We start from the raw sequence: 57,671 nt of genomic DNA on the forward strand, positions 1-57,671 counted from the left end.
TTCATTGGGTAAGCGAGGGGTTGGGGATGAGGACAAAACCTTGTCAACCAAAAGGGTTTCGCGTTAAGTTGACACGTATGAGCATTGCTAAACCCTTACGGGAATTGAGTCAGGAAGAAGTTTCTTTTTCTCCATATCTAAATATTGAGTCAAGAATGTACAGAAGCTAAAAGTTCTTCCTATTTCCTTACTCAGCACTCAGTACTTTTATCTCAGAACTGTTTGAGTGAATCTCTTAGGCGGAACCCCTTGATTTTTCCCAAGATCATCCAGTCTCTTTCGTCTCCTCTCCACTTCTATCCTCACAACGGGCAGAATATCTCAACTCCCTCTCCCGATCAGATGCGATATAGAGGGATTGTTATACCTAGGGTTAGGGAACGAAACAAGGCAGCCAGAATTTCAATAAACAGGTATTTTTGCCAGAAGTTTACTGAACACTCCTTGGATTGAATGAATCAAGCTTTTAAACTATAAAACAAACTATTTACAAATTTCTAGAGGGAAATTGCCAATATTAATGACTGTTTTAAATACCTTAAGATTTTGTTAACTGATTTGGTATCACTTGCTAACAAATACGAAAAATTATTTTGAAATATTTAAATATATTATATGCAAATTTTGCATTTATGTCATCAAATAGCGATGAAATTTTGGCAGCCATCAATAAGGCTTACTCACCAATAATTATTTGTATTATGTCTCTAAAGCTATTACTCTGCTTGCACTTCATCGAAAATTCAAAATGTAATTGAATAGAGAAGAGATGATATTGGTCTATCTATTATCTATATTTTTGGAAAAAAATCTGTTCTAGCTACAACGTTTTGCTAAAATTTTGAATTTGCTAAAATTAGGAGAAATCATAAATTTTTATTTATTCATAAAAAAATAGCCAAAAATATATTAATTTTAGAAATAAACAGTGATAAACAGGTGATACGCTACAGGACTTATCACCTGAATCATGCATACTAACCAGTAGAAAAATATATAGCCGATGACTAACGTACTATGGCTACAAGGTGGTGCTTGTTCAGGCAACACGATGTCATTCCTGAATGCCGAAGAACCGACAGTCTGCGATTTAATTGCCGACTTTGGCATTAAAATACTTTGGCATCCATCCTTAGGGTTGGAACTAGGCGATCGCTTACAACAACTACTACGAGATTGCATTTCGGGCAAAATTCCCCTAGATATCTTGGTGTTTGAAGGTAGTGTTGTCAACGCCCCCAACGGTACAGGTGAGTGGAATCGCTTTGCCGATCGCCCGATGAAAGATTGGTTAACAGACCTATCCCAAGTTGCTAGCTTTATTGTGGCTGTTGGAGACTGTGCCACATGGGGAGGAATTCCCGCCATGTCACCTAACCCTAGTGAGTCACAAGGGTTGCAATTTCTCAAGCGTCAAGAAGGCGGATTTTTAGGTAAAGACTTCCGCACTAAATCAGGATTACCTGTAATTAACATTCCCGGATGTCCAGCCCATCCTGACTGGATTAGTCAAATTTTAGTTGCGATCGCCACCGGACGCATTGAAGATATTGCCCTTGACGAACTAAATCGTCCGCAAACCTTCTTCAACACCTACACCCAAACAGGTTGTACCCGTAACGTCCACTTTGCCTACAAAGCATCAACCGCCGAATTTGGTCAACGCAAAGGCTGTCTATTTTATGATTTAGGCTGTCGTGGGCCCATGACTCATTCCTCTTGCAACCGCATCTTATGGAACCGCGTTTCCTCCAAAACTCGCGCCGGTATGCCTTGTTTAGGTTGCACCGAACCAGAATTTCCCTTCTACGACCTCAAACCCGGAACTGTATTTAAAACCCAAACAGTCATGGGGGTTCCCAAAGAATTACCACCAGGCGTGAAGCCAAAAGACTATGCCGTACTCACAATGGTAGCCAAAGACATGGCACCAGCTTGGGCAGATGAGGACTTTTTCACAGTTTAGTCATTGGTCATTGGTCATTAGTCATTAGTGGTAAATGCCAAAGGACAAAGGACAAATAACAAAGGACAAAGGACAAAGGACAAATAACAAATGACAATTCAATCATTAGACATTTCGCCCGTCGGTAGAGTCGAGGGCGATTTAGATGTGCGGGTGGATATCGAAAATGGGTATGTAGTCAACGCGTGGACTCATGCTGAACTCTTCCGAGGATTTGAAGTTATCCTCCGTGGTAAAGATCCCCAAGCCGGATTAATCGTCACACCTCGCATTTGTGGTATCTGCGGTGGTTCTCATCTAACTTGTGCATCTTGGGCACTAGATACACTTTGGGGAACAGAAGTTCCACGCAATGCGATTTTGGCAAGAAATTTAGGTCAAATTGTCGAAACAATCCAAAGTATACCTCGTTACTTTTATGGTTTATTTGCTATTGACTTAACCAATAGAAAATACCGTAATAGTCGCTTTTATGAAGAAGCTACCAAACGCTTTGCTGCCTTCACTGGTACATCTTACGAACTAGGGGTGACAATTTCTGCTAAACCAGTGGAAATTTACGCCCTTTTAGGCGGTCAATGGCCCCATTCTAGTTACATGGTTCCTGGTGGTGTGATGTGCGCCCCCACCCTCACCGATATTACCCGCGCTTGGTCGCTGTTGGAATACTTCCGCACCAATTGGTTAGAACCAGTATGGTTGGGTTGTTCCCTAGAACGCTACGAAGAAATCCAGACTTATGATGATTTTAGGGATTGGCTAGATGAAGACCGCAAGCATCGGGATTCTGACTTGGGTTTATATTGGCGCATGGGTTTAGATATTGGTCTTGATAGATATGGCGCTGGTGTTGGTAAATATGTCACTTGGGGATATTTAGCCCATGAGGACAAATACCAGAAGCCGACTATTGAAGGGCGAAACGCTGCCATGATTATGAAAAGTGGAGTGTATGACAGCTTTAATGACACTCACACCTTGATGGATCAATCCTTTACCCGCGAGAACACCACTCACTCTTGGTACGATGAGGGAACAGCCGATATTTTTCCTGGCGATCGCACAACTAATCCTATACAAAAGAACACCAAAGACTTTGACAATGCTTACTCTTGGGCGAGTGCAGTCCTACACAAAGACTTCGGACGTTTAGAAGCTGGACCTTTGGCACGTCAGTTAGTCGCAGGCGGTAAGCATGGAGAATCTTGGCAGCACTACGACGGATTTATCCTAGATGTGTTCAAGCAGATGGGTGGTGCTAGTATTCATGTGCGTCAGCTTGCACGAGTTCACGAAATTGTCAAGCTATATCGTCAAGCCGAACACTGCTTGCGCGAATTTAAGTTAAATGACCCTTGGTATATCAAACCCCAAGAAAAAGATGGCAAAGGTTGGGGTGCAACAGAAGCTGCAAGAGGTTCTTTGTGTCACTGGGTAGAAGTAGAGGGAGGTAAGATTAAGAACTACCAAGTTATCGCCCCAGGTACTTGGAATATCGGCCCCCGTGACGGTGAAGGAGTACGCGGCCCTATTGAAGAAGCTTTAATCGGGACACCTATTTACGATTCTAGCGATCCAGTAGAAGTTGGTCACGTCGCGCGATCGTTTGATTCTTGTTTGGTGTGTACAGTTCACGCCCATGATGCCAAGACTGGTGAAGAGTTGGCGCGTTTTCGGACTGCATAAATAATAGCTAATGGTTAATTAAACTCATGCAGGATAAAGGATTAGAGGAATTGGATTGTTAGTTGTCAATGCAACATAGATTGAATTCAAGCCAGTTAGTAGAGATAGAAGCAATTATCCAAAATATAGCGGACAGGGTTTTGCTGATTTAATCATGTGATCGCCTACATTAGTGTTTCTTCTATGGTCACACTCATGCCAGCATTCCCAGAGAATTCTTTATCCCTGAACTGCTCCCTTCGACTTACTTCGACTTCGCTCAGTACAAGTCGCTCAGGGAGCATTCTTCTGCTGGCTGAGCGGAGTCGAAGCCAGCCACCTAGTGTAATGAGTTTCATTTTGACATTCGGCTAACTTATGCAACAAATTTGTATCCCCCACAATCAAAGCTTGCTTCTTTTTCCGGCTCCAACCTTGAACCTGCTTCTCACGCTCAAAAGCATCAGCAACGCGCTCATAGTACTCGCAGAAAACTAGCTTCACAGGCAACCGTTTCGCCGTGTGGTTTGCGCCCTCTCCTCTCCTTGTTGATGTTGCCACAACAGCCGTTCCAAATCCGTCGTACTACCCGTGTAGTAACTACCATCGGCACACTCAAGAATGTAGATATAAGCCATAAGTTAATTTGTGTGATCGCTTTCTATTTATAAGAAGTGTTCCCTGAGCGAAGTCGAAGGGAACACTCTCTTACTAAGCCGCGCGCTGGCTGAGCGGAGTCGAAGCCAGCAGGCGATCGCACTTCACTGAAGTCTAGCAATCTAACTATTTATTCAACAGTCGTAGCCTAACACACCAAAAGTTATAGCAACAGTGAGTTAGGCTGGCATTAATGCACTTCAAAAAACTGAAATTTATAAGGTAAGCTTGTGTCTGATATTGCCCTACACAGATATCTCCCTCGCCTTCCCGAAACCGCACTACAAGAGTTTACAGAATGGTGTGTTTTAGAGCAGGCAAAAGCAGCAGGATTTGAATTTACTCCAGATACAAGTAAGTTGAATAACTTACCACCACAAGACTACATTCCGAAGCTGATCGACCAGTTTTTAAAAGTTAAACCAGACCCAATTAAAGCAGGTTTAGTAGCTGCGATCGCGGGTAAGGAAGCTGATAAACACGCTTTATCTGGTTTGGCTGCTTTAGCTGATTTTGCCTCACTTTATGTCAAGTACTTAATTCCTAAAGATGGTAGTACTCCGGAACAAGCAGATGCTCTATTGCTGGAAGCATCACAAAAGCAGTGTGAAAAACTAACTCAAATTGCCAAACAACATGGCGTAGAGTTTTAGAAATAGACGGTTAGAAACCGCAGCTAGGCAGGCAAAACCCGCCTGTGGGAGTTAAAAAAGCTTGATTTTCTATTAATTAGCCCACCTTCGTGGGCTTTGTTTGTCTAGCAGCAAATTATATTCACAGCACTTAAGTTAGCTGAGTGATGAGCAAGCTGTACAAGATAATTTTTGAAACCGTAGAGAAGCTGAATTATCCTACAATTATTATTAACCAATGCTAACTATTATTGGTTGCGGTAATCTCAATCGCAGTGATGACGCTGTAGGTGTAATTATTGCCCAACGCTTACAACAATATCTAGCTCAAAATCCTCATCCTAATATGCGAGTGTATGACTGTGGAACCGCAGGGATGGAAGTGATGTTTCAAGCTAGAGGTAGTAAAAAATTAATTATTATTGATGCAAGTTCCACTGGTTCTGAACCAGGTGCAGTATTTAAGGTTCCGGGTAAAGAATTGGAAGCTTTACCGGAACCTAGTTATAACTTGCATGATTTTCGCTGGGATAATGCTTTAGCCGCCGGACGGAAAATATTTCAAAATGACTTTCCCGAAGAGGTGACAGTTTACCTCATTGAAGCAGCAAATCTTGATTTGGGACTGGAGCTAAGTCCTGCTGTTAAACATTCTGCTGATCTGGTTTTTGAAGAGGTAGCTGCAACTATCAGACAGAATAATTGGTGAATAACAATTTTGGTTGAGGCTTGCTCCTTCATATTTCTATCCAGCTAAGTCACGATAAACAGAGAGTTCATCTACTCTCATTTCAAAGGGTATACCTTGACTTTCTGGAGGACAGACACGAATTTTAGCACTGCTGACAATTTGGTTGAGTAATGTCCCCATTGGCACAATTTTCTGTAGAACGCGCCAGTTGGTAACTTGATCGGGACATTCGATTACCAATACCATAGCATTGGCGTGGGTGGTAACATACCAGCGACAACTAGATAAGAGATTTTGGATAGAGCGATCGCAGGCTTCATAAAAATACCTGCTAATAGAATACTCCAGTTGCTGACGCAGGATAATATCTGCTGATGTCAGTTGCATTGGATGCGAATCATCTTCTCGGGAGTAAATTTCTTTAGCCATCTGTGTTAATTTCCTTTGTTACATGCCAAGTACCATCGCATAGAGAACATCTTTATTAGTTTCTAAGAATTCCTGAGTCTCATCATCATAGAAAGCACCAATACCACTACAATGAATACCCCAATAATTGCTAACAAGATAAACTCTTTGCCCTAAAAAGCCAGCTATTTGCATAGCTGTTTGATAATTTATATAGTCGGACACAAAAAATAAAGTTACAGCGCTGTCTCTGGCGATTGCTTGATTAATGCACAAGTAACCCGTTTTTTCACTAAAATTGCCCGCCTTAATTAGATGCTTTCCCTTATATAATCCAGGAGGCATTCCCCTAACTTGATGAACAATCGAATAAATTTCTATCTCTTCAAAATTTACTGTCGGTATCGGCTGTTCTAGATTTTGCAATATCCGCCAATAATTTTCTTGAGAAATTGACTGTTGATGAAATCGTCTACTTGAGCGTCTCATCCAAACAGTCTGAAAAAATTTATCCTTGTCAAAGTCAACCTGGGGATGCACCAATTTATATTGGCGACTTTTAAGAAGTGAAGTTTTTTGATAGCCATCTTCTATAAATTCATTGGCTTCAAAATAATCTGTGCCACAGACAAAAGCCACTTTCAACCTTAAATGTCTGATTTGCTTTTCTTGCACTTCTCCTGAAATCGCACAAGCAGTAATAAACTCTTTATTCTCAAATCCCAAATCCGCATTGAGAGCGAGTTTATCAAAATCAAAAATAAATTGTATCTCTTGGTCATGAATATAGGCTGATGCGGCAATAGCACCTAAATGGTGACCGCTATCTAGCCAGCAATATCTCAAGCTCCTGTCTTTATATTTCCAGCTAGACCTATAATAAACACAACTAATTAAAAAAATGAATCCATTTATACTTTTGCCCGGTATAATATAACTCTCTAAGCCATCATCAATTAATTCATAGATGAGTGTTAGAGAATTATTCTCAACTTCCAAATGATATATGCCATTTACTATTCCCTGGATGCCGCGAATCTGTACATAAACTTCTGTAGGATATAAAGCGCCCGCAGATGGATTTACACGCAGTTTTTGCAAACCATCTTTATACATCTTTTCCAGAATTACAGTACTGGTTAAGCTGATAAATGAGTGAATAGGGTTATTGAGATTTAATTTCACTCTTCTATAAAATTTTGGATAAACTTTAAATGCAGATGGCTGAGTTGATGCATCGACATAATTAGGATCGATCTGCACCGATAAGTAAGAATGCTTTCTTGCTTGGTGATAGTCTGGCTGTAACAGCTTACTTTGAGGCATTTTTGAGTATCCTTAAGACTTCTATATTGCTAGCAAAATCTATTGCTTTAAAATCGTCTAAGTTTTTTAAATTTATGTTAGGATTATGTTGTAATAACTATTTAACTACTTCGGTTTTTCCTGCTGATGCTGCATACATTAAAACAGTAGCTCCATTATCGTTTTGGTTATCAATGTTGATGTTGGCAGTAAGCAACAAATTTATCAAATCGAAGTAGTTGCCAAAACAAGCAAACCATAAAGCATTATTACTATCGTTGTTTTTGGCGTTAATATCCACACCTAAAGTAATTAGTTCTTTCACTACCGAGTAAACTCCTTCTCTGGTAGCTTTCATTAGAGCGGTATCACCATTTTCACCAGGCTGATTCAAGTCATCAGAGTTGTATCCCTTCTCACTCAGCCATTGACTTGTTGTTTTGCTTGGATTTTGCTGATTTCTTGAATTCATAAACATCTTACCTAGAGATTGGCATAGAGTCGATTACCTGTTATAGCAATTCTTAGAAAAGGTAATGGTGGGCATTACCCACCATGTTAAAGGAAAGCTATGAGACCCATTAAACTATGAGGAAGATATGATAACTATTAGCTGTTAAGCGGCAACAATTAATAGTAAATACTTCCCACTCACCAACTATTGCTGATAGCCAAAAAGCATCAATTTAGTAACTATAAAATAGCCGCAGTGCCCAACCTGGTATCTATCTAGATAACCGAAGTTTTTCTTTTATCTTAGAATAATACAAGGCTAACAGGAGATAGAGCATTAGCTAGGTACTGAGTTACAAGATTGGAAAATTGATGCTCTAAACAGTACATCTCACTAGACAAATCGGTTAACCTACAGACACATATTCTCGACCCTCAGAGAATAGCTGTCTTGCTGTTTTCTCTGGTTTGGGTGCGCCATAATAACCAGCTTCAGCTTCTAGTTCGTCTACTAACTCCCAAGCTTCGTCGGCTCTTTTGGAATCTGCACCATAGTTAGCAGTAATTGAGCGAGCATTTGAGATGGCTTTGTGAAGTTCTTTCTGCACAAATTTTAATTTTGGTTTTTCAACAAAGTCACCCTTAGTGATAATATCTGTGACAGAAATAATCCCTAGTAATTCACCTTGGATCACAGGCGCACGCCATACACCAGTATTAGCAAATAACCGCGCCACATATTCTACATCAAGATCAGGATTGACCACAACGCAGGGTTTGCTCATGATTTCGTAGACATGCATCCGTTCAGGATCTTTGCCATAAGCAACAACCTTAGATACAATATCGGTTTCGGTAACGATACCGTAAGCATCACCACTGTGACGAGGTTCTACAATTAACGCCCGTAATTCTTTGAGCCGCAAGAGTTTGACTGCTTCTGCTACAGTAGCGGAACCGCGAATAGTAGCTACATCTTGAGTCATGATTTGTTTAGCTCTCATGATCCTGGCTCCTTAAATTTAATTTGCAAGTAAGAGAATCGGTTCTAAACTGCTGCAATTCTTCCCAAACTGCCTTTCATGAATGCGACTTATTCAAATTTAATTATCTGAAGATGAATTCGCCGCCTAAAAAAGGGTTACGGAAATTAGACATCCCGCTAGAAAAAGTTCAATATATTTCATAACTTAATTACTCTGGTTATCTGTTAGCAGAAGATTTACGCATTTTCTCTTATTTCTTCTGTTGAAGCTCTCTAACTTTTTGCCCCAATTTTCAACTTAACCAGGATTAAGTTAGGAATGTCTGAGTTAAGTCTGTAATCGCTTTTTGCTGAAGTTTAGGTTAACTGGCAACAATTTAGCTTATCTATATAGTATCACTATCATAAGTTTCAATTATGAATGATTTATAAAGATCCCCAGACAATTAATGAGTAAAAGGTTTAAAAAAGCCTAAAAAGTCGTTATTTTTACTTTTTATTTTCAGAAAATAGGCTATTCTGCTAACCTCAATAAAAATACTATTCAAGCAAATAATAATAAATTGCTTAAGTGTCAATACATATAATCATTAAAATCGACGAGTATGGCTAATTAAGTAAAAATAACGATTGGCTATTAGCCTATAAGAGTAATCTAATGTTTTAGTTTTTTTAAGGTTTATGATTAATCATAAATGCTATGATATTTAGATTTAATGCTCATCTACTTAAAAAATGAACAGTAGGAAATAACCAAAAGATAGAAATAAAAATATTGTGTTATCTATCCTGGTATATAGCTAACTTGGTTTATTAAAAAAAATAAAATATTTATACACTTATTATAATCATTTGTTAAGGTTCTTAAGTACAAATAACTAAAAAGGAATCCAAAAAATGGAAATTAGCGCTCGTAATACTCTCAAGACTACTGTGAAAAATGTTGTTGCTGGTTCTGTAAATACTGAAGTTACTTTAGAATTAGCACCTGGAGTAGAAATAGTAGCAATAATCACAAAATCATCAGCAGAAAAGCTGGGATTAGCAGAGGGTAAACAGGCTTACGCTGTTATTAAAGCATCAGATGTGTTAGTTGCTGTTGATTAAGAAATAGTCAGAAATTCTCTATATATTTTATAGGGTGCGTTTAAGTGTAACGCACCTTATTTTATTTTGCTGGTGTTGCATTAGCTTACTACATAACATACCCTACTACTGTTTTAAGTAGTTCGAGTAGTCCATTATTTTTAAAATTAAACCGCATTCTTATATTTAATTAATCTTTGTCAATAATCCGCACATAAATTGCGCTGGCTGTTTCTATATCTATTGCCATATTTATATCATTAACTTTGATTTGTAAAAATGGGAATTTTTGTATTAAATCTATCCTATCTCCTAGTTTTATACCCATTAATATCAATTTTTTACGGATTTCTTCATTTGAAAGTTTGCAAAAAGTGACGATTCCTTCCTCTCCCTTACTGAGTAATTCTAAGGAACAACCCGTAACGCTAAAAGGGGTAAACATGAGAAGTATCAAACATGAATTATATAACTGCTATTAAAACAGCTTGTCCAGGCTAGGATGAAGATACTTTTCATCCTTCATCCTAGTTCAAGCTATAACTGCACCTTAGACAAGATATGGTTCTTGATGGGTCTTAATAGTGCAATTAGAACGGGGGTAGGTAACACAAAGTAAAGCAAATCCCTTAGACATTTGCTCGTCATCTAAGAAGATTTGATCGGATTGATCTACTTCACCTTCAACAACCTTACCAACACAACTAGAGCAAGATCCTGAGTGACAAGAAAATGGCAAATCAATACCTTGTTCACCTGCTGCTTCTAGGATGGTAGTTTCCTCATCCACTTCAATTGTGGTGTCGAGGTCTTCCTTTTTGTTGATTAATCTAACTTGATAGGTAGCCATTTTCAGATTCTCCTCAAACTTTATACAATTAGGTTTAATTCCCAAAATTTGTCAGTCGCCCTGTGCTACTCGTTGTCAAGCTACCTGGAGCGCTGCTGTGGCAGACTCCACACTATTACCGCAAGTCGGAAATTATGGATGCCATTCTCCACAAAGCGGTATTAATGTTTTCATCAAGTCTGAAACAGTATTAGCTGCAAGGTACGCCTTCGGGCGTGCAGTCACCAGCTTTGAAGGACTTGCCACAACCGCAGCTATCAGTTGCATTGGGGTTGGTGAATTTAAAGCCGCTTTCCATTACCCCATCAATAAAATCAATGACAACTCCTTTCAATAAAGGTGCGCTTTTAGCATCAACGTAAAGTAGAACCTTGCCTTGCTCAATTACTAAATCGTCTGGTTGTAGTTTGCTAGTAATATCAATTCCATATTCATAGCCACTACAACCACCATCTTTTACAGAGATACGGACGCCTTTAGTTGCACCGTTAGGGTCGGGGGCAGAAGCGGCTAAGAACGCCCGCAGACGAAATTCGGCTTTTTCTGTCAAAGTTACAGTCATCGATTCTCCTGATTTGTAGCGATTAGGTTTACTGATTACAAGTGAGGTTTTTACTAGCGCAAATAAGCTGATTATTTTGCACAATTACTGGTGGGTTCCATAGAATCTGATTGCGCGTATCTCCAGGGAGCACTGTTACCGCATACTGGACAAGAGCGATCGCGGTGAGAACGGCGTTTAGCAAATTCCATCCGGCTGAGGTCAATTGTCAACAACTGCGACAATAAGGGTTGACTAAACCCAGTGATCAGCTTGATCGCTTCTAAAGCTGTCAGACAAGCTAGGGTCCCAGAAACAGCACCTAGAACTGAAAAGCCACGTCGGTCCCAATCAGGCTTTTCTGGAAACAGACAGGACAAGCAAGGAGTCACACCAGGAATAATCGTAGTCAGGTAAGCCTCCATCCCGTCCATTGCTGCTTCCACCATTGGCTTACGCCAACGCACACAAGCCGCGTTCAACAAATTGCGCTCGGTAAAATTGTGGGCGCAGTCAAGAGCCATATCAGCAGACTGTACCAGGGCGTCTACATTTTCCGGGGTGATGTAATCATGAACTGCTTCCACTTGGACATCAGGATTAATCGCTTCCAGAGTTTCTTTAGCTTTGAATACCCTTGGCTGACCTACCCAATCGTCTGTCATGAGGATCTGACGATTCATATCATCTAGCCGCAGGTCACCACCCCGAACTAAGATTAGTCGCCCAACGCCCGCTACTGCTAGGTAAAGCGCCGCCGTACCGCCTAATCCCCCCACACCTGTAACCAGAACCGTCGCTGACTTCAGGCGCTTCTGAGCTAGTTCGCCAAAGTTAGGGAGCATCAATTGGCGACTATAGCGTTCTAATTCGGTAGGCGTCAGGTTTACCACTTTTTACCTCCTAATCAGAAGTGATTTCTGTCAGCTTGACTACATTTTTTTGCTTATCATTAAACACCTTGAACAGCTTTTGTTCTTGAGGTGTTGATTCGATAAATACCTCATAGGCTTTTTGCAAAGCAATGGCATATTGATTGAGTTTTTCTTCTGCGTTTAAATCAGGAGAATTCTCATCAACTTCTCTCATGTATTGAGAGAATTTCTTCAAAATATGTAGACGATTTACATTCACAAATTTTTGATCGTAGGACAGGTTAAAAAACTGAAAAAATTCCTCTGCATCTACGAGTAGCTTGAACTCATCCATAGTTCTGCTCATTAACCCTTCTCCAATTTTTTTAGCTGTTTCTTAAGTTCATCTAATTGACGATAGATTTCATAAGTCTCAGCTGCAACATCCGTGAGCTTCTCAAAATCTGTTGGTAGCCCCTCTGCTAAATCATGCAGATCCATTTTCATTTGACCAGCCTTACTATTGAGGCGTCTGATTTTACCTTTTAGTTCTTCAACTGTCATTTTTCTAGAGTCCAGAGTCAAGAGTCCGGAGTCAAAAGTCCAGAGTCAAAAGTCCAGAGTCAAAAATATGATGACTCTTGACCAATGACCAATAACCAATGACTAATGACTAATTAATTAAAGCTTGCCAACTTCAGGGAAGCTTTTTGCTAAATCAATGCCTTTTTCTATTAGCTTGGCTCCCTCTTCTGCGACTTTTTCTAGGGAGTCAAACCCAAAGCGATGAGCGTCTCTTACAGTTCTTGCAACTAACAAAAGACGACCAGAGAATACAAGTATCCAGCCAAAACCTTCATGGCTTAAATCAACCACAACATGGGATATTAAACCTGTTTCCTGTTCAATACAAGCAGCTACAGCTTGGTAAAATGCCATAATCCGTGCTTGAGTGATCGGATCTACTTCACCTTCAATAGAAATCTCGCGTTTCTTTTGTTTGGTGACAACATAGGGCTTGAGAATCAAATCATCCGACCAATTCCGGTAAACTCCATAAGTATCTTGGCCCCGGATTTGTCGCACTATGGTTTTGAGGAAAGGTGAGTTTAAGACTGTAGTACTCGAAGTTCCATTAACGCTATTATCTATGCTCATACTGTTGCTTCATTTTCAACTTCATCTACAAATACTGTGTCTTTTTGCTTTAAAGCTTTACGCAACCAAGGTGGAGGATTACCTTTGAGTGTTTGCACTAATTTAGTTAACACTCCAGCGATTTCTTCTTCTTCCGATCGCGCCTTAATTGGGGTAACACCTTTTTTAATTAAACGAGCAGCAGCACTACCACCAATTGCCACAACATACACAATTGTGCAATCACCTATCGCTTCAAGTTTTGGTGTGATTTTATCCTCGTTACCATCTTCTTTGAGGTCGCCCTCAAAATTTAAAGTCTCAACAAACGAATATCCCTCATCTGAGACTTCATACACATCAATTTGTCTTGCCCATCCGAAGTGAGCATTAATATGAACTCGGTCACTTGTCGTGAAGGCAATTTTCATCTTTATTTGTCCTTTGTCATTTGTTTTTGGTCATTGGTCATTTGTCATTTGTCCTTTGTCATTTGTGTTTAGTAATTAGCAATCGCTAAAAAACTCATGCACAACAACCAATGACTAATGACGATTGACAAATGACAATACCGATTACCAATCTCCGTGGAAGTGTTTAACTCTCTCTTCTTCTGCTTCTAAAAACAGGTTACCCATGCCAAATAAAAGCTCCATTGTGCCTCGATAGCCAACTTTGGTAAATTGACCATTACCCAAGCGATCGTAAATGGGGAGTCCGAGACGATAGAGAGGAATGGAAAGGCGTTTGGCGATCGCACCGACGTTAGAATTGCCAATCAGCAAGTCAGAGCCGGCTGCTAGTTCTTCAAAGTCTTCCAAATCGCCAATGGTGACGCTTTTGATGGGGAGTTGTTCTAAAAGAGGCGATCGCGTTGTTGTCACCGCAGCATGAATTTGCGCTCCCATTGATTGCAGGAAATGCACTGCTGACCACAACAAATCTGGTTCTAAAGCTAAGGATACGCGTTTAGCACCAAAATAAAAGTGAGTATCTAACATTGCATCTTGCAGTTGGCGACGCTGGCGGCGGTATTTTTCGGGAACGCTGTTACCGCTAAGAATTGCCAACGCGTGTAGAAACTCATCTACAGGCTCTAATCCTGTCAGTTGACCAAAAACTTCGTAGGGAATCCCAAACCGTTCTTGCAGAATCCTGGCTGCACCCCGCATACTTTCACCAAGTGCGATCGTGAAGGCAGAACCGCCAACTTCCCGCAGTTGAGCGACAGTTGTCCCACTAGCTGTAATCGCACTATAGGAATCTTCTAAGTGTCCATCTAAGGAAGCACTCAAATCGGGGACAACGATGGGAACTAGCCCAAAGCTAGTCACCATCTTTTTGATTTCCTGTACATCTCCTGGTGTAAAAGAAGAACCAGCTAAGATGGTCACTTGTTCAATTCTGGTTGCACAAAGCCGGGGGACTTCTTTAACTATGCTTTCCACCGCCACAGCAAAGCCGTCTTGTAAAGCACCTTTAAAATCAGGTGTGGGTGCAAAGACAATCGGGAGACGATCCAATTCTGGATGGCGATCGCGAATCTCCTTAAGAAAACGTTCTATGTCATCGCCTCTAGTTTCAGTCAACCCAGTGCTACATAGACCGATAATTTCTGGCTGGGATTTCTCTACTAGGGTGAGAATCGCTTGTTCCACATTTTCTTCACCACCCAAAATGGTAGTGACTTCAGTCATGGCTGTAGTTGCTAGGGGAATTGCTTCCCGAAAATGCCGTACTAACACAACTTTGGCAAAAGCAGTACAACCCTGAGAACCGTGAAACAAGGGAATCATTCCCTTCAATCCCAAGAAGGCTAAAGATGCACCCAAAGCTTGGCTTTGCTTTAAAGGATTAACTGTAAGTGGTTTGTTAGGAGCAGTAACGATCGCCATTAGCTAACCTCTTCTACTAAGCCGATTTCATCAGAGGCGGTGAATATCCCTGTTTCCTCATCCCAAGGCGCAGGCTTGCGGATTTGTTCCCAAATTGGGCTGTAGAGAGCTTCATACAGTTCTCGTGCCATTTCTACCATTCCTACATAACCTGCGTAGGGATGATGGCGTTCTTGGTTAATATCGAGGAAAGGAATCCGGGCCTTGAGGGCTGTATATTGGTTACGTCCCCCAGCAATTAACATATCGGCGTTGGTGTCTTTAACCAGTTGCAGCAGTTCTTTGGCATTGCCTTTTTCTAGCATGATGCCATCGTTACCAATTAACTTCTTAATCTTGGCTTTGTCTTCTTCTGTACTTTTTCTGGTGCTAGTGGCGACAACTTCTATGCCTAAGTCTTTCGCTGCGGAGATAATTGACCAACTCTTGACACCGCCAGTATACAAGACAACGCGCTTGCCTTTGAGGCGGGCACGATAGGGAGCCAGAGCTAAATCTAGGGCAGCAGTTTCTTCGGCAATTAGCTTTTCTGTACGCTCTTGCAAATCAGGATCTCCCAATTTAGCGGCAATGTTCCGCAGACAGCGGTTCATGTCATCAATGCCGTAGAAAGACTCTTCAATGTAAGGAATGCCGTAACGCTCCTCCATCTTTCTCGCCATGTTGAGCAATGCGCGTGAGCAGATCATCACATTCAACTTGGCACGGTGAGCGTAAGTAATTTCTTGATAGCGAGCATCACCTGTAATTTTAGATAACACGCGGATGCCCAATTTTTCCAACAGTGGTGTCACTCCCCACATTTCACCGGCGATGTTGTACTCACCGATTAAGTTTATATCGTAAGGTGTAGTGTATTCTGGTTCTGCTGTACCAACTACATATTCGAGCAAAGCTTCACCGCCAAAGCGATTACCCAGATTTTTACTACCAATAAATCCGGGAGCGATTACCGGAATAACTGGAGTGCCAATTTTTTCGGCAGCAGTTTTGCAAACAGCATCGATATCGTCACCAATCAAGGCAGTTACGCAAGTAGCGTAGACAAACACGGCTGCTGGATTGTAGCGTTTATGTAATTCTAGAATGGCTTTGTAGAGCTTCTTTTCGCCACCAAAGATCACATCATTTTCACTCAAGTCAGTGGTAAACCCCGTTTTGTAGAGCAGGGGGCCAGAAGAGAGACTACCACGACTCCCCCAGGAATTACCAGCGCAGGCGATCGGGCCGTGGACTAAGTGAGCCGCATCAGTAATTGGCACTAGAGCAATCATTGCGCCATCAAAAGCACAACCCCCTTGAGCTGCGCCTGGTTGCGCTTGTTGGGTACAAGACTTGTTTTTCTTTTCGCTCTGTTTGTGCTGATTATGTTCGCATCCTGGCTCACTAAGCAGCTCGTTAATTTTGCCTTGGGTGATTTTCATCTCTCTTCTCTTGCTGGATGGCAGTTGTTAATTCTTCTGTGTTTTCTGTCCCTTGTCATTTGTCATTTGAATAAGTAATAACTAATAACTAATGACCAATGACTCTTGACTAACGGTAATGAGTAATGAGTAGCGATTAATTTCTAACAAATGTATTTCGTGACATCCTCTCCACATTCATCTGCAAGATAAGAGAGCGCACGAAAACGCAACATAACAAACTCGTCATACAACGGATTGAGTTTGCACAACGCTGGAATATGGTAAGTCCGCCCAAATAATTTAAAATTGCGCTCAAAGGGGCAACAGCAAGGTATGACCTGACAAATTAAATGGGCAAAGCGAGCATTTTTTACCGCAATGCTATCTACCAAACGGCGCAAAGGATTCAGGATATCAAAAGAACCAGAGCGTTTATAGTTAGGTGGATAGTAGTTAGGTTGAGGATGAGAGTGATTGTGAGTGATAGTTTCCATAATCAATACTTCAGGTACGAGGAAAAAGTAAAAAGTGAAAAAGAAATATCTTTTTACTTTTTACTTTTTAGACACGTCACGAGTGAATGTGATTCTTAACGAATCAAGTCGTAGGAAATGTCGGTCTTAGAAGGAATGTTGGTGTTGTGATCGATTTCCTCGAAGATTGTATTAACAACCCAGGTGAGGAGGTTGATTACACCTTGGTAACCGATGGTGCTGTAGCGGTGCAGGTGGTGACGATCCATGATGGGATAGCCAATTCTTACGAGGGGAACCTTGCAATCGCGCCACAGGTACTTACCGTAGGAGTTACCGATTAACAGGTCTACAGGTTCGGTGAACAACAGGGAACGTAGGTGCCACAAATCTTTACCACCCCAGATTTTTGCGCCCTTACCGAAGGGGCTAGAATCTAGCAATGCTTGAAGTTCTTTTTCAAACACTTCATTGGAGTTGTGAACCACAATATGTGCAGGTTCAGCACCTAATTCCAGCATGAAGCCAACTACGCTGTAAACTAAATCGGGGTCGCCGTAGATAGCGAAGCGCTTACCGTGAACCCATGCATGGGAGTCAGTCATCGCATCAACTGCGCGACCGCGTTCGATTTCTAGTTCTTCGGGAATTGGTTTACCAGTTAGTTCGCTGAGTTTGAGCAGGAACTCATCAGTAGCCTTAATACCCCAAGGACGAGAAACTACAACATCTTGCTGCCATTCTTTGGCGATGTACTCACGGGTCTTAGGAGTAGAGTGAGCTTGCATAACAACTGTAGCTTTAGCATTAATTGCATCAGCTGCATCTTCTAGCTTTGTACCACCTGGGTACATATCAAATTCACCTGTGTTAGGTGCATCTAGATAGTCGCTGTTATCTGACAGAATTGTGTAGTCAATGCCGAACAGAGAAGCGATGCGTTTTACTTCCCGGAGATTACCAACGTAGGTGTCAAAACCAGAGATGAAGTTGATTTTGCCATTGCTAGCAGATTTCTTCTTACCTGCGGTTAAGGTACTCAGAATCCCCTTCATCATGTTGTCGTAGCCAGTGATGTGGGAACCAACAAAGCTAGGAGTGTGAGCAAAAGGTACTGGCAAATCTTGAGGAACTGAACCTGCTTTTTTGGAGTTGCTGATAAACGCACCCAAGTCATCTCCAATTACTTCTGCCATACAGGTGGTGCAGACTGCAATCATCTTGGGCTTGTAAAGTTGGTAAGAGTTTGCCAAGCCATCAATCATGTTTTGCAGACCACCGAACACCGCTGCGTCTTCAGTCATGGAAGAAGAAACGCCAGAGAATGGTTCTTTGTAGTGACGGGTTAAGTGGGTGCGGAAGTAAGCAACGCAACCTTGAGAACCTTGAACGAAGGGTAAAGTACCTTCAAAGCCAACAGCAGCGAACATAGCGCCCAAAGGTTGGCAACCTTTAGCAGGGTTAACGGTCAAAGCTTCACGAGCGAAGTTCTTTTCACGATAATCCCAACTCTTAGTCCATTCTGCAACCCGTTTTACTTCTTCGGGGTCGTGACCGTTTTCAAACTCTTTCTTGTTCTGGAATAATTGTTGGTACTCCGGTTGGTGGAACAGTTCTACGTGATCTTGAATTTTATCTGGATTCTGAGGCATTTGTTGGATCTCCAAGCTGACTGAATTCGTGACTGGTCAAACAATGAGCATTTTTTGTGGTTTAGGTAACGAGAGTTGCGGGTGGGAAGTGGAAATATAATTCAAAACTCAAAATGCAAAACACAAAATTCCAAACTTTGAATTTTTAATTTTGAATCTTGGATTCCCAAATCCCCCCTGGGGTTTTAGCCCCAGGCCCCTACTAATCTCTATTCCTTTTCCCTAAACGGCAGCTTTAGCCTTAGCTTTAGCGTTCTTGCTCCAAGGAGCGCCGATTAATCCCCAGGTTGGGCTGTTGAGTGCCAAATCCATGTCGCGGGCGAAGATGGCAAACCCGTCATAACCGTGATAAGGACCGGAGTAATCCTTTTTATGGTTCAATAACTTTCAGTAGCCTAATGTTCGTAGCAATCAATGTCAGTTTCAAACATTGTTCGCCCAGAACACATTTATTTTTAGGCTAAATCTAGGCTAAAAATACCGCGATGCATAACCAGGGTCAAGACAAATATCAACAAGCTTTCGCAGACTTGGAGCCTGTTTCGTCTACCGATGGCAGTTTCCTTGGCTCAAGTCTGCAAGCACAGCAGCAAAGAGAACACATGAGAACAAAAGTATTACTAGAGTTAGAGAAAGTTAATCTGCGTTTGAAGTCTGCAAAGACAAAGGTGACAATTAGGGAATCGAATGGAAGTCTGCAATTACGAGCGACGTTACCAATTAAACCAGGAGACTCCGACAAAAACGGCACAGGGAGAAAGCAATACAATCTCAGTTTAAATATTCCCGCCAACTTAGATGGACTCAAGACGGCTGAGGAAGAAGCCTACGAATTAGGTAAATTAATTGCTCGTAAAACATTTGAATGGAATGATAAATATTTAGGTAACGAAGCAATTAAAAAAGATTTTCAAACAATAGGAGAATTACTCAAACAATTTGAAAACGAGTATTTTAAAACTCATAAACGAACTACAAAAAGCGAACATACCTTTTTTTACTACTTTTCTCGAACACAGCGATTCACTAATCCTCAGGATTTAGCAACTGCCGATAATTTGATAAGTTCAATTGAAATCATCGATAAAGAATGGGCTAAATATAATGCAGCCAGAGCCATAGCTGCCTTTTGCCAGACATTCAAAATAGAAATTGATTTGTCTAAATATTCCAAAATGCCCGATCGCAATTCCCGAAACATCCCAACCGATGCGGAAATAGCCACAGGAATTGCCAAGTTTGAAGATTACCTGAACACTAGAGGTAATCAAGTAAATCAAGAAGTTAAAGATAGCTGGCAGCTTTGGCGTTGGACTTATGGAATGTTAGCAGTTTTTGGTTTACGTCCACGAGAATTATTTATTAATCCTGATATTGATTGGTGGTTAAGCCAAGAGAATGCAGACTTGACATGGAAAGTACATAAAGATTGTAAAACAGGTGAAAGGCAAGCATTACCCTTACATAAACAATGGATTGATGAGTTTGATTTAAGAAATCCGAAATATTTAGAAATGCTGGAAACGGCAATCGGTAAAAAAGATAAGAATAATCATGCAGAAATTACAGCTTTAACACAACGAGTTAGTTGGTGGTTCCGTAAAATTGGATTGGATTTTAAGCCTTACGATTTACGTCATGCTTGGGCAATTAGAGCGCATATTTTGGGGATACCAATAAAAGCTGCGGCGGATAATTTAGGGCATAGTGTGCAAGTACATACGCAAACTTATCAGCGTTGGTTTTCGCTGGATATGCGGAAGTTGGCGATTAATCAGGCTTTGAGTAAAAGGGATGAAGTTGAGTTGATTAGAGAGGAGAATGCGAAGTTGAGAATGGAGAATGAAAAATTGAAGTTGGAGATTGAAAAGTTGAAAATGGAGATTGTTTATAAGCGGAGTTAAATTTGCTAATAAATTAACTAAAATGCGATTGTAGGGACATACTTTAAAGTAAATATGCTAACTCGCTGTCTTGTAGTCCGTATGCAAATACGCTAGACTAGCTCGTCGGTTCGTATATACCAACAATAAGAGGAAGTAAATGGCTACCAGCATCTCTACAGTTGATCTGTTTTGTGGTGCGGGAGGACTGACTTATGGATTTGAGCAAGCAGGTCTTCCAGTTATAGCTGGATATGATATTGATCCAGCCTGTCAATTTCCGTATGAACACAACACTAAAGCAGAATTCATACTAGAAGATGTGGAGCGTGTTAACGGCTCTGATTTGGCAAAGCACTTTTCTGCTAATAGTGTCAATATCTTAGCAGGTTGTGCCCCTTGTCAACCTTTTTCAAGCTACTCAAGACGTTACATGGATAAAGAATCGAAATGGAAGCTTGTACAAGATTTCGCTCGTCTTGTGCAGGAGTGTGAGCCTGAAATTGTTTCGATGGAAAACGTACTTCAGCTTAAGAACCACTCAGTTTTCTATGAATTTATCCAGCAGTTAGAGGATTTAAGCTATTCATTTGAAACTTACGAAGTTAATTGTTCAGATTATGGAATTCCTCAAACTCGAAAACGTTTAGTTTTTCTCGCCTCAAAGTTAGGTAAAATTGACTTGATTCAACCCACGAATGATCCCGAAAAATACAGAACAGTACGTAAAACGATCGCACATCTTGAACCTCTTTTGGCAGGTCAAGCATCTAAAACTGATAGACTTCATCAATGCAGTAAATTATCTCCTTTAAATCTTCAGCGTATCCGTGCTTCCAAACCTGGTGGAACTTGGCGTGATTGGTCGAAAGACTTAATAGCTAAATGTCACACAAAAACTACTGGAAAAACATATTCAGGAGTGTATGGTAGGATGGAATGGGATCAGCCAAGCCCAACCATCACCACACAGTGCTTTGGTTTCGGTAATGGACGCTTTGGGCATCCTGAACAAGATAGGGCTATCTCTCTTAGAGAAGCAGCATTATTACAAACTTTTCCAGCCGATTATGAATTTGTAGCCCCTGATAAACCTGTTGTGTTTGCTAATGTAGGAAGATTAATTGGAAACGCTGTTCCTGTTAAACTAGCTCAAGTTATTGCTCAAAGCATTCTGCAACATATCAATCAATTTATTTAAAGAGTGCTTATAAAAGAAGAATCCAAATATTCTTTCGCATTCAAATACTTTTCAATATTTTCCAATATCTGTCCAATATATTCTATTACCTCTTCCTTAATTTTTAGAAGGTCTCCGATGCTTATATCTTTACCAACTTCAGAGAATGATTTATTTCCATGAGCTAGATCGTTACGATTCCGCATAATACTGTATAAATTCTCACCATGCCTTGTTTTAGAGTAATCAGTCTCAAAAGAAAAACCATATTTCCTAGCTGTCTTTGTAATTTCGTCTCGATCGATATTTCCTGAGAATAGCTCTCTACTTTTAAATCCAGCAGTAATAATATCTAGAGAAATATCTGTTATCCTAGCATGGATGTCTTCAGGCGAACGATTCTTGAAGTTTTGAAGTACAATTTTTTTGAGTTCAATTCTCACAGAATTAAAGGAAACTTTTTTACCTTTTAGCTCATCAAAAATAGCTTCAATTGCATTCCTCATACTTGATTCAATAAGATTGTATAGTAGTAAAAAGGCATTGGCTTTTAATGTTTTGGCTAATTCAGAATCAATAGCCTTAATATTTGGCTCATTACCATCCACTAATACAACTAACTTAGTAGTCTCATTAATTAGTCCCTCAAGAAATAAAAAATATTCATTAATTTCTTGGACACGAGTATTAAAATCTAACAGAACTGTTTGCATAGCTAATTTAGAAGTTGATCGCGCACGTACTCAATACGTCTAATTACTTTAGGTTTAGAGTTGCTTGCATCAGAGGTTGTATATTCTTTGAACTCTTTTGAATCAAGCCAATCTATAGATCTTGGTTCCAAATTGCTTTTCTCTCGCAGCGCAAGTGCGACACCTACAGAGATAGCTTCAAAGCGAATTCTAGGAGTCCTGACATTACCTTTTGCTTTAGCAAATCCATTAGGAAAATGCTTATCAACAAAATCTAACATCGTATTAAATGTATTCCGAAAAGCATCCTGATCAATTTTGGAATTATTATGTATTTCTAGATAGTCATTTAAAAATAGATTGACTTGTCTTTCAAAATTTTTGTAATTATCTAAGTACGCAAAGAAGCGTAGTACAAACTCTTCGGGTTCGCGGCTACGACGTGATGCTTCAGATAAAGGGCACAATCTTACAAACTTTGGTTCCTTTGCAAGTTCTTCAAGTAGGTTGACAAATGGGCCAGGAGATATACCTCTCCGTTTTTCCATATCATTCAATGCAATACTGCCTGTATTAATACGTTCAAATAAATCTCTCCTTGTCTCTTCATCAGCTTTTTCAGTAAGTACAATCATGCGAAGAGTAGCGCGATTAAAGCGTCTTTGTCGAGCCAGTGGCAAATCACTAAATATAAAACCATTAAGTCTTGTTAGCTTCTTGAGTTCGCATAATCGCAACTCATTGTTAAGGAACCTATCTAAAGCACGAATACGCTGAGTTCCATCTACAATCTCTAATCGGCCCAAATCATCTTTTTCAGGCACTAAATCAGCAACAAAAATGTATGGAATAGGTAACCCCAAAAAAATAGATTCGATAAACTTTGATTGGCGAGAATCTTCCCAGATAAGTTCTCTTTGGTAGTCGGGTATATATAACTCACTAATGTCATCTTCTAAGCCCTCTCTATATTTCTGAACAAGGACTTCTACTGGGTACTCTTTTGTATCATAGTCAACTATTTTCTGCTTTTCACGGATTTCTTCTTCCGCTGATTCTCTCTGCTCATCAGTAATCTCTGGCTCTGGTGGTATGTTTCGGATTTTCGGCATTTTAATCTCCATCTCTGGCAAACTACGTGGATCAGAAGTATAGAATAATGAAACTTTACGATTTTAACCGTTTACTGATAAATTGAGTATGATCAACCCTTAAATACTGTATAATACTTCTGGGATGCCATATTATTTCACTCTGTACTTCCAAGAATAGAATTCCCAGTTCTGACTTACACCACGATGTACTTAAAAGGGAAGCTTGCGACAAGTCCTGCGCTGTGCGACAACACACCCGACAATTTCTTGTTAAACCGCACTAGGAACTCGTTGCTGGAGGGGGAGGTGAATGATGAACTCAGTTCCTTCGTTAGGAGTTGAGCGACAATCTAGTTTACCGTTATGGTTTTCTGTAATGATTTGATAACTGATGGACATGCCCATGCCGGTTCCTTTACCAATTGGTTTGGTGGTGAAGAAGGGATCAAATATGCGTTGCTGAATGTGATGGGGAATACCGATTCCGTTATCTGCGATCGCAATTTCTAACCAAGTTGCATCAACCACATCTGTGCGAATTTTAATTTGATGCGGATCATTTTGAATTCTGCGTTCTTCTAAGGCGTCAATTGCGTTTACCAGAATATTCATAAATACCTGGTTAAGTTGTCCAGCATAACATTCTACTAAGGGTAGAGTACCGTAGTCTTTAATTACTTCTATTTCTGGTCGTTGTGATGTGGCTTTGAGGCGGTGTTGCAAAATCATCAGGGTGCTGTCGATACCTGCGTGAATATCAACGTCTTTAAATTCAGCTTCGTCCATGCGCGAGAAGTTGCGTAGGGATAACACAATTTGACGAATGCGATCGGTACCCAATTTCATGGAAGACAACATCTTCGGTAAGTCTTCTTGCAAAAACTCTAAATCTAGATCCTCGGCGGCGGAGAGAATTTCTGGGGGAGGATCGGAATTATACTGCTGATGTAACTCCACAAACGCTAATAAATTTTTAGTATACTCCTGCACATGGGCAAGGTTACCGTGAATGAAATTGACTGGATTATTAATTTCGTGGGCTACACCTGCTACCAATTGCCCCAAACTTGACATTTTTTCTTTCTGAACAAGCTGCGCCTGGGTAGTCTGAAGCTCTTGTAGAGTCTGCATAAGTTCAGCAGTTCGATGCTCAACGCGATGTTCTAGCTCATTGTTGGCTTGCTCTAATTGGGTGGCGGAGGTACGATTTTCTTGCATCGCTGCCGACAAAATTAATGTGACAATGGTCAATGCACTCATAAAAGATTGCAGGAGCATCAGGGAAGTACCAACTGAGTCTTTGGCAAATGACCCAAATCCTTTAGATGTACCCACAATTGCAATGATTGCCATGACGATAATTAAAAGTGTGGTTTGCCATTGTTCCAACCGAAAAGCAGCCCACAGCAATGGCAGCACCATCATATACTCTACTGGGTAGTTGCTCCCAAAGGCTGCACATCCAATTCCTATTAACAGTGCTAAGGCTAGAACAAATTCGGTCTGTGACTTGCGTTGCGATCGCTGACGAGTGCGAAGGTGATGAAACAATGTTACTAATGCAGGAGCAATAATTAACATACTCACATCAGTGCTGATATACCAGCCTAGCCAAATCAGCCGAAAGTTGTCCCAGGTTGAAATCCCGACAATACACTGAGTTGTTGCCCCGACTAAGGCGGTGAAGGGTGTAAAGGGAAGGAGCAGAGCAATAAATTTAATAGCATCTTGTGCGCGATTAAATGGGTAGGGTAGTTTGATAAAGCGAGCAACTAAAGAGGTAATTATCGTTGAGTCGATCGCGTTGAGTGACGCAACAACCAAGGAGGTAGGTGTATTGAAAAACAGCGTCCGGTTAATAATAAAGTCACATATCAGTAAGACAATCCAAAACCGTCGCCCAAATAACAGCAGTGTTGCCAAAAACACGCCAGATGAGGGCCAAATTGCAGTTGTGCCATCTGAAAATGTAAATGCTGTTGCTAACTTGGCTAGGGCAAAGTGAATAGGTAGCAGGATAAGAAACCCGATTAATAGATTGCGATGCCTACGGCAGGCTTCGCCTACGCATCGAATACGGACTTTTGTCAAAGCTTGTGTTGGCAACATTGATGATCTCAGGGCTAGCTTAAAGTATTGCTCTTGTTAGCATTCCCTATCTAGACGCTCTGTTAACGTTACCAGAACCGTATTCTCACTAATTTTTTTCAGATCAGCGAGCTTATAGTAGACATCACTTTCCTATAGGAAATTCTGGCGTTGCTGATTGCAAATATGAATTTGTCTTACGCATTCGGCATTGGGCAAAGCCCTTCCCGCAGGGTAGCCGTTTTTGCAGAGTAGGCGCAAAGGTACAAAGAAAAAGAAGGGCAATTTTGGCATTTCATATTTTGATTCAGCAACGCCCAAATTCTGATTTACAACTCGTGCATCAAATTCACAACTTGTAAATCAAGTTTTGCAACTCGTGAATCAAGTTTTGCAACTCGTGAATCAAGTTTTGCAACTCGTGAATCAAGTTTTCCAACTGTGCATCAAGTTTTCCAACTCGTGCATTAAGTTTTTCAACTCGTGCATCAAGTTTTCAATTCGTGCATCAACTTCACAAGTCGTAAATCAATACCAGAACTTGTAAATCTAGATTAAAATCTATAAATCTGCTAATTAAGACAAATTTTAGCTAATTTTTCTGATTTATGCTGTTCAGTAGTTCTAATACTCTAAAATTTCTGTAGCTTTACTCAGGCTGATGCATCTGTTATTGCGTATGTTGATGATATATAGCGAACTCAGTGTAAAAATCCATCGGGGTTCTCTATATAAAACTCATCCGCATAGAAAAACTTTATGAGACAACAGAAACGAAACTCAAGGGCACTAACCAAGGCTGAACGTCGTATTGAAGGATTGCAGACGATTAACCCTGACCTAGATTTTGGTAATGGGTTTTCTATCGCTAATTATGATACTAAGGTTAAAGAGTTACGAGAGAAGCTAGCGCTTTATAATCAAGCAAAAACAATGGTGGAAAAGGCACAGAATGCTTTAGTAGATGCAGAACGGGCGTTGAATAGTTATTCTGAGCATATGCTGCTGAATGTTGCGTCTCACTATGGCAAAGATAGTGATGAGTATGGGATGGCTGGTGGAACGCGCAAATCAGACCGACGCAAACCACGTCCGGCGGTAAAGCAAACGGTGATGTCTGCGGAGTTGATGCCTAAATAAATATTGATTTGCGTCAAAACAAGGATGGGTGCGATCGCTAATCTGTAAAAGTGCGTTCCCCGCAAAGGTTGCCGTAAGCATGGCATTCTTTGCATATATTATGGTGCGTTGCGCTACGCGGCAACACACCCTAACCTAAAATATGCTTTTAGAGAGTTGAGGCGATCGCCCATCTATGTGGAAAAACAGTCAGAATAGATACATTCTCTAACTGTTCTAAATATATGGTGCGTTGCGCTGCGTGACAACGCACCCTACAAAATCATCAACATGAAAGCGATCGCAGTTACGCTACGCAACTACTTTAAAATCTGCCTTTGAAGAGTTTATGCCTGTTCATGAGATTTGGATTTCATAAATAATAAATACACTAATTAAGTAATATTGCGTAGCCGCCATTCTTCATTTTGCTGGTTAAAATTGTGAGATCATTTGTAGTTTGAGATTAAACGGGAGAGATAATTGTTACATGGCTCTTTCTGAAAAGATTATTGAATTAGTTATTGATAAAATCTTGGTTGGTGGCATTGTTTTGGTAGCAGGCTACTGGCTTAACAAGAGATTTGAGATATTTAAGAATGAAACTAATGAAAAATATCACCAAAGGCAACTAATTGCTGAGCTAGAGCATCAACAGCAGCAACAAATCTCTGAATTAGAGAATCAGATTGCTATAGCTCGGTATAATGCAGAGCTTGAGTTTATAGAAAGACAAATCTCTGAGTTCTACTGGCCTATATACTTGAGGCTGGAAAAAGATAATGTAATGTGGAAGCGAATAAAATCTTTAAGTTCTGAACAAAATGTTTTACCTGAAGCAGTAAGTGTTGCTATAGAAAAAGAATTTATTCTTAAAAACCATCAAGAAATAGTTGAGATTGTAGAGTCTAAAATTCATCTAGCAGAAAATGCAGCTAACAGCAAAGATTTGATACATGAGTTATTAAGATATATCAAGCATGTTGCAGTATACAAAACAATCCGTTCTGTAAAAGAACTCCAAAGATTTAATCCTGTTGATATGAATGAACCATTTCCTGAAAAGCTTTTTCCATTGATTGAAAATAACTTTCGGGGGTTACAAAACAGGTATGAGTCTCTTAAGAATATTAAATTTGGCGAACTCAATAAATAAAAATATACCAATTTAAAAAATGAATGCAACACATCGATTAAACTCCTCCCCAACCTTCCCCGTAGGCGAGGAAGGAGTCCGATAGGGCGGGTGGGGTATCTGCCGCAAACATTTTTTGAATCGGTAAACTTATTAGATAAAAAGCCTGTTTGTGATGATTATCCGCAAACAGACTTAACTTTGTCAGAGTTCTAATTAAGCTTGTTCCCAAAGCTCACGAATATGATCGGGGAGCCAGCCAGCAATTTCCTGAATCCGCTCTTCGGAAAGTTCTTCTTTGGTGGCAGAGAACACTGCTTTAATTGCCTGATCTCGGTCGACTGTTCCTGGAAGTCCACCTTCATTGGCAACACGGGTGAGAAATAGATTGGAATCAATTCCAACGGGAGCCGGGCCTCTTAAAGGTTTACGTACTCGGCTTAAAAATCTCACAAGTGGATTGGTGTCTTTCCAGAGTTCAGCTACTTCCATCTGGAGGGCTTTCTCGTCTGTAGGCAAAGCCTCATGATGCAGTTCTGACTCAACGCGATCGATGGCATCTGTTGTCATTAAGTCGCGCATAACGCGAAATACAACTTCGCTAAAGTCTCTTGCGTCATACAGATCCGCAAATCCGCTTCTGACCATGACCTTTTCTAGGAACGAGTGATGTTCATCTGCGATCGCAGTTCGAGAATCTTCAATCTCAGTTGGGTCAACTTCTGGAATGTTTTTTCTAAAGGTTTGATCTGGCATTGTTCTTTTTTGTGTTTGTTATGTTGAGTCTTTATGCTTACTTATGTAAGGTCGCACAAATCAAAAACCTTTAGTGTCATCCACAAGTTCGAGATGTCATCTATCCAAAAGTTAGAAATTTAGCGGATAATCTGAGATAGCTGGCATCAATGCCTGTAAGTGTATGGGTTCACCTCCTCACTCATCAACAAGTTGTTGCATCTGATTCAAAGAGAAATCGAGTATTTTTTGCTAATTAATGAGTACAGCCGTTCTACTATCTGAGCGCTAAATTTTTTATATCATCTTGTTTGCGCTTGGCGATCGCTAGAAGAAATCAGCCCAAATAGCAAAATTATTAGCTAGCAGCAATAATGAGGAGGTGGTATCTAAACCTGAAGTTATCACAAACAAAATCTCTAAAGCACTCAAATCAAAGAAACTAAAAACATGGTATTCAGCAGGAAATTGGGCAAAATTTTGCAAGTGATGCGTTAATGAATTACTTTATGCAATTTATGATTAGAGGATGTCTGAGAAGTATTCAATCTTGCGTTCGATCCCCCCTAGCCCCCCTTAAAAAGGGGGGAAACTTACTTAAAGTCCCCCTTTTCAAGGGGGATTTAGGGGGATCTACAAGTCTTAAAAACAACACTAAAATGTTTTCAGACATCCTCTTAGGCAAGTTGCGTCACGATAGTAGCAGCATAATAAATACTTAGATACCTCTTAGCTTGAAAAACTCCCCAAGCCATTGCCAATTACTGTCTTCAAACTTTAATTTGGTCATTGTTTTCTCAATAATATTCATCTATTCATATTATGAATTGAGTTAGTACCTGTGCCAATTCATCCGGTTTAAAACTTCCCTCAGCAGGTTGCCGATTTTGCTGCGCTGGTTCCAGATAAAGGTATTTACAATAAACAGTTGTAAATTGGCTATGGGGTTTAATCACCCACTTAAAGACACAGGCTCCCGTCAATACAGCAAGAGAAAAATCTGTATTTTCTACTTTAGAATAACTAAAGTCAGCATCAGTTAAGTTCGCTTTCCTAAAAGATGTCCCTGCATAGGTGTGGATAGATTGAATCAGCCATTTAAAAATTCGGTAGGTCACGATCGCAGAAACGATCGTCATTAGTAAGAAGAAAAATCCTTGAGCACCAGATCCATCACCAAAGCCAGAGAAACCAACAAAAGCCAGCCCGACTGTGAGCATTAGCATTACTGCAAATAGTTTAGCGATCGCTCCAATACCAAAGAAATTCGTGACTTGGGTAAAGTGGAAGGTAATACTATCTCTGAGGAAAATCTCAGCCAAGAAAGCTAATACAGGGAGCGCACCGATAAAAAAGTTCATGGCGCGATCGCTCAACAATACACTTAATAGATGTACGAAGATTATACTGGAGCCGAATAAAACAACTGGACTGGCTATAGTGCTAGCAATTAGCATATTTACTTGGCGCTGGCTCTGTCCGGTTTTAACTTGCTGAAACTTTGCCCCAATTAAGGTTGCTCCTGTAAAGTTGCACCCCCGCAAGTCTGAACCACTAAAATCTGCCCCAGACAAGTCCTGCCCTTTGAAAGAGCAATTGTGCAATATCTGGTTGTTATAGTTCAGGTTGGTCATTGTTTGCTGGCTTTGTAAGAATAAACGGCTACAGTGCGATCGCTAATCTTGCGGGTGAGATTGATGTTACGAAACCCAAGATTTTTTTACCCACAATGTTAACCACTTCTACCTGCCAGTGACTACGGTCACCTATCAAGTTATTTTGATTACTTAATCGCATCAATGCAAAGCGATCGCCATATAACACTGTTGTTGAGAACCAGAGGTGCGTTGCGCTACGGGACAATACACCCTATCAATACTAGGAATTTGATAGGATTAACGAAGTGAGGATCGCTTATGACCCAATATAGGCGATCGCTGTCTTCAGCAGATTTGCAAAAACATTATGGCAAAGCGTAAGAAAAGCAATCTCCAGTGGATTAAAGAAACGCTTGAACTAAAACCCGATCATCGCTGGGAATCGCCATCAGGCTACAAAATTTTTGTAGCAGATCGGGGAGCTGTTCGCTTCAATGTTCCCCAGGATTGGGTTTTTGAGCCACAAGAAAAATCGTTCAAGTTCCTTGATAAAAAACCTCCCAACGATGATTGCTGCTTGGAAGTATCTTTCAATCGGCTACCACCCAATGACTGGAGCCAGTTTCCCCTAAAACCCACTTTGAAGAAAGTCATAGAAGAAGACGATCGCAACATCATTGAGAAGGGAGAAATATTTATCGTCAAGCGTCAAACCGCCAGAATAGTGTGGACAGAGATTAAGTTTATCGACACCCAAGCAGAGCCACGGGAAGCTTATTCGCGGACTTGCATTGGTTTGGGGTCGAATGTTCAATGCTTGATTACATTCGATTATTGGGCAGATCAAGCAGAGCCGCTACTACCGATTTGGGATGAAGTGATGCGTAGTCTTACACTAGGTCTGTATATCCGCGATCCGATGACTGGTGTAGCTTTCCCAGACTAAACCCCAAGAATTTGATATCGTAGGATGCCTTGTCGCCAAGTGCAACGCATGATCATTATCTCAAATCTCTAATACCATTTTGAAAAAAGAACGCGACAGATGAGTGGAGAACATCCACAATCTTTTGGTATATCAAATTATTTTACTGGTACTGTGCCCCAACAAAGAATTTATCTGTCGCAACCATGATTTGAATTGATATAACGCTGCGATCGCTGATTAAATTTGAAATCCTCAGTTAGGTAAACAACTCCGCAGTTCATAAAACTCCATGCGGAGCTAATTTTATGTAATTATTCTTGCTTGTAGAGTATTTTTGGATTAAAGTGAGTGCTCAAAAGAGCAGCAAATCTGGCATGAAAAGCTATTTCTCACCTTATCAACCACCATACACTTTTTTGGAGAAACTAGTTCGCTATGGCACTATTCTGCGTGCTATGGCTGGAGTTTTACGGATAACCATTGGCTCAAAGTATTTTAACTTACCCGAAAAAGCATTTGGTGCTTCTGTTGAGGTGACCGATCGGTGTAATGCTGGATGTCACTATTGCTACGTTTACAAACCAGAGTGGAATCAGAAAAAACGGATACAAGGTTATCTGGAACTATCTCCGCAAGAGCATCGGCTCAAAGAAGAGAAGATTTTTCAAACCTTAGAGAAATTACACAGCAGAGGAATCGTACAGGTTACGCTTGTTGGTGGAGAAACAGCCTTGGCTCCAAAAGCAGTACAAAGAGCATCTGAATTATTCCCTATTGTGTGGGTAGTTACGAACGGAGCAGCAAAGCTTCCTACCCTCCCTCATTCTGCATCTATAGCTGTAAGTGTCGATGGCCCTGCTGAATACCATAATCGTTCTAGAGATCCTCTAGGTTTTTTCTCTGAGCATCGCTATGGTGAGTTAACAGGTATGAGTGCAGCAATTGTACGCAACATTAACCTCTCAGAAAGAAGTGCCTTTGTCCACATAACTTTAACAAAACCTGCCATTGCTCTATTTAAAGAAACAGTTGACTGGCTCGTTAGAGATGTCAAAAAATTACGTGGGATTGTTGTGTCTGGCGCAGCAACCAAAGATAAAGCAAATCCAGCCACACTCAGTATTGAAGATCGTAAGTTAATCAATCAAATGATTAATGATGCAGCAGATCAGTATGGTTGGGATTTATTTCCCTTTAACCAACCAAAAGTTAACCAATTTTTATTTGAAGAGAAAAACATTATTTATAATGCCTCAAACTGTACTGTATCCAGAAGAGTTGAAAGCTTAGACTTCAATGGAGAAGTAGTTGGTAAGTGTGTCTTAAGAGATGAAACTTTATGTGAAACTTGTGTTTGCAACATCACAGGTTTAATGCGAGCAGCTTCCCAATTTGATTTAGCTACTCTACAAGGATTGATTCGCACATCATTTGGTTAGCATATTACACCAATTTATAATTTTTAACTCTTACTTACGAAAGTTCGATCTATTCTAGACTTCTAAGTTTGTAATTGTTACTGATTTTTAGAAAATTGGTATTATTAATCCGCATGATAATTAAGTTCTGACTATAGGACTCGTACTTGATTTTTGAACAAAACTCACTACAACTTTATTCCTTGTTTTCTGTTCCCCGTTCCCTGTTCCCTGTTCCCTCTCCTAAGAGTGATTCAGGAATCAAATCAGATTCCTATAGTACTTAAAAATAATAAATGAAAACACTATTGGGAGCATCCCACTTTCTACCTCTGAGGTTATTGCTGGCTCAGTCCCAATTGAAAGGTAAAGAGTAACGAATTATACCTATTATCAGCAAGTGAACTGGGTAGAACACATAGAACCATCTAGCCCGTGGACCTTGTTGACCATTAAACTGAAAGACAATCAAACCAGCAAAAACTGCCAAACTTTGAACTATAGATCGCACAGATAGGGTTAGTAAAACAAGGTGAAAAATGCACCAGTAGAGTGACCATATTTTGGGCTTCAGTTTGTTGGTTAAGGACATCAAGAAAATCACTCCAATCCCATATGCTCCATAGTCGCAGCTTAAAACCTCAGCCACGGCTGCACAAACTCCAGCAATAATTAATTGCTGCCATAATTGCGGACAACGCTTTGCTAGGCGGAGCATCACAAGTCCAATCAAAAGCGTGAAGAGAATGTTGAGTGAGAGGTCAAGGAAAACAATACTAAAGATTGGCTGGGATATGATGGCTGTAATCAACAGCCTGATTCCATAGCGGTAGGCATTGCGAGTGTGTTTTTCGCCTTCAGTTAGAAGCCATGCAAACAGGGGAAAACTCAATCGCCCAAAATAGTGCAAAATTAGTAAATCTGGCATTAGTACATAGCACACATGATCCATGAGCATGAACACTGCTGCCAAGATTTTAATGTTGAAAGCTGAAAGTTTAATCACGAAGTATCTTCAACAGCTCACTTACTTTGTTTTAATCTATCTACAATTAAGTTAGCAATTTACTTCTATCTATTAACGTTTCGTCAATACCACAACATCATAATTAGCGATCGCTCTCAGTCGAGAGGTTATTTGCTACAACATTTAGCTATCATCAACCTATATCCCTCATCTAGAGTTGAATTATAGGCATAACGCAGAGGGGAAATGTTATGTTGAGTCAATTACCGAATAGCATCACCAGCCCTTCTTGGTGGCAACTCATCAATTGGATTGCCGATCCAATCGGATTTCAGCACAGATATAGCCAAAAGTATGGAGATATTTTTTCCATGCATCTTAGTGGAATCGGATCTTATGTAATCATTGGCAATCCCCAAGCCATTCAAGAAATTTTCAACCAAGATTCTAAATTTGATATCGGTCGTGGAAATGAACTTGCCAAGCCTCTTCTTGGGCAAAATTCTTTGATGTTAATGGATGGCGATCGCCATCGCAGAGAACGAAAATTGTTAATGCCTCCATTTCATGGAGAAAGATTACAAGATTACGCCAAACAAATCTGCTTAATTACCAAGCAAATCGCCAGCAAATGGCAAATCGGTCAACCATTTATCGTTCGGTCTGCTATGCAGAAAGTTAGCCTAGAGGTGATTTTACAAATTGTTTTTGGTTTAAGTGAAGGGGAACGTTATCAACAACTTAAACCCCTACTCACATCTTGGCTAGATATGACCGATTCTCCCCTACGTTCCAGTATGTTATTTTTGCGCTTCTTACAAAAAGATTGGGGAACGTTGACACCTTGGGGACGGATGAAACAAAGACAGCGGCAAGTTCATGATTTGCTACAAGCAGAAATTACTGAGAAAACAACAAAACAAGATGAGCAGCGTGGCAGTGATGTTTTAAGTTTGATGATGGCAGCGCGGGATGAAAATGGGCAAGCAATGAGCGATGAAGAATTAAGAGATGAACTGCTAACAATTTTATTTGCTGGACATGAAACCACTGCAACTACACTTGCTTGGGCTTTCTATCAAATTCATCAACATCCAGATGTCCTAGAAAAATTGCAGCATGAATTAGACAGCTTGGGCGAGAATCCCAACCCAATGGAAATTGCTCAACTTCCCTACTTAACAGCAGTCACCCAAGAAACACTGCGGATGTATCCAGTCATTCCAGGGCTGTTCCCACGCATCACCAAATCATCCATGAAGATTGCCGGATATCAGTTTGATGCAGAAACCACCTTCATGCCAAGTATCTACCTCGTCCATTACCGAGAAGATTTGTATCCGAATGCTGAACAGTTTAAACCAGAACGTTTTCTGGGGCGGCACTATTCCGCTTCTGAATACCTACCTTTTGGTGGCGGAAGTCGGCGGTGTTTGGGACATGCGTTAGCTCAATTAGAAATGAAATTAGTCCTGGCAACTGTTTTATCCAAGTATCAACTTTCCTTAGCGGAGAATAAACCTGTGAAAGTGCAACGTCGTGGGTTTACCCTTTCTCCAACGGGTGGTGTACGAATGGTGATGACTAGAAAACGTTGAAACTTTTTTAGTTCAGAGTTAAGTTAACTTAGGGTTATCGGTGAAGCGATGTCTTCGACGGTAAACTACGCAGTTTAATTAAGCAAGTGTCAATACCAAAACGAGGCACAAGAAAAATTGTAGTTGATGGAGAGCCTTTTATTTGGCTGATCCGAAGACAAGCCACCAACTCTCAAGCAGATTATTGTTGTGGGTATATTCATGTTGCAGTAGAACATGCTCAAGAACCTGGTTCAGTGTTAACGATCCGCACCGATAAACCACACCCCCAAAATTGGATAACTGAAGTCAAACCTGTGAAACCAAAAGATGTAGCTAGATGGATATTGCAAGCAATGGAATCTGGCTGGCAACCAAAAACTTTAGGCGCACCATTTATTGTTCAAGTAGTAGGAGACTGTATGGCAAAAGTGTGAAGCTATAAGTTTAAGGCAATTCTGCTTGACTGTGGAGTATAGTCGATTATTTACAGTAATTTCGTACTTAACCTCTTGGAAGCGATGCCTAAAACGGTCCTCATCACCGGAACATCTAGCGGTATTGGTAAACTGACTGCAATGTACTTTGCTCAGCAAGGGTGGAATGTTGCTGCAACTATGCGTAACCCCAGCAAAGACAAAGATTTGCGTAATATATCTAACATCAAGTTATATTCCTTAGACGTTACAGATAATAACAGTATTCAAAGTGCGATCGCATCTGCTATCCAAGACTTCGGTCAAATTGATGTCTTAGTTAACAATGCAGGTTTTGGTGTAGATGGCGTATTTGAGGCGATGATGGATGAAATCATTGAGCAGCAATTCAATACTAATGTGTTTGGATTAATGCGACTCACCCGCGCCATCATTCCCCATATGCGTGACCAAGGTGGTGGTAAAATTATTCAAATCGCCAGTATGGGAGGTCGAGTTACTTTCCCGTTATACAGCATTTATCACAGTTCTAAATGGGCGGTAGAAGGATTTAGTGAAGCCTTGCACTATGAATTAGAACCCTTCAATATCAAGATTAAAATCATCGAACCAGGCGCAATTAAAACCGAGTTTTACGGCAGCAGCCGCCAGTTTATCATGAGTGAGGATTTGCCCATGTATAAACCTTTGGTTGATAAAGTGGAAAAGGTTTCCCAGGAAGCTGGTAGAAATGGCGAACCACCGGAAGTAGTTGCTAAGGTGATTTTTCAAGCAGCGAGCGATCGCACTCGAAAGATACGTTATTCTGTAGGTCAACCTGCGCCACTATTGCTCATGCTGCGTAAACTGCTACCCGATAGTTGGTATTTTTCTATCATTAAACGTAGCTATAAAATATAATGTCAGACTTCGAGAGTCAGGCGATCGCATTTCACATAATCCCTAAATATGCAGATGAAGCAGATCTTTACAGTGAATTGAGGTATATCATCCTTGAATGCTTATGATGTTGCAATTCCATACCTAGTTGGTCAAATGAAACTCTCGCAAAGCTAACCCAATTGTCTTTTATTAGTGAAAAAGCTCGAAGTGAGTTCATTGTTGTACCGATACTACTAGTCTGCCGCGATCTCAGCGAGGATAGGTTGGCTATTTTCTCTGGACAAAGACTAGATATTGATTCCGCACAAGGTTTAATTGGAAAATGTGATTTTATTCTCGCATTAGCTCCTCCTTTACCAGCGGTGCGTTGTGCAAACAATTGTTCAGCAATTCAGTAATGAATAGTCAGTTGCTCAACATTAAATAGTGCAAATAAGTATATTAATAACTTGCAGTTTGCTTGATTGAATCTATAACTGCCTACCGTGGGTGCTTGGTGCGATCATATTGCTCATCAAGCTAATTAAATAATCTTTGCTAGCTTCCTTATGCCATAGGTATAGCAAAAATTACTATCACAATTATAAAATTGCGAAGTATATATATTGAAAATTGTTGTATAATAATTTAAATTTTGAAAAAACATAAAAAATTCCTCATATATGGATTTATCTGTACTAGCTCTACAAGCAGTAAATATTACACTTTATGTGATTGATAAGACTACAGGTGGTGCTTTAGAGAAAGCCGGAGCAGAAGTACTAGATTTCTTGAGGAAAAGATTTCAGGACAAGCTTAAGATTGAAAGGGTTAAGGAAGAACCAAAACTTTTACAAGCTGCAATTGTGAGTGAAGCAGAATCCGATAGGAGATTTCAAGAAGATTTAGAGAGGTTAGTTAACCGATATCAGCAGCTACAAAATACTTCCAATGTTTCTCAGAACACTGAATCAGGTGTCAATCTCAATGTAAACAACAACTCAGGTACGGTTATAGGTCAACAGATAGGAAAACAATTTTTTCGTTAACCAGTTCTACTTTGACCTTCAAGACTCAGATTTAGAGCCAACCAGGAATTTACTTAAGAAGTGTTTGAACTATATCAAAGTTATATTCTTCTTAGTATGTTCTTTATGTTTCTGGATTATTTTTGGTTGGTTAGCTGACTATTCTTTTCCTTTTGGTCAAGCTTTAGAATTGTTACTTGCTTGCTTTAAAGGTTCTGCTTCAGCAAAGATTAACAGCTTACAACAACAATTACAGAGGACAGATATAGTTTCTCAGCCAGATAACCCGAAGCAAATTCAAAAATTAAATAATTTAGAGTCTCAAGCATGGCTTTATGAGGGTATCCTAGAACGCCTTGCTGAAAATTCCGTAGTAAATCACGAAAAAATAGCAAGAACTCTCGAAGCATTAGAGTATAAGAGAAATGAAATTTTACAAGAATTAGAGCCTCGCAAACCGAAGAGATATCGCATATTGGAAAGAATACAAGATTCTGCTCGTTATCTTTTAGCTAGTCAGGCTGAAAAGGATTATGAAAGACTTGAGAGGATGATAACTAATCTGGTTATTTTTACAAGAACCAGAAAACCTTCACAGATAATTCTTTCCGAAATAATTGAAAGATTGGCTTCAGAGATAGCACAAAATGCTAATCAAATTAGTCCATATCGCCTTCGTCTTGCTTATAAGATTGATGAGTTAATCAAACTTTTGTCAGCAAAACTAATCTTAGGATCTGATAGCTCTGTAACCGATAATACCTATCAAGAGCTTGTTAAAGAGTTACGCTCTCGAATTGCTCTTTTATCTAACCAATTCAATAGCTTACTTATAAGCAAACAAGAAAATACTAACGAGTTAAATAAGCGTATTCAAGAAATTTCTAATCTTACTAAAAATATTTCTGATTTACATAAAGTAATATCTGATAAAGAGGCTGAGCTATCTGGGCTACTTCAAAATACTCAAAATTTAACGGAATTAATACGGACAAAACAGTCTCAAATAGATAGACTGCAACATTCAATATCTGATTTACAAAGAGATATTCAAAGTTCAACGGAAACTGACAAAATAAAACAAGCTAGAATTGATTATTTGCAAAATCTAGTCTTACAACTTAATCAACAGAAAGCAGAACTACAAAAACGAATTCAAGATATAACTGATCATGCCGAAAATAAGGAATCTGAAGTTGCCAATTTACAAAGTGAAAAGTCTCAATTGAATTCACAGAAATCTGAGTTGCACAAACAATACCAGATCCTAGACCAAAAATATCGGCAGCAGCAAAATGAGATAGCTAAATTAAAGGAAAAAATAAAACATCTTGCTCAAATTAATCGTTCGCAACCTTCTAATCCTACCTACAAAGCACCTCAACAGCCTGTTCAGGAAACCAGACCAAGGATTACTCTAGAAGAATATCAGAGAATTTTTAATAAAAGTGATTATGTATATGTTAAAGCACATTACCGAAATGGCTCATACGTCAAAGCACACTACAGAAGACGACCAAATCGATAAACCAGCAGTTCAAAAAGTTACTTCAACACCATCTACATAGACAATTGTCTTACCAACAGTATCTTCCGCAGCTTATCTTACTCGTTAGTGCGAACCAACCTTCTAATCCCACATCATTCTCTCCAATAACCTCAATAATTGTTTTGTGTGAAATTGAAGCGATCGCACCATTTAATCTAAAAAATGTCATTTAAAATAGTTTTTAATTTAACAGTTTTAATATAAGACTCATGCAAGCAAAATCTCAAAACCAGACAGAATAAGAGTTATATTGTCTAAAGTATCAAAAAAGATAGTTGGTCGATAACGCTACAACTTGCATTTAGGCTAGAAATAGACGCTTTTTTCTCCCGCCACTAAAAAACCTGGTGTAATCGTGAGTTTTAAGAGCGATCGCTAGGTTCGGAGTAATCCCAAGAGTGCATTTGACGGAAAGGAAGACCCATCTTTTGGAAGACGTACTTCTCTTTCACACCAGAAGCAATCAAATCTGGCTTGAGTGCTTTTACAAACTCCTCAAATTCGTAGGCGGTAACGTCGTCATAAACGATGGTGCCGTTTTCGATGTAGTGAGTGGTACGTTTGTAGTCGTCGTTATGAGCGAACTCATAACCTGTACCGATCATCTTCATACCCAAATCTTGGAAAGCGGGTACAACGTGGCGAGGACGCAGACCACCAACCATCATGGCGACAGTCTTACCTTCCAAACGGGGGCGATACTTCTTGAGGATCGCATCCATTGTTGGCTGATACTTGGCAATTACCTTCTCAGCGTTTTCTTGGATCTTGGAGTCAAATTTAGAAGCGATTTCCCGTAGGGATTCAGCAATCTTGGTGGGGCCGAAGAAATTGTATTCAAGCCAGGGTATTCCATACTTTTCTTCCATGTGACGGCTGATGTAGTTCATCGACCGATAGCAGTGGATGAGGTTCATCTTCACATTGGGTGTCATCAACATTTCGTTGATGGTGCCATCACCAGACCACTGAGCGACTACGCGCAAGCCGATTTCTTCTAAGAGGATGCGGCTAGCCCAAGCATCACCACCGATGTTGTAGTCACCGATGATTGCTACGTCATAAGGAGTAGCATCAAACTTCAGGGTACCATCTTTCTTGGCTTGATCTGCTCTGGGGAATACCCAGTCACGAATCATGTCGTTAGCAATGTGGTGACCTAAAGACTGAGAAACACCACGGAAGCCTTCGCAACGTACAGGTACAACAGGCTTGTTAATTTCTTTAGCTGCTTTCTTAGCTACTGCTTCGATGTCATCCCCAATCAAACCGATGGGACATTCAGATTGAATGGAAACACCACGGCTGAGGGGGAAGAGAACTTCCAGTTCTTGAATCAGCTTAAATAGTTTCTTGTCACCACCGAAAACGATGTCACGTTCTTGGAAGTCGGAGGTGAAGTGCATAGTACCAAAGGTGTCAACACCAGTTGTACCGATGTAGTAGTTACGACGACCAGACCAAGACCAGTAACCGCAACCTACAGGCCCGTGGCTGATGTGGATCATGTCCTTAATAGGACCCCAAACCACACCCTTGGAACCTGCATAAGCACAACCACGGGCGGTCATTACACCAGGAAGGGATTTGATGTTAGACTTAACGCCGCAGTCAGACTTACCTTCTTCGTATACATTTAAGTGCTTTTCCCGTTTTTTTGCTGCTTTTTCGGGATAGGCTTGGAGAACTTCTTTAATTAGTTCTTTTCTTTCTTCAATGATGTTTTGATTTTCTGGAGGAGTCATCTTTAGTCTCTCTTGCTCCTAAGGAACCGGGATAGTCAGGGAAGGGGATTTCCCCTATGGGGTTGGGGACGCTGAGTCCCCTTGGGGGATAAAAGTTAGATCAAAGGTAAAAGGGAAGTGATGCAGGTGTTCCCTTTTCCTAAAACATGGTTTACTTAACAGGTACTTCTGCTGGCTTACCAATGATCTCTGCGTGCTTGGTATCGTCGTCGAGGATACCGAATTCGACCAACAATGCTTCTAGCTCGTCCATTTCGATGGGGGTGGGGATGGTGAGCTTCTGGTTGTTGATAATCTTCTTAGCTAGAGCGCGGTATTCATTACCCTGATCGCTGTCAGGTGCGTACTCGTTAACAGTCATCCGACGCAATTCTGCGTGTTGAACGATGTTGTCGCGAGGTACGAAGTGAATCATTTGGGTGTTCAAGCGTTCAGCCAAGGTTTCGATCAATTCGATTTCTCGGTCAACTTTACGGCTGTTACAAATCAAACCACCCAAACGTACACCACCGGAGTGAGCGTACTTGAGAATACCACGAGCAATGTTGTTAGCCGCATACATCGCCATCATTTCACCAGAGGTAACGATGTAGATTTCTTGTGCTTTACCTTCACGAATAGGCATAGCAAAACCACCGCACACAACGTCACCCAACACGTCGTAGGATACGAAGTCTAAGTCTTGGTAAGCACCGTTTTCTTCTAAGAAGTTGATGGCGGTGATAATACCACGACCAGCACAACCTACACCGGGTTCAGGACCACCAGACTCCACGCACTTAACACCACGGAAGCCGGTTAATAATACTTCGTCGAGTTCTAAATCTTCTACAGCACCGCGTTCAGCGGCTAAGTGCAGCACGGTGGTTTGAGCTTTACTGTGGAGCATCAAACGGGTGGAGTCAGCTTTGGGGTCACAACCCACAATCATGATGCGCTGACCCATTTCTGCCATAGCTGCTAGGGTATTTTGGGAAGTAGTAGACTTACCGATACCGCCCTTACCGTAGAAGGCTATCTGTCTAATATTTTCGTCAGTCATGGTTCGTGTTTCCTGCAATTGGTTGGTGGGTCTTTTGCTTTTGTCTGTTGGGTCTCACGCCCGTTGAGCTACGGCAGTGAGTTTGTGTAGAACGTCGTCTTTAGCGTTGGCACTAAGTGCCCGCCGGGGGCGATCGCTCCACAGCAAAAACTAATGGTAGTAAAGACATCTATGTTCCTTGTTCAAATTTTTTTTGTTTTATTCTTTGTTAATAGCCATGACAAATGACTATTAACAAAGGAAATTACGCACTTTACAAATACTTGTGTGTCAGATGGAAACACCTAGTAGGACTTGACTGATATCTTCGTCAAAAATCAATCTTGAAGTCCAATTACTTGTTCAAAATAGCGCCTTTGACATTTGAAACGCGAGCCATTGCAGCGCTGACATCATCAGTAGCCACTCCATTTGTAACCATTGCATCACTGAGGTGCTTAGCAATAGCATCAAAGTGTTGGGGCTGTATATTCATACCTGTGTGGGTTTTGTCCATTGGACGACCTGCATATTGCTTTGGTCCCTCAAGTAACTGAGCTACGAAAGCAGTAAAATGAGCACGCTGCTTCGCCATATCTGTCTTAGCGAAGAACGTATTAACGGTGTTGTCTGCCAGAATCCGTTTGTACAAATCATCAACTACTTTGTCGAGAGTTGCTTGTCCGCCAATTTTCTCGTAGAGTGCGCTCATATCCTCATTCCTTTGAAGCGAGTTGGATTATGGAATTCGCAATTAGGCGTTGAATACTTGCCTATGTGCTTTAGCTATCTGTTGTAGGTAGGATTGAATTCATTGATGCGAAGCGAATTATATCGGTCAAATCCTACTGTCTGTGTCTTAGCTGATGCACATTAGGATGTATTTGTGCAGTGCGTAAAGTTTTATAGTAATGGCTCAACCGCTTCCACTATCAGGTTCTTGCTGACACGATCCTGCAACCTGGCTTCTATGGCAATCTTGAGAGTTGCTGTGCTGCTAGAACAAGAACCACAAGCTCCTTGCAACAGAACCTTGACGCGAAGTACGTCCCGTCCCGCTTCGCTAACGCCGTCCACATCGTACAGTTCCACATCGCCGCCGTCAGCAATCAGTACTGGTCTGACTTCTTCATCTAAGACCTTTTGAATCAGTGCGATTTTTTGCACATTAGTCAATGGGCGTTGTGATTGCTTAGCAGTAACAATATCGGTTGCAACTTTCACGCCATAGTTATTGAGTGCAGGTATTGCGGCTTGTTGCTCTACATCTTTAATAATATCATCAATGTTTGCCAGACAAGAACCGCATCCGCCGCCAGCTTTGACGTAGTTTGTTACCTGCTCGGCATCAGTAAGGTGATTTTCCAAAATCACGCGCCGAATTTTGGATTCGCTGATACCAAAGCAGCTACAAATTAGTGCTCCTTCATCATCGTCATCATGGGCAGCTAGAGGAATGCCACGATAATTGTAAATTGCTGCTTCTAGGGCTTCTTGCCCCATGACAGAGCAATGCATTTTCGCTTCTGGCAATCCACCCAGGTACTCTGCAATATCTTTATTGGAGACATTGAGAGCTTCATCTAAGGTTAAACCTTTGATCATTTCAGTCAAAGCGCTGGAAGATGCGATCGCACTTGTGCAACCAAAAGTTTGAAAGCGTGCGTCGAGAATTTTATCGCTGGCGACTTCAACCTTCAAGTGCAGTCTCAGAGCATCACCACAAGCAATGCTACCTACCTCTCCAGTTGCTACCTTTACCCCAGATTCATCAGCTTCTTCAATAGCTCCCTGATTCTTGGGATTGTAAAACAGTTCTAATACTTTATCTGTGTAGTCCCACATATTAAGTTCCGAGTGCTGAGTGATGAGTATTAAGTGGGCATGGGGCAATGGTATGTCCCCCTATTCCACAATTCCTAGTGATGAGCCAGTGTTTGTTCCTGCGCTTGCAGCCAACCCGCTTCGTCATTTTTGAAGGGTGAAAGGGCACGCAAACGTTCTACAATCTCAGGCATAACCGCGATTACTTGATCGATTTCGGCGTCTGTGGTGTAGCGACAGAGGCTAAAGCGGATGGAACCGTGCAATGTGGTGTAAGGTAAGCCCATTGCCCGCAATACGTGGGAAGGTTCCAAAGAGCCAGAGGTGCAAGCAGAACCAGATGAGGCACAGATACCGTATTTGTTCAACGAGAGTAAGATGGCTTCACCTTCAATATACTTGAAGCCGATGTTGGTGGTGTTTGGCAATCTCTGCGTAATATCGCCGTTAACTTCACAGTTAGGAATCGTGGCGAGTAAGGTTTTTTCTAGGCGATCGCGCAGCCTTCTTTCTCTCTTAGTCGCCTCTTCTAAATGTAACATTTCCAGTTCCGCAGCTTTGCCTAAAGCAATAATTGCTGGAACATTTTCTGTACCTGCACGGCGTCCACGTTCTTGGTGTCCGCCAATCAGGAAGGGACGGAATCTCACCCCACGCCGCACATACAAAGCGCCAATTCCTTTGGGTGCGTGGATCTTATGTCCGGATATGGTTAACATATCTACGGTGCTATTCTTCATATTTAAGGGAATTTTCCCTACTGCTTGCACCGCATCGACGTGGAATAAAGCGCCATGCTCTTTCACTCGCAATCCAATCTGCTCGATTGGGAAAACCACGCCGATTTCGTTGTTGGCATACATAATTGTCACCAAGGCGGTGTTACCAGTCAAGGAAGCTTCTAGTTCATTTAGATCTATTTGTCCCTGACCATTTACCGAAAGATAGGTAACACTATAACCTTGGGTTTCTAATTGTTTGCAGACATTCAGTACTGCTGGGTGTTCGACTTGGGTAGTAATAATGTGTCGCTTGTCTGGTTGCGCCAACAGTGCGGCGCGAATTGCGGCGTTATCGCCTTCAGTTCCGCAACTGGTATAGATAATTTCCGATTCATCGGCTCCCAGAAGGGCTGCAAGTTGTTCTCTTGCTGTTTTCACCGCTTTGCCAACTTGCCCACCAAAGGTGTGCATACTAGAAGGGTTACCGTAATATTCAGTTAAGTAGGGCAACATCACCTCTACAACTTCCGGGTCTACCTTAGTGGTGGCATTATTATCGAGATAAATGCAGCTGTTTTGCATTGCTTCCAATTTTGATGAGATAAGAGCCAAGATTTTGAGGTAATACCAATAATATGAAGTGTGAAGTCTGTAGGGCGTTCGTCGGAAGGTAGGATGAAGTCGTATAACTAGGCTTCATCCTAGGCTGCGGCAAGCATCCCAAAGGGCCTCTATATTATGCTTTTGCTTCTATCACTTGGGGCTGACGCTTTTGCAACTGCTCAGAGAATTTCTGAGAATAGAAGTATCTTCTATCAAACATAATGAAGGTTACGTCCATGCACTGTTATCGCCCAAAAATCAAGGCATCTAGTGAATAATATCAGCTTCGCCTAAATACTTACGATAAGAGTGACGCAAAGATGGGGAGACACGGTGAACCAGCGCCTTGGGCTGAGCCGCTTTGCGGTAAGGAAGTCGGAATCTACAGCCCTTCGGGCATCCTTCGGCGGGCGGCTGTCGGCGAGTGACAGAACAGGGCTATATTATGTAGCTTTTTTAGGGACTTCTATATCTCTGCACGCTTGTAAATACATCTTTCTCAGGATTAATGAAATTTTTGATTAGTTCTTTTAAAAAGAGATAAAAGTCAGCAATTCTTAATACCAACTATTTGGTGTAAGCCAAAAAAGTTAAATTGCACAATCAGAAAAAACATCAAATGCTCAAGATAGACACATTAAAAATTAGCCTCCAACAGATCGAAGCTTTCGAGCGAGACGGCGTTATCTGTCTCAGAAATGTTTTAGATGAAAGTTGGGTGGAACGGATGCGAACAGCCGTTGACAAGAATGTATCAATCCCTGGGCCTCTAGAGGTGAAAGGTATCTCAAGACCAGAAGCTAGTGTGGAACATACTAGTAGCTTATGGCTTGTCGATCCTGATTTCCGTGCTTTGGTTTTTGAATCTCCACTCTCCACAATTGCTGCTCAACTCTTGCGATCGGAAAAACTTAACTTTTTGGCTGACGGTTTCTTTGTAAAAAAGCCGAAAGCGACGAGTCGTGTCGGATGGCATAACGACCTACCTTACTGGCCTATACAAGGCTGGCAGTTTTGTAAAATTTGGCTGGCTTTAGATAATGTTAACGAAGAAAATGGTCGATTAGAGTACATCAAAGGTTCTCATCAATGGGGTAAAGAGTTACGTGAGGACTCTAATCCGTCGTGGTTTGTAGAGCCAGAGCCTCACGAACTTCTGTCTTGGGATATGGAGCCTGGAGATTGCTTAGTTCATCATCTTCTGACAATTCATCATTCAGTAACGAATATATCTTCCAGGCAAAGACGTGCAGTAGTGACGAATTGGACTGGCGATGATGTTACTTACTATCCGCGTCTGAAGGCGTGGCCTTTCAGACCTCTTGAGGAAATTGATCTACCAGAATTTAATTCACTCAAAACTAAAAAAACTGGTGAGCAGATAGATTGCTATATGTTTCCTCCAATTCAACTACATCGCTAGTAGGAAATCTCTACGATTCAAGTACTAGCATGAAGTAAGCCTATTGTTTTAGACTGCCGAAGATGCTTTTTAAGATATGTCTGCTGTATAAAATATCTATCTTAAGGCAGACTTTATTTGCAATTCTTTGTTACTCAGTACACTTCGGATGATGGATTGACTTGAATTGATTTGCATATGTTATGATTTGTAACACTGCTCTAATTTACTAACCAGTAAATTATTTGCTGGTTTAAGCTAAAAAGCTTAATTTAGAGCTAAAAAGCCAACTCAACCAAGTTAATTTATTGATTGAACGCACAGCTTTTAGTTAATAAACTTAACCTTTGTTAACTAGTAACTCAGAATATATTTTAATTCGGAATTTTCGGGGTTACTGAGACAAGTAGGTTGAATACTGAGCATTAACTTAACTTAATGGTAGCAGTACTCTACTGATATTATCAATAGAAGGTAGCAGTAATCTTCGTTTTTAACCATTTTATTGTTAGGGACTAATGCTAAAAAACAGCGAGTTGAGGATTAATGATGGCTGTAATCTCAAATGCCAGTTTGGAGATAGACAATATGAATAGTTTGCTAATACATAGGACTCCTATTTGATTATGCAAAGCTAGGTACAAGTCTATTTACTTCTTCCTGGTTCCCTACTTACGCAAGTAATTTCATCAATTAAATCGGATTACTATAAGAGTTTTAGAAACTCAAAATTTCGGCAAGTGGCTAGAGGAAAAAAAGTGGAGTTAATTAGAATGCAGGTAAAATTTTAAAAATTCCACTCTCATCCTGAGCAAAATAAAATGTAGCGATTAGCTATAAAAGGTTTGATAGTAATGCTAAGAAAGACCGGACTTACCATTAATCAAGGTGCCAATCTCAAATTTAAGCTTGGAAACCAACGATACGAATTTTTTTCTAGAACAGAAGTTTTCCGAAATGGCACAATTGGTAAGCCACTAAAGTTAAACATGGTGGGATAGATCTGAACTCGGATGAATTTAACTCTCAATAAAGTCAACAGTCCCCAAGAAGAGAAAGCATTATGGCGAGATATTGCTAGAGGGACAGTTGACTGATTTAGAGGTTCGGCTGAATGAAAGGTTAACCCACCTACAGAATTTACTCAAATGAATGGTGTTGTTGAATAACAATGCCAAACACTAATACAAGTAAGCTTTTTTATTGAAAGCTTGTTTTGTGGTGCCTTTAATCTCAAACGATAAAGAGCATTACTTGGTATTGCGTACATTAGGGTAAATCAGAATTATTACCGCAATCTCACAATTTTTTACTTTGAATAAAGGTCAACAAACATGAATAACGTTCAAGCATCGTTTGCAGCGACAGAAACTGCCTTTCACGTACAAGGTTACGAAAAAATCGATTTTAGTCTTGTTTATGTGAATGGTGCATTTGATATTAAAAACAGAGAAATTGCAGATAGCTATGCAAAATTTGGTCGCTGTTTAACTGTAATAGATGCCAATGTCTATGAACTTTACGGCAAGCAGATCCGGTCATATTTTAGGCATTATGGTATTGAACTAACAGTATTTCCGATCATCATTACTGAGCCAGCTAAAAGTCTTGCAACTTTTGAGAAAATTGTTGACGCTTTTGCAGACTTTGGCTTAGTTCGTAAAGAACCAGTCTTAGTTGTTGGTGGCGGTCTAATCACTGATGTGGCTGGGTTTGCTTGTGCTGCTTACCGTCGCAAGAGTAACTACATTCGCATTCCTACCACTTTGATTGGTTTAATCGATGCAGGTGTAGCAATTAAAGTAGCGGTGAATCACCGCAAGTTGAAAAATCGCTTGGGAGCATATCATGCACCTTTAAAAGTGATTCTGGATTTCTCATTTTTGAAAACCTTACCAACGGCTCAAGTTCGTAATGGGATGGCAGAGTTAGTGAAAATTGCTGTAGTTGCTAACTCAGAAGTTTTTGAACTGCTATACGAATACGGCGAAGAATTGCTTGACACTCACTTTGGACATGTGAATGGAACAGCAAAAATCAAAGACATTGCCCATAAAGTTAACTATGAAGCAATCAAAACTATGTTGGAGTTAGAGACTCCAAACTTACATGAAATAGACCTCGATCGCGTCATTGCTTACGGTCACACTTGGAGTCCTACCCTAGAATTAGCACCCCGTGTACCGCTATATCATGGTCACGCCGTCAATATAGATATGGCCTTGTCTGCAACCATTGCAGCACGACGCGGCTATATTCCCACAACAGAGCGCGATCGCATTCTGGACTTGATGAGTCGTATAGGTTTATCACTCGATCATCAACTCTTAGATGGGGATTTACTCTGGTATGCTACCCAATCTATTAGCCTGACACGAGATGGCAAACAACGTGCAGCCATGCCTCGTCCTATTGGTGAGTGCTTCTTTGTCAACGATTTGAAGCGTGAAGAACTAGTTGCTGCCTTATCTGAACACAAACTTCTTTGTGCTAAATACCCTCGTCGTGGGGAAGGTATTGACGCATACATTGAAACTCAAGAAGCGCAGCTATTAGGAGTATAAAGATATGACAAGTGTTGTACAACTCCCAACAGCTAGACCAATCACGCCACACAGCATCTTAGTAGCCCAGCTACAACAAACCCTCAAATTAGCACAACAGCAAAACATTCCCGTAGAGATACTAGATTCTCTACGACAAACTGTGCAATTAGCTGCGGGTTTAGATCCCTACTTGGATGATTACACCACGCCAGAATCGAGCGCATTAGCTGCATTGGCGCAAAACACCATTAAAGAAGATTGGAGCAAACGCTTTAGTGATGGGGAAACAGTACGCCAACTAGAGCAGGAAATGCTCTCTGGACATCTTGAAGGACAGACATTGAAAATGTTTGTTTACATGACCAAAGCCAAGCGCATTCTCGAAGTGGGAATGTTTACAGGGTATTCAGCCTTGGCAATGGCAGAAGCATTACCCAGTGATGGACAACTCATAGCTTGCGAAGTAGATTCTTATGTTGCCCAATTTGCTCAAGCTTGCTTTGATGCATCTCCCGACGGCAACAAAATCATTGTCGAAGTAGCACCTGCTCTAGAGACACTATACAAGCTCGCAGCTAGAAAAGAATCATTTGATTTAATCTTCATTGATGCCGATAAAAAGGAGTATGTAGAGTACTTCCAAACCATTTTGGATAATAACTTGCTAGCTCTGGACGGGTTAATCTGCGTAGATAACACTTTGTTGCAAGGACAAGTTTACCTACCACCAGAACAACGCACCGCTAACGGTGAAGCGATCGCTCAATTCAACTCTGTTGTCGCCGCCGATCCGCGTGTAGAGCAAGTTCTGTTACCCATCCGGGATGGTGTGACTTTGATTAGACGCATAGCGTAACCGAAAGATGAGGGGGATGAGGTAGATACAAGAGGAATAACAATAGTTTGCTTACTTCTTCTACTCCCTCATCTCCCCCTGCTCCCCCATCTCCCCCTACTCCCTCATCTCCCCCTACTCCCTCATCTCCCCCTACTTTCAAAGACTTATGGCACAATCAATTTCTTTATCTCTGCCTGAATCTACAACGCCCTCAACGAGTGCCGGCGTAAAGATAGTGGCTCTATTCAAGACTCTCGGTACTCTGACATTATTACTCATAGCCTTGCCATTCAATGCTTTGATAGTGCTGATAGCTTTGCTGTGGGGAATTGTACGCCGTCCCTTTACCAAAAAAGCTGCCGTAGCTGCTCATCCTCAAACTATCTTGGTAAGTGGAGCCAAGATGACCAAAGCATTGCAACTTGCTCGCTCGTTCCATGCAGCTGGACACAGAGTTATTCTCATTGAAGGTCACAAATACTGGTTGTCTGGGCATAGATTTTCAAAAGCTGTGAGTCGTTTTTATACAGTTCCCGCACCTCAAAAAGACCCAGAAGGCTACATTCAGGCGTTAGTAGAAATTGTTAAAAAGGAAAAAGTTGACGTTTACGTACCTGTATGCAGCCCTGTAGCTAGTTACTACGACTCTTTAGCAAAGCCTGCACTATCAGAGTACTGCGAAGTTTTCCACTTCGATGCAGATATTACCAAGATGCTAGATGATAAATTTGCCTTTACCGATAAAGCGCGATCGCTTGGTTTATCTGTCCCCAAGTCGTTTAAAATTACAGACCCTCAACAAGTTATCAATTTTGATTTTAGTCAAGAAACCCGCAAATATATTCTTAAAAGTATTGCTTACGATTCAGTTCGCCGCTTAGATTTAACTAAACTACCCTGCGACACCCCAGAAGAAACAGCCGCCTTTGTCAACAGTTTACCCATCAGTTCTGAAAATCCTTGGATTATGCAAGAGTTTATCCCTGGGAAAGAGTTCTGTACACATAGTACAGTCCGGGATGGGGAATTAAGATTGCATTGCTGTTGTAACTCTTCTGCATTTCAAATCAACTATGAAAACGTCGAAAATCCCCAAATCCGCGAATGGGTGCAACAGTTCGTCAAGAGTTTGCGACTGACTGGACAAGTTTCTTTTGACTTTATCCAAGCCGAAGACGGTACAGTTTATGCCATCGAATGCAATCCCCGTACCCATTCAGCAATTACCATGTTCTACAATCATCCTGGTGTTGCAGATGCTTATCTTGGTAAAACTCCCCTAGCTGCACCTTTAGAACCTCTAGCCAGTAGCAAGCCGACTTACTGGATATATCACGAAATTTGGCGCTTAACTGGTATTCGTTCCTGGAAACAATTGCAAACTTCGATTAATACCTTATTGCGAGGTACTGATGCGATATGTTGCCTTGATGACCCTGTGCCATTTTTGACTTTGCATCACTGGCAGATTCCCTTACTCTTACTCAAGAATCTACAACAACTCAAAGGCTGGGTAAAAATAGACTTCAACATTGGCAAACTGGTGGAATTAGGTGGCGATTAAAAAGCAAAAATTATACATAATTAAGAAATAGAATCATGTCAGTACTGCGTATTCTTCATTTAGTTGGCTCTGCCTACAATGATTTTTACTGTGATTTGTCACGCCTTTACGCTCAAGATTGTTTAACAGCGACAGCAGAGCGATCGCGCTATGATTTTCTGATTGCATACATCACACCCGATCGCCACTGGCGATTTCCTGCTTCCCTGAGCAAAGAAGATATTGCGATCGCCAAACCGATGACTCTGGGTGATGCCATACAGTTTATTACAGCGCAAAACATTGACCTTGTCTTACCACAAATGTTTTGTATTCCCGGAATGACTCAGTATCGGGCTTTATTTGACCTGCTGAAGATACCTTACATCGGCAATACTTCAGATCTTATGGCAATAACAGCCCACAAAGCTAGAACCAAAGCCATTGTCGCAGCCGCAGGAGTGAAAGTGCCTCATGGAGAAATCCTCCGCCAAGGAGAGGTTCCGACAATTCCACCTCCTGCGATCGTCAAACCCGTAAGTTCCGACAACTCTTTAGGAGTAGTCTTAGTTAAAGATGTGAGTGAATATGACGCTGCCTTAACGAAAGCATTTGAATATGCTTCGGAGGTGATTGTAGAAGCATTCATCGAACTTGGCCGAGAAGTCAGATGTGGCATCTTCGTTAAAGATGGGGAGTTAGTAGGTTTACCCCTAGAAGAGTATTTGGTAGACCCCCACGAAAGACCTATTCGCAGCTATGCTGATAAACTCCAACAAACAGACGATGGTAACTTGGGTTTCGCTGCTAAAGATAATAAAAAATCTTGGATTGTAGATCCTAGCGATCTGATTACCGAAAAGGTTCAGCAGGTGGCTAAGAAATGTCATCAGGCTTTAGGTTGTCGGCACTATAGTTTGTTTGATTTCCGGATCGACCCCAAAGGACAACCTTGGTTTTTAGAAGCTGGCTTGTATTGTTCTTTTGCCCCTAAAAGTGTGATTTCCTCTATGGCAAAAGCAGTCGGAATCCCTTTAAATGAGTTATTAACAATAGCTATCAATGAGGCTTTGAAAACTAATCAAAATTTATAAAATCTCTAAGCTCGACTTTATCCAAAATTAAGAACTAGGCTTTCTTTACTCAGCAAAAACTTCTGTTTTTTGGTAAAAATAGCAGGCAACAGCCTTGTAAATCAATAGTTGTGTGTGTTTGACCGTAAGTTTATGTCCTAAACTATAGTTTAACTACTATACTTTTTTGATATCACTAATTCTCAAGCAAGCCCAACAACTCAAAGTAATGTCTACAAAAGTTTAATGGTTAGGTTTTAGGTTTCGTAAAAATGGATAAAGTCAAGCTTAGAAATATTTAAATTATTTAAGAGAAAGTTTAGTCTTACAGCATTAAAGATGGGTGCGATTTAACTAACAGCTAGATTCAAATCGTAAAAAGCGCCCAAGGTTGAGAGCAACCGATCCAAGTAAGAGTATAAATCCAGCCAATTGAGTTGGCACAATTGATTCATGAAGAATTGCCACGTTTAGCATGACGGAGAATAGCGGAGTTAGCAATGCGAGCATCGAACATATCTGTGTTGAGTTGAGATGCAATGCTTGATTCCAAAGTAGAGAAGCGATCGCGGTAGGAAACACTGCCAAATAGATAATACCAAGCCATTCAGTTATTGTTAATGTCCATGTCAACCCAAATGCTGGTATTAAACCGAGCAAAAACAAAAAACCAAATCCGTTAAACAGAAACATACCTACAATTGAATCAAACTGTTTATGCTGAGTCAGCACGCAGAAAAAAGCCCAAGTGGCAGCCGCTATGAGTGTTACAGCAGTCCCAAGATTAAGCTGGATTCCCAGTAGTTGGTTTTGTGCAATCAACAAATATACTCCTATAAAACCGACAATTAGAAGTAGAATTGATTTGCGAGATAAGCGTTCATGAAACCAGAATGCTGCAAAGAGTGTCATCAAAAGTGGATATATATAAAATACCCCAACCACTTGTGAAGCAGGTAAAAGTTGATAAGCTTTAAAGCAGCAGATTTGCGGAATACCCAAACCCACAATTCCTGCAATTACGAAGAAAAATTGCTGCTTATTCCATTCTTTGCGTAGGATTTGTACTTTTTTTTGAACAACAATGTTGATACCGAGAATGCAAGTTGCCAAAAAAGTCACGTAGACTGACGTGGTGAAACTATCAAGATTTGGCACAGTCAATTTGAAAGTCACTCCCATTGTTGCCCAAATTAATATAGCAAACAATGCAGACACCAGACCTTTGAAACATAAAGCAGACTTTTTCAAGTTATAGACTGTCATACTCATTGACTCATTTATGTAAATTACTTTCATAAGTCAAGATTTAACAACAGTCAATAGTTTAAACATCTTCCTGAAACGTATAATCGAGTTTGGTCATCAATATTAACTCAATCTACGGTTATGTGATGAAAGGTAAACTCCTAACAAACACATTTTATAACCCTTATATAGTGAGGCTTTTAACTAAACAATAAAAATGTGTTTTTTTATTTGTTGCGAGGAGGTTTTAATACTTTTGACTTCCCTTCTTGGGGCGCTTGTATCTTGCACCTCTAGGGATAAATGGCTAATACAGAAACCAGAGGTCAAAAAAGTAACTTAAGAAGCAAGAAGTAATACTAGTTTAAAAAAAGAATGCGACAGATACACACTCCCAAAGCCCTGTTATATAAGGCTTTCTTAATTTTGAATTTTGTATACACCCGGAGGGTGGCTTGCCGTACTCCTACGGTGAACCCACAGGGTAGGGTATTTTGAATTGGTATAAATAGTTGGGCAAAATTAAAATTCTCCAAAACAATAATTAAATTGATTTGAAGAATTTATAGTGTAGAAGAGGTTAATTCATAGCCGTACTCTAACAATAATTTATAAAGATAACGGGTAAATATTGGGTAGAAATCGGGTAATTTCCTCAAGTATTGGTGGATATAAACTAGTTAATGAATTTTTTCAATCAAATTATCAGCTCGCCCAAGCGCTTTCATAAACATTTGAGTATGGGAAATTTCATGGGATAGAAGTATTTGCTATCAAATATAATGAGGGTTGTGTCGATGCCTGGTTATGGAAAGTTGGGGTTACGCAAGAGTTAGCGGTGAGGAACAGCAAACAGATAAAGGTGCGTTGCGTAAACAAATAGAACGCTTGCAGAATGCTGGATGTTCAAAAGTATACTGGGATATTCAATCACGGACAACCGAAGTCAGGGAAGGGCTACAACAATTAATCAATGACTTGAAGACATCTGGAAAGGGTAAGGTAATATCTCTGCAATTTACCCGGATTGATCGTATTGGCTCATCATCACGTTTGTTTTATTCATTGTTGGAGGTATTGCGCTCCAAGGGGATTAAACTTATAGCTCTAGATCAAGGAGTAGATCCAGACAGCCTTGGCGGCGAATTAACAATTGATATGTTGCTTGCCGCTGCCAAATTTGAGGTCAGAATGGTGACGGAGAGGTTAAAGAGCGAACGTCGTCATCGGGTAGACCAAGGGAAAAGTCACCGAGTTGCCCCATTGGGATACCGTATCAACAAGGATAAATATGTACGCGATAATTCACCATGCGTTTGCTTGTTGGCAGAACGAAGAGAACTAACTGTATCTGACGTAGCTCGATATATTTTTAATACTTTTTTTGAGTGTGGTTCAGTTGCTGCTACTGTTCGTAAGTTGCACTCAGATTTTGGTATAGAAACAAAAGCTTTTGATTGGAACAAGTCAGAAACAACTTCACGGATTATCAGTGACGACGACTTAGATAAAATTGTATTTACACCAACTAAAACTAACCACCCCTTACGTTATCCGTGGTCTGGGTTGAGATGGTCAATTCCAGGCTTAAAAGCATTATTAGTAAACCCTGTTTATGCAGGAGGCTTGCCTTTTGATACTTACGTGAAATCAAAGGGAAAGCGCAAACACTTTGATGAGTGGAAGGTAAAATGGGGAACCCACGACGATGAGGCAATCATTACCTGTGCTGAACACGAACAAATAAAACAGATTATCCGAGGTAATCGCCATAACCGATGGGCTTCAAGAGAAGATAACGAAGTGAATCCATTTTCTAATTTAATCAAATGCGCTCATTGCTCCGGTTCAATGACACGCCATGCAAAACGGGTAAATAAGGATGGGCAAGCTATCTATTATTTTCAGTGCCGTTTGTATAAAGCTGGCAACTGTAGCAATAAAAATATGATTTCATCAAAAATATTAGACATCCAAGTAGTGGATTTATTGGCGCAAGAAGCTGAACGGTTAGCGAACTTGGTAGAAACAGATGAGCCACCTATTGTAGAGGAACCCCCAGAAGTCAAAACTCTCCGCGCATCGCTGAATAATCTGGAAACCTTGCCAGCAAGTTATGCAATCGAACAAATAAAAAATGACCTCAAAGAACAGATTGCGATCGCACTAGGAGCAATCAACAATGCATCCAGAGAATCCTTGATAGCTAAAGAACGTATCATACGAGCTTTTGCTAATAAAAGTTACTGGCAAGGACTTAATGCGCAAGATAAAAGAGCAATCCTTAATGGCTGCGTTAGAAAAATATGCGTAGATGGTAATTTCATTACAGCAATTGAGTTTCGTTACTAAATGTCGCGATCGCACTGTTACATTGCAACCATGACAAATCTTATGGGGTATTGCAGATATGGCAGAAAAGAGCGATCGCCTTGGGGAGAAAAACAACCTACCCTCCAAGCTAAAATCAAAACAAACTCGAAAAATCTTGCTATGGTAGCCACCTCCCAACAACCGCAAAAAATGACCATAGAGGAATATCTTGCATGGGAACCCCAGCAAGACCTTCGCTACGAATACGTCAACGGCGAAGTTTTTGCGATGACAGGTGGTACAATTCCCCACAATGATATTGCACTTAATTTTTACAGAGCCTTATACCCACATTTACGTGCTAGAGATTGCCGAGTGAATGTGTCTGATGTGAAAGTGCAAGTTACGCCTCAAAGTCCTTACTATTATCCTGATGTTATCGTCAGCTGCGACCCTCAAGACCTCAATGCTCGCAAATTTATTCAAAACCCAAAAATCATTGCCGAAGTTCTCTCCCCTGGTACAAGCAGTAAAGATAGGGGCGAAAAATTCACTAATTATCTGAAAATGCCTTCTTTACAAGAATATTTATTGATAGATTCCGAAACAATCTCCGTTGAACGCTACTGTCGCGGAGAGGGAAGAATGTGGCTTTACTACCCCTACACTGAGGGAGATATTATTACCCTATCCAGCATCGAATTTGAATTTGCGATCGCACTACTGTATGAAGGGGTGGTATTGGGAACAGAAGCAGAATAGAGTTTTTGACATCAAAAAACAGATTGTGATCGCCCACTGCAATGAGGGGAGTCTCATGAACAGAAGTGGTAGTATCAATGTGCTATAAAAAACTCAGAAGAAAAAAGTAACTTCAACACAGGGAAATTCGTAAAAGTGAAAGAGGAAATAGAGAAAGCTAGCTCCAGTGAACCTAGTTTCCTCTTCCGTGCAGACGATGATTATAAAATAGGCGATCCAGTAGGATTTGAGTTGGATAGTGAGGATGCCCAACAAGCCAAGATTCAAAATCCCTTGGAGCATATTTTAGATAAAGAAGCCGGGGATACTAGTATATATGTATCTTTTTCCACTGCCATCAGAATAGATCGAGATAGGGGAGCGATAAAATTTACTAAAAAAAATAAAATTTTTAAAGTAGCTTGGTCGGCTCTTAAACAATTGGAAGCCGAAGGTAAAATTAAGATATATACCCCAGAGCAAGTAGCAGAAATTATTCGCCTAAATCCGCGAAAAAAAATCAGCAAACAAGCTAACAACGTTAAAGCTGCTATGGAGAAAAATGGAGAAATTCTGATTGAAGGACAAATTCCGGGACAATTTATAGTTCCAGCTAAGTAAAATTAATAACAGAAATACTGCTATGGATGAACTACAGACAGCATTAGCTCAACTACGAAATCCCAACCCAGATATTCAAGAGGCAGGCCTAGATAAAATAGGAAATCTTCAACCTGACAATGCCTTTGAAATAATATTACCTTTTCTCTCCGACTCCAATCCAGAAATACGCTCAACAGCAGCTTGTAATTTAGGAGAAATTGATGATAGCCGTAGCATAGCGTATCTAATTGATTTAGCCAAAAATGACCCAGAAGAAAAAGTTCGTAGTGAAGCTCTATCTGCATTAGATAATTTTAGAACGCCGGAAATATTAATATGTTTAATTAATGAAGTTCATCGAGTAAAAAAATCACGAAGACCAAGACAAATAGTTGCACAGCAACTTCAGCATTATGATGATGAGAGTTCAGTTGATGCCTTGAGTCTTTTGCTACTTGAAGATGAAGATGTTTACGTGCGTATATTCGCTGCTGATTCTCTTTG

The 57,671-nt window shown here is 40.6% G+C and carries 55 protein-coding genes and 1 pseudogene (1 of these 56 running past the window's edge); 25 read left to right on the forward strand and 31 right to left on the reverse strand.

Features of this window, described 5'->3' with window-relative positions:
• The first annotated feature begins 1,003 nt into the window (after positions 1-1,003).
• Complete coding sequence (locus BV372_RS13170) at positions 1,004-1,966, forward strand: hydrogenase small subunit (protein WP_086686958.1); 963 nt, start codon at positions 1,004-1,006, stop codon at positions 1,964-1,966.
• A gap of 90 nt (positions 1,967-2,056) precedes the next feature.
• Positions 2,057-3,652: a nickel-dependent hydrogenase large subunit gene (locus BV372_RS13175; protein WP_086686959.1), complete on the forward strand. Its 1,596-nt coding sequence runs from the start codon at positions 2,057-2,059 to the stop codon at positions 3,650-3,652.
• Positions 3,653-3,925: 273 nt separating this feature from the next.
• Here BV372_RS13175 and BV372_RS37095 read toward each other — a convergent pair whose 3' ends face one another.
• Both BV372_RS37095 and BV372_RS37100 read right to left on the reverse strand, forming a co-directional pair.
• A complete protein-coding gene (locus tag BV372_RS37095) occupies positions 3,926-4,135 on the reverse strand; it encodes a hypothetical protein (RefSeq protein ID WP_218776714.1) in 210 nt (69 codons plus the stop codon).
• On the reverse strand, positions 4,132-4,269 hold the full coding sequence (locus BV372_RS37100; protein WP_218776715.1) for a GIY-YIG nuclease family protein: 138 nt from the start codon (positions 4,267-4,269) through the stop codon (positions 4,132-4,134). Before BV372_RS37100 ends, BV372_RS37095 begins: the two co-directional genes overlap by 4 nt.
• Positions 4,270-4,518: 249 nt before the next feature.
• Here BV372_RS37100 and BV372_RS13185 point away from each other — a divergent pair, with 249 nt between their 5' ends.
• Both BV372_RS13185 and BV372_RS13190 read left to right on the forward strand, forming a co-directional pair.
• A complete protein-coding gene (locus BV372_RS13185; protein ID WP_086686960.1) occupies positions 4,519-4,941 on the forward strand; it encodes a hypothetical protein in 423 nt (140 codons plus the stop codon).
• A 217-nt stretch (positions 4,942-5,158) separates the two neighbouring features.
• Positions 5,159-5,629 (forward strand): hydrogenase maturation protease, encoded by a 471-nt coding sequence (locus BV372_RS13190; protein WP_086686961.1) that lies wholly within the window; start codon positions 5,159-5,161, stop codon positions 5,627-5,629.
• Positions 5,630-5,665: 36 nt separating this feature from the next.
• On the opposite strand, the gene BV372_RS13195 is transcribed toward BV372_RS13190, so the two are convergent.
• The 4 genes and pseudogenes from BV372_RS13195 to BV372_RS13210 form a co-directional block, all read right to left on the reverse strand.
• Positions 5,666-6,040 carry a hypothetical protein gene (locus BV372_RS13195; RefSeq protein ID WP_086686962.1) on the reverse strand — a complete coding sequence of 125 codons (375 nt, stop codon included), beginning with the start codon at positions 6,038-6,040 and terminating at the stop codon, positions 5,666-5,668.
• 18 nt (positions 6,041-6,058) lie between these two features.
• Positions 6,059-7,345, reverse strand: a complete 1,287-nt coding sequence (locus tag BV372_RS13200; RefSeq protein WP_086686963.1) for a nitroreductase family protein — start codon at positions 7,343-7,345, stop codon at positions 6,059-6,061.
• A pseudogene (locus BV372_RS13205) lies at positions 7,332-7,796 on the reverse strand (ankyrin repeat domain-containing protein). Before BV372_RS13205 ends, BV372_RS13200 begins: the two are co-directional and overlap by 14 nt.
• A 388-nt stretch (positions 7,797-8,184) precedes the next feature.
• Positions 8,185-8,781 (reverse strand): CBS domain-containing protein, encoded by a 597-nt coding sequence (locus BV372_RS13210; protein WP_179198073.1) that lies wholly within the window; start codon positions 8,779-8,781, stop codon positions 8,185-8,187.
• An 878-nt stretch (positions 8,782-9,659) separates the two neighbouring features.
• On the opposite strand from BV372_RS13210, the gene BV372_RS13215 reads away from it, so the two are divergent.
• Complete coding sequence (locus tag BV372_RS13215) at positions 9,660-9,869, forward strand: molybdopterin-binding protein (protein WP_086686964.1); 210 nt, start codon at positions 9,660-9,662, stop codon at positions 9,867-9,869.
• Positions 9,870-10,038: 169 nt separating this feature from the next.
• Here BV372_RS13215 and BV372_RS13220 read toward each other — a convergent pair whose 3' ends face one another.
• The 12 genes from BV372_RS13220 to nifK form a co-directional block, all read right to left on the reverse strand.
• A complete protein-coding gene (locus tag BV372_RS13220) occupies positions 10,039-10,293 on the reverse strand; it encodes a FeoA family protein (protein WP_086686965.1) in 255 nt (84 codons plus the stop codon).
• Positions 10,294-10,398: 105 nt separating this feature from the next.
• A complete protein-coding gene (locus BV372_RS13225) occupies positions 10,399-10,698 on the reverse strand; it encodes a 2Fe-2S iron-sulfur cluster-binding protein (protein WP_086686966.1) in 300 nt (99 codons plus the stop codon).
• Positions 10,699-10,888: 190 nt separating this feature from the next.
• Complete coding sequence (locus BV372_RS13230; RefSeq protein ID WP_086686967.1) at positions 10,889-11,260, reverse strand: iron-sulfur cluster assembly accessory protein; 372 nt, start codon at positions 11,258-11,260, stop codon at positions 10,889-10,891.
• Positions 11,261-11,331: 71 nt separating this feature from the next.
• The gene (locus BV372_RS13235; protein WP_086686968.1) at positions 11,332-12,132 is read right to left on the reverse strand and encodes a HesA/MoeB/ThiF family protein; all 801 of its coding nucleotides are present in this window, start codon (positions 12,130-12,132) and stop codon (positions 11,332-11,334) included.
• Positions 12,133-12,142: 10 nt separating this feature from the next.
• Positions 12,143-12,460 (reverse strand): nitrogenase-stabilizing/protective protein NifW, encoded by a 318-nt coding sequence (gene nifW, locus BV372_RS13240; protein ID WP_086686969.1) that lies wholly within the window; start codon positions 12,458-12,460, stop codon positions 12,143-12,145.
• Positions 12,460-12,657, reverse strand: a complete 198-nt coding sequence (locus tag BV372_RS13245) for a CCE_0567 family metalloprotein (RefSeq protein WP_086686970.1) — start codon at positions 12,655-12,657, stop codon at positions 12,460-12,462. Before BV372_RS13245 ends, nifW begins: the two co-directional genes overlap by 1 nt.
• A 117-nt stretch (positions 12,658-12,774) precedes the next feature.
• Positions 12,775-13,251 carry a NifX-associated nitrogen fixation protein gene (locus tag BV372_RS13250; protein ID WP_086686971.1) on the reverse strand — a complete coding sequence of 159 codons (477 nt, stop codon included), beginning with the start codon at positions 13,249-13,251 and terminating at the stop codon, positions 12,775-12,777.
• A complete protein-coding gene (gene nifX, locus BV372_RS13255; RefSeq protein ID WP_179198074.1) occupies positions 13,248-13,661 on the reverse strand; it encodes a nitrogen fixation protein NifX in 414 nt (137 codons plus the stop codon). The genes BV372_RS13250 and nifX overlap by 4 nt, the downstream gene beginning before the upstream one ends.
• 144 nt (positions 13,662-13,805) lie before the next feature.
• Positions 13,806-15,125, reverse strand: a complete 1,320-nt coding sequence (gene nifN, locus BV372_RS13260) for a nitrogenase iron-molybdenum cofactor biosynthesis protein NifN (RefSeq protein ID WP_086686973.1) — start codon at positions 15,123-15,125, stop codon at positions 13,806-13,808.
• Positions 15,125-16,549: a nitrogenase iron-molybdenum cofactor biosynthesis protein NifE gene (gene nifE, locus BV372_RS13265; RefSeq protein WP_086686974.1), complete on the reverse strand. Its 1,425-nt coding sequence runs from the start codon at positions 16,547-16,549 to the stop codon at positions 15,125-15,127. The genes nifN and nifE overlap by 1 nt, the downstream gene beginning before the upstream one ends.
• Before the next feature lie 143 nt (positions 16,550-16,692).
• Positions 16,693-17,025, reverse strand: a complete 333-nt coding sequence (locus tag BV372_RS13270; RefSeq protein ID WP_086686975.1) for a Mo-dependent nitrogenase C-terminal domain-containing protein — start codon at positions 17,023-17,025, stop codon at positions 16,693-16,695.
• Between the two features lie 95 nt (positions 17,026-17,120).
• Positions 17,121-18,656 (reverse strand): nitrogenase molybdenum-iron protein subunit beta, encoded by a 1,536-nt coding sequence (nifK, locus tag BV372_RS13275; RefSeq protein WP_086686976.1) that lies wholly within the window; start codon positions 18,654-18,656, stop codon positions 17,121-17,123.
• 485 nt (positions 18,657-19,141) lie between these two features.
• Between nifK and BV372_RS13280 the strand changes: the two genes are divergently transcribed.
• Together BV372_RS13280 and BV372_RS13285 are read left to right on the forward strand one after the other, a co-directional pair.
• The gene (locus tag BV372_RS13280) at positions 19,142-20,560 is read left to right on the forward strand and encodes a site-specific integrase (protein WP_179198075.1); all 1,419 of its coding nucleotides are present in this window, start codon (positions 19,142-19,144) and stop codon (positions 20,558-20,560) included.
• A 139-nt stretch (positions 20,561-20,699) separates the two neighbouring features.
• Entirely contained in the window at positions 20,700-21,740 is a 1,041-nt protein-coding gene (locus BV372_RS13285; RefSeq protein WP_086686977.1) for a DNA cytosine methyltransferase, read from the forward strand.
• Here BV372_RS13285 and BV372_RS13290 read toward each other — a convergent pair.
• From BV372_RS13290 to BV372_RS13300, 3 genes are all read right to left on the reverse strand, one after another.
• Positions 21,737-22,432, reverse strand: coding sequence for an MAE_28990/MAE_18760 family HEPN-like nuclease (locus BV372_RS13290; RefSeq protein ID WP_086686978.1), 696 nt, complete (start codon positions 22,430-22,432; stop codon positions 21,737-21,739). The two genes, BV372_RS13285 and BV372_RS13290, sit on opposite strands and share 4 nt — an antisense overlap.
• 2 nt (positions 22,433-22,434) lie before the next feature.
• Positions 22,435-23,523, reverse strand: a complete 1,089-nt coding sequence (locus tag BV372_RS13295) for a DUF262 domain-containing protein (RefSeq protein WP_086686979.1) — start codon at positions 23,521-23,523, stop codon at positions 22,435-22,437.
• Positions 23,524-23,775: 252 nt separating this feature from the next.
• The gene (locus BV372_RS13300) at positions 23,776-25,614 is read right to left on the reverse strand and encodes an MASE1 domain-containing protein (RefSeq protein ID WP_086686980.1); all 1,839 of its coding nucleotides are present in this window, start codon (positions 25,612-25,614) and stop codon (positions 23,776-23,778) included.
• A 738-nt stretch (positions 25,615-26,352) separates the two neighbouring features.
• Between BV372_RS13300 and BV372_RS13305 the strand changes: the two genes are divergently transcribed.
• Both BV372_RS13305 and BV372_RS13310 read left to right on the forward strand, forming a co-directional pair.
• A complete protein-coding gene (locus tag BV372_RS13305) occupies positions 26,353-26,733 on the forward strand; it encodes a hypothetical protein (RefSeq protein WP_086686981.1) in 381 nt (126 codons plus the stop codon).
• 469 nt (positions 26,734-27,202) lie between these two features.
• A complete protein-coding gene (locus BV372_RS13310; RefSeq protein WP_086686982.1) occupies positions 27,203-27,868 on the forward strand; it encodes a hypothetical protein in 666 nt (221 codons plus the stop codon).
• Positions 27,869-28,063: 195 nt separating this feature from the next.
• Here BV372_RS13310 and BV372_RS13315 read toward each other — a convergent pair whose 3' ends face one another.
• From BV372_RS13315 to BV372_RS35185, 3 genes are all read right to left on the reverse strand, one after another.
• Positions 28,064-28,603, reverse strand: coding sequence for a DUF2267 domain-containing protein (locus BV372_RS13315; RefSeq protein WP_086686983.1), 540 nt, complete (start codon positions 28,601-28,603; stop codon positions 28,064-28,066).
• A 794-nt stretch (positions 28,604-29,397) separates the two neighbouring features.
• Complete coding sequence (locus BV372_RS13325; protein WP_086686985.1) at positions 29,398-30,216, reverse strand: pentapeptide repeat-containing protein; 819 nt, start codon at positions 30,214-30,216, stop codon at positions 29,398-29,400.
• A gap of 28 nt (positions 30,217-30,244) precedes the next feature.
• Positions 30,245-30,445, reverse strand: a complete 201-nt coding sequence (locus BV372_RS35185) for a hypothetical protein (RefSeq protein WP_143845097.1) — start codon at positions 30,443-30,445, stop codon at positions 30,245-30,247.
• 102 nt (positions 30,446-30,547) lie between these two features.
• Here BV372_RS35185 and BV372_RS13330 point away from each other — a divergent pair, with 102 nt between their 5' ends.
• On the forward strand, positions 30,548-31,126 hold the full coding sequence (locus tag BV372_RS13330) for a hypothetical protein (RefSeq protein WP_086686986.1): 579 nt from the start codon (positions 30,548-30,550) through the stop codon (positions 31,124-31,126).
• Positions 31,127-31,482: 356 nt separating this feature from the next.
• Positions 31,483-32,547, forward strand: coding sequence for a radical SAM protein (locus tag BV372_RS13335; RefSeq protein WP_086686987.1), 1,065 nt, complete (start codon positions 31,483-31,485; stop codon positions 32,545-32,547).
• A 328-nt stretch (positions 32,548-32,875) separates the two neighbouring features.
• Here BV372_RS13335 and BV372_RS13340 read toward each other — a convergent pair whose 3' ends face one another.
• On the reverse strand, positions 32,876-33,532 hold the full coding sequence (locus BV372_RS13340) for a TraX family protein (RefSeq protein ID WP_086686988.1): 657 nt from the start codon (positions 33,530-33,532) through the stop codon (positions 32,876-32,878).
• Positions 33,533-33,744: 212 nt separating this feature from the next.
• On the opposite strand from BV372_RS13340, the gene BV372_RS13345 reads away from it, so the two are divergent.
• The 5 genes from BV372_RS13345 (at position 33,745) to BV372_RS13370 (ending at position 38,924) form a co-directional block, all read left to right on the forward strand.
• Complete coding sequence (locus tag BV372_RS13345; protein ID WP_086686989.1) at positions 33,745-35,091, forward strand: cytochrome P450; 1,347 nt, start codon at positions 33,745-33,747, stop codon at positions 35,089-35,091.
• Positions 35,092-35,177: 86 nt separating this feature from the next.
• The gene (locus BV372_RS13350) at positions 35,178-35,507 is read left to right on the forward strand and encodes a hypothetical protein (protein WP_086686990.1); all 330 of its coding nucleotides are present in this window, start codon (positions 35,178-35,180) and stop codon (positions 35,505-35,507) included.
• A gap of 84 nt (positions 35,508-35,591) precedes the next feature.
• Entirely contained in the window at positions 35,592-36,407 is an 816-nt protein-coding gene (locus BV372_RS13355; protein ID WP_086686991.1) for an SDR family oxidoreductase, read from the forward strand.
• A gap of 644 nt (positions 36,408-37,051) precedes the next feature.
• Complete coding sequence (locus BV372_RS13365; protein WP_086686993.1) at positions 37,052-37,417, forward strand: hypothetical protein; 366 nt, start codon at positions 37,052-37,054, stop codon at positions 37,415-37,417.
• A 64-nt stretch (positions 37,418-37,481) separates the two neighbouring features.
• Positions 37,482-38,924, forward strand: coding sequence for a hypothetical protein (locus tag BV372_RS13370; protein WP_086686994.1), 1,443 nt, complete (start codon positions 37,482-37,484; stop codon positions 38,922-38,924).
• A 383-nt stretch (positions 38,925-39,307) separates the two neighbouring features.
• Here BV372_RS13370 and nifD read toward each other — a convergent pair whose 3' ends face one another.
• The 5 genes from nifD to nifS all read right to left on the reverse strand — a co-directional run bounded on the left by nifD (position 39,308) and on the right by nifS (position 44,839).
• Positions 39,308-40,690, reverse strand: a complete 1,383-nt coding sequence (gene nifD / locus BV372_RS13375; RefSeq protein WP_086686995.1) for a nitrogenase molybdenum-iron protein alpha chain — start codon at positions 40,688-40,690, stop codon at positions 39,308-39,310.
• Between the two features lie 151 nt (positions 40,691-40,841).
• Positions 40,842-41,732 (reverse strand): nitrogenase iron protein, encoded by an 891-nt coding sequence (nifH, locus tag BV372_RS13380; RefSeq protein ID WP_086686996.1) that lies wholly within the window; start codon positions 41,730-41,732, stop codon positions 40,842-40,844.
• 334 nt (positions 41,733-42,066) lie between these two features.
• Positions 42,067-42,423, reverse strand: coding sequence for a group 1 truncated hemoglobin (locus BV372_RS13385; RefSeq protein WP_086686997.1), 357 nt, complete (start codon positions 42,421-42,423; stop codon positions 42,067-42,069).
• A 191-nt stretch (positions 42,424-42,614) separates the two neighbouring features.
• The gene (gene nifU, locus BV372_RS13390; RefSeq protein ID WP_086686998.1) at positions 42,615-43,556 is read right to left on the reverse strand and encodes a Fe-S cluster assembly protein NifU; all 942 of its coding nucleotides are present in this window, start codon (positions 43,554-43,556) and stop codon (positions 42,615-42,617) included.
• A gap of 74 nt (positions 43,557-43,630) precedes the next feature.
• The gene (gene nifS / locus BV372_RS13395; protein ID WP_086686999.1) at positions 43,631-44,839 is read right to left on the reverse strand and encodes a cysteine desulfurase NifS; all 1,209 of its coding nucleotides are present in this window, start codon (positions 44,837-44,839) and stop codon (positions 43,631-43,633) included.
• A gap of 640 nt (positions 44,840-45,479) precedes the next feature.
• Here nifS and BV372_RS13400 point away from each other — a divergent pair.
• From BV372_RS13400 to BV372_RS13420, 5 genes are all read left to right on the forward strand, one after another.
• Positions 45,480-46,283, forward strand: a complete 804-nt coding sequence (locus BV372_RS13400) for a phytanoyl-CoA dioxygenase family protein (RefSeq protein ID WP_086687000.1) — start codon at positions 45,480-45,482, stop codon at positions 46,281-46,283.
• Positions 46,284-47,596: 1,313 nt separating this feature from the next.
• Positions 47,597-48,826, forward strand: a complete 1,230-nt coding sequence (locus BV372_RS13405) for a sedoheptulose 7-phosphate cyclase (protein WP_086687001.1) — start codon at positions 47,597-47,599, stop codon at positions 48,824-48,826.
• A gap of 4 nt (positions 48,827-48,830) precedes the next feature.
• Positions 48,831-49,664, forward strand: a complete 834-nt coding sequence (locus BV372_RS13410; protein WP_086687002.1) for an O-methyltransferase — start codon at positions 48,831-48,833, stop codon at positions 49,662-49,664.
• Between the two features lie 148 nt (positions 49,665-49,812).
• Positions 49,813-51,210 (forward strand): ATP-grasp domain-containing protein, encoded by a 1,398-nt coding sequence (locus tag BV372_RS13415; RefSeq protein WP_086687003.1) that lies wholly within the window; start codon positions 49,813-49,815, stop codon positions 51,208-51,210.
• A 35-nt stretch (positions 51,211-51,245) separates the two neighbouring features.
• Positions 51,246-52,283, forward strand: coding sequence for a D-alanine--D-alanine ligase (locus BV372_RS13420; RefSeq protein ID WP_086687004.1), 1,038 nt, complete (start codon positions 51,246-51,248; stop codon positions 52,281-52,283).
• A 333-nt stretch (positions 52,284-52,616) separates the two neighbouring features.
• Here the strand turns inward: BV372_RS13420 and BV372_RS13425 are convergent, their stop codons facing one another.
• Positions 52,617-53,528, reverse strand: a complete 912-nt coding sequence (locus BV372_RS13425; RefSeq protein ID WP_179198076.1) for a DMT family transporter — start codon at positions 53,526-53,528, stop codon at positions 52,617-52,619.
• A gap of 789 nt (positions 53,529-54,317) precedes the next feature.
• On the opposite strand from BV372_RS13425, the gene xisF reads away from it, so the two are divergent.
• The 4 genes from xisF to BV372_RS13445 all read left to right on the forward strand — a co-directional run.
• Positions 54,318-55,862: a fdxN element excision recombinase XisF gene (xisF, locus tag BV372_RS13430; protein ID WP_086687006.1), complete on the forward strand. Its 1,545-nt coding sequence runs from the start codon at positions 54,318-54,320 to the stop codon at positions 55,860-55,862.
• Between the two features lie 141 nt (positions 55,863-56,003).
• Positions 56,004-56,585 carry a Uma2 family endonuclease gene (locus BV372_RS13435; protein WP_086687012.1) on the forward strand — a complete coding sequence of 194 codons (582 nt, stop codon included), beginning with the start codon at positions 56,004-56,006 and terminating at the stop codon, positions 56,583-56,585.
• 135 nt (positions 56,586-56,720) lie between these two features.
• Positions 56,721-57,185: a hypothetical protein gene (locus BV372_RS13440; protein WP_086687007.1), complete on the forward strand. Its 465-nt coding sequence runs from the start codon at positions 56,721-56,723 to the stop codon at positions 57,183-57,185.
• Positions 57,186-57,207: 22 nt separating this feature from the next.
• Positions 57,208-57,671 carry the 5' portion of a HEAT repeat domain-containing protein gene (locus BV372_RS13445; protein ID WP_086687008.1) on the forward strand. It continues 133 nt past the right edge of the window, so only the first 464 of its 597 coding nucleotides appear in the window; its start codon is at positions 57,208-57,210; its stop codon lies beyond the right edge, outside the window.

This window comes from Nostoc sp. T09 (assembly GCF_002154695.1).
Classification (GTDB): domain Bacteria; phylum Cyanobacteriota; class Cyanobacteriia; order Cyanobacteriales; family Nostocaceae; genus Aulosira.

Coding starts and splice junctions, on each gene's coding strand:
- BV372_RS13170 (WP_086686958.1), top strand. CDS start 1,004: ATGACTAACGTACTATGGCTACAAGGTGGTGCTTGTTCAGGCAACACG.
- BV372_RS13175 (WP_086686959.1), top strand. CDS start 2,057: ATGACAATTCAATCATTAGACATTTCGCCCGTCGGTAGAGTCGAGGGC.
- BV372_RS37100 (WP_218776715.1), bottom strand. CDS start 4,269: ATGGCTTATATCTACATTCTTGAGTGTGCCGATGGTAGTTACTACACG.
- BV372_RS13190 (WP_086686961.1), top strand. CDS start 5,159: ATGCTAACTATTATTGGTTGCGGTAATCTCAATCGCAGTGATGACGCT.
- BV372_RS13195 (WP_086686962.1), bottom strand. CDS start 6,040: ATGGCTAAAGAAATTTACTCCCGAGAAGATGATTCGCATCCAATGCAA.
- BV372_RS13200 (WP_086686963.1), bottom strand. CDS start 7,345: ATGCCTCAAAGTAAGCTGTTACAGCCAGACTATCACCAAGCAAGAAAG.
- BV372_RS13210 (WP_179198073.1), bottom strand. CDS start 8,781: ATGAGAGCTAAACAAATCATGACTCAAGATGTAGCTACTATTCGCGGT.
- BV372_RS13215 (WP_086686964.1), top strand. CDS start 9,660: ATGGAAATTAGCGCTCGTAATACTCTCAAGACTACTGTGAAAAATGTT.
- BV372_RS13220 (WP_086686965.1), bottom strand. CDS start 10,293: ATGTTTACCCCTTTTAGCGTTACGGGTTGTTCCTTAGAATTACTCAGT.
- BV372_RS13225 (WP_086686966.1), bottom strand. CDS start 10,698: ATGGCTACCTATCAAGTTAGATTAATCAACAAAAAGGAAGACCTCGAC.
- BV372_RS13230 (WP_086686967.1), bottom strand. CDS start 11,260: ATGACTGTAACTTTGACAGAAAAAGCCGAATTTCGTCTGCGGGCGTTC.
- nifW (WP_086686969.1), bottom strand. CDS start 12,460: ATGAGCAGAACTATGGATGAGTTCAAGCTACTCGTAGATGCAGAGGAA.
- BV372_RS13245 (WP_086686970.1), bottom strand. CDS start 12,657: ATGACAGTTGAAGAACTAAAAGGTAAAATCAGACGCCTCAATAGTAAG.
- BV372_RS13250 (WP_086686971.1), bottom strand. CDS start 13,251: ATGAGCATAGATAATAGCGTTAATGGAACTTCGAGTACTACAGTCTTA.
- nifX (WP_179198074.1), bottom strand. CDS start 13,661: ATGAAAATTGCCTTCACGACAAGTGACCGAGTTCATATTAATGCTCAC.
- nifN (WP_086686973.1), bottom strand. CDS start 15,125: ATGGCGATCGTTACTGCTCCTAACAAACCACTTACAGTTAATCCTTTA.
- nifE (WP_086686974.1), bottom strand. CDS start 16,549: ATGAAAATCACCCAAGGCAAAATTAACGAGCTGCTTAGTGAGCCAGGA.
- BV372_RS13270 (WP_086686975.1), bottom strand. CDS start 17,025: ATGGAAACTATCACTCACAATCACTCTCATCCTCAACCTAACTACTAT.
- nifK (WP_086686976.1), bottom strand. CDS start 18,656: ATGCCTCAGAATCCAGATAAAATTCAAGATCACGTAGAACTGTTCCAC.
- BV372_RS13280 (WP_179198075.1), top strand. CDS start 19,142: ATGCATAACCAGGGTCAAGACAAATATCAACAAGCTTTCGCAGACTTG.
- BV372_RS13285 (WP_086686977.1), top strand. CDS start 20,700: ATGGCTACCAGCATCTCTACAGTTGATCTGTTTTGTGGTGCGGGAGGA.
- BV372_RS13290 (WP_086686978.1), bottom strand. CDS start 22,432: ATGCAAACAGTTCTGTTAGATTTTAATACTCGTGTCCAAGAAATTAAT.
- BV372_RS13295 (WP_086686979.1), bottom strand. CDS start 23,523: ATGCCGAAAATCCGAAACATACCACCAGAGCCAGAGATTACTGATGAG.
- BV372_RS13300 (WP_086686980.1), bottom strand. CDS start 25,614: ATGTTGCCAACACAAGCTTTGACAAAAGTCCGTATTCGATGCGTAGGC.
- BV372_RS13305 (WP_086686981.1), top strand. CDS start 26,353: ATGAGACAACAGAAACGAAACTCAAGGGCACTAACCAAGGCTGAACGT.
- BV372_RS13310 (WP_086686982.1), top strand. CDS start 27,203: ATGGCTCTTTCTGAAAAGATTATTGAATTAGTTATTGATAAAATCTTG.
- BV372_RS13315 (WP_086686983.1), bottom strand. CDS start 28,603: ATGCCAGATCAAACCTTTAGAAAAAACATTCCAGAAGTTGACCCAACT.
- BV372_RS13325 (WP_086686985.1), bottom strand. CDS start 30,216: ATGACCAACCTGAACTATAACAACCAGATATTGCACAATTGCTCTTTC.
- BV372_RS13330 (WP_086686986.1), top strand. CDS start 30,548: ATGGCAAAGCGTAAGAAAAGCAATCTCCAGTGGATTAAAGAAACGCTT.
- BV372_RS13335 (WP_086686987.1), top strand. CDS start 31,483: ATGAAAAGCTATTTCTCACCTTATCAACCACCATACACTTTTTTGGAG.
- BV372_RS13345 (WP_086686989.1), top strand. CDS start 33,745: ATGTTGAGTCAATTACCGAATAGCATCACCAGCCCTTCTTGGTGGCAA.
- BV372_RS13355 (WP_086686991.1), top strand. CDS start 35,592: ATGCCTAAAACGGTCCTCATCACCGGAACATCTAGCGGTATTGGTAAA.
- BV372_RS13365 (WP_086686993.1), top strand. CDS start 37,052: ATGGATTTATCTGTACTAGCTCTACAAGCAGTAAATATTACACTTTAT.
- nifD (WP_086686995.1), bottom strand. CDS start 40,690: ATGACTCCTCCAGAAAATCAAAACATCATTGAAGAAAGAAAAGAACTA.
- nifH (WP_086686996.1), bottom strand. CDS start 41,732: ATGACTGACGAAAATATTAGACAGATAGCCTTCTACGGTAAGGGCGGT.
- BV372_RS13385 (WP_086686997.1), bottom strand. CDS start 42,423: ATGAGCGCACTCTACGAGAAAATTGGCGGACAAGCAACTCTCGACAAA.
- nifU (WP_086686998.1), bottom strand. CDS start 43,556: ATGTGGGACTACACAGATAAAGTATTAGAACTGTTTTACAATCCCAAG.
- nifS (WP_086686999.1), bottom strand. CDS start 44,839: ATGCAAAACAGCTGCATTTATCTCGATAATAATGCCACCACTAAGGTA.
- BV372_RS13400 (WP_086687000.1), top strand. CDS start 45,480: ATGCTCAAGATAGACACATTAAAAATTAGCCTCCAACAGATCGAAGCT.
- BV372_RS13405 (WP_086687001.1), top strand. CDS start 47,597: ATGAATAACGTTCAAGCATCGTTTGCAGCGACAGAAACTGCCTTTCAC.
- BV372_RS13410 (WP_086687002.1), top strand. CDS start 48,831: ATGACAAGTGTTGTACAACTCCCAACAGCTAGACCAATCACGCCACAC.
- BV372_RS13415 (WP_086687003.1), top strand. CDS start 49,813: ATGGCACAATCAATTTCTTTATCTCTGCCTGAATCTACAACGCCCTCA.
- BV372_RS13420 (WP_086687004.1), top strand. CDS start 51,246: ATGTCAGTACTGCGTATTCTTCATTTAGTTGGCTCTGCCTACAATGAT.
- BV372_RS13425 (WP_179198076.1), bottom strand. CDS start 53,528: ATGACAGTCTATAACTTGAAAAAGTCTGCTTTATGTTTCAAAGGTCTG.
- xisF (WP_086687006.1), top strand. CDS start 54,318: ATGGAAAGTTGGGGTTACGCAAGAGTTAGCGGTGAGGAACAGCAAACA.
- BV372_RS13435 (WP_086687012.1), top strand. CDS start 56,004: ATGGTAGCCACCTCCCAACAACCGCAAAAAATGACCATAGAGGAATAT.